The 54,592-nt window shown below is 65.6% G+C and carries 60 protein-coding genes (1 of these 60 cut by a window edge); 32 read left to right on the top strand and 28 right to left on the bottom strand.

Annotated elements, in window-relative coordinates; all coding sequences use genetic code 11:
* The first annotated feature begins 475 nt into the window (after positions 1 to 475).
* Entirely contained in the window at positions 476 to 1,000 is a 525-nt protein-coding gene (locus U5914_RS06800; protein WP_336135004.1) for a DUF7344 domain-containing protein, read from the top strand.
* Positions 997 to 1,407, top strand: coding sequence for a CARDB domain-containing protein (locus U5914_RS06795; protein WP_336135003.1), 411 nt, complete (start codon positions 997 to 999; stop codon positions 1,405 to 1,407). Before U5914_RS06800 ends, U5914_RS06795 begins: the two co-directional genes overlap by 4 nt.
* 9 nt (positions 1,408 to 1,416) lie before the next feature.
* Here the strand turns inward: U5914_RS06795 and U5914_RS06790 are convergent, their stop codons facing one another.
* The 3 genes from U5914_RS06790 to U5914_RS06780 all read right to left on the bottom strand — a co-directional run bounded on the left by U5914_RS06790 (position 1,417) and on the right by U5914_RS06780 (position 3,620).
* Positions 1,417 to 1,557, bottom strand: a complete 141-nt coding sequence (locus tag U5914_RS06790; protein WP_336135002.1) for a hypothetical protein — start codon at positions 1,555 to 1,557, stop codon at positions 1,417 to 1,419.
* Positions 1,558 to 1,634: 77 nt separating this feature from the next.
* Entirely contained in the window at positions 1,635 to 2,474 is an 840-nt protein-coding gene (locus U5914_RS06785; RefSeq protein WP_336135001.1) for a YihY/virulence factor BrkB family protein, read from the bottom strand.
* A gap of 45 nt (positions 2,475 to 2,519) precedes the next feature.
* A complete protein-coding gene (locus U5914_RS06780; protein WP_336135000.1) occupies positions 2,520 to 3,620 on the bottom strand; it encodes a tRNA (guanine(26)-N(2))-dimethyltransferase in 1,101 nt (366 codons plus the stop codon).
* An 87-nt stretch (positions 3,621 to 3,707) separates the two neighbouring features.
* On the opposite strand from U5914_RS06780, the gene U5914_RS06775 reads away from it, so the two are divergent.
* The 6 genes from U5914_RS06775 to U5914_RS06750 all read left to right on the top strand — a co-directional run bounded on the left by U5914_RS06775 (position 3,708) and on the right by U5914_RS06750 (position 9,906).
* Positions 3,708 to 4,055, top strand: coding sequence for a hypothetical protein (locus tag U5914_RS06775; protein ID WP_336134999.1), 348 nt, complete (start codon positions 3,708 to 3,710; stop codon positions 4,053 to 4,055).
* 172 nt (positions 4,056 to 4,227) lie between these two features.
* Positions 4,228 to 6,405 carry a (Fe-S)-binding protein gene (locus U5914_RS06770; protein ID WP_336134998.1) on the top strand — a complete coding sequence of 726 codons (2,178 nt, stop codon included), beginning with the start codon at positions 4,228 to 4,230 and terminating at the stop codon, positions 6,403 to 6,405.
* A gap of 48 nt (positions 6,406 to 6,453) precedes the next feature.
* Complete coding sequence (locus tag U5914_RS06765; RefSeq protein WP_336134997.1) at positions 6,454 to 6,843, top strand: MaoC/PaaZ C-terminal domain-containing protein; 390 nt, start codon at positions 6,454 to 6,456, stop codon at positions 6,841 to 6,843.
* A 48-nt stretch (positions 6,844 to 6,891) separates the two neighbouring features.
* Positions 6,892 to 7,545, top strand: a complete 654-nt coding sequence (locus tag U5914_RS06760) for a CRISPR-associated protein Cas4 (protein WP_336134996.1) — start codon at positions 6,892 to 6,894, stop codon at positions 7,543 to 7,545.
* A gap of 329 nt (positions 7,546 to 7,874) precedes the next feature.
* Complete coding sequence (locus U5914_RS06755) at positions 7,875 to 9,191, top strand: MATE family efflux transporter (protein ID WP_418766752.1); 1,317 nt, start codon at positions 7,875 to 7,877, stop codon at positions 9,189 to 9,191.
* A gap of 73 nt (positions 9,192 to 9,264) precedes the next feature.
* Entirely contained in the window at positions 9,265 to 9,906 is a 642-nt protein-coding gene (locus tag U5914_RS06750) for a DUF502 domain-containing protein (protein WP_336134994.1), read from the top strand.
* Here the strand turns inward: U5914_RS06750 and U5914_RS06745 are convergent.
* Complete coding sequence (locus tag U5914_RS06745) at positions 9,903 to 10,739, bottom strand: proline dehydrogenase family protein (RefSeq protein ID WP_336134993.1); 837 nt, start codon at positions 10,737 to 10,739, stop codon at positions 9,903 to 9,905. The genes U5914_RS06750 and U5914_RS06745 overlap by 4 nt on opposite strands.
* Before the next feature lie 88 nt (positions 10,740 to 10,827).
* Between U5914_RS06745 and U5914_RS06740 the strand changes: the two genes are divergently transcribed.
* Positions 10,828 to 11,373, top strand: a complete 546-nt coding sequence (locus U5914_RS06740; protein ID WP_336134992.1) for a CDP-2,3-bis-(O-geranylgeranyl)-sn-glycerol synthase — start codon at positions 10,828 to 10,830, stop codon at positions 11,371 to 11,373.
* A 405-nt stretch (positions 11,374 to 11,778) separates the two neighbouring features.
* On the opposite strand, the gene U5914_RS06735 is transcribed toward U5914_RS06740, so the two are convergent.
* Together U5914_RS06735 and thsA are read right to left on the bottom strand one after the other, a co-directional pair.
* Positions 11,779 to 12,525, bottom strand: a complete 747-nt coding sequence (locus tag U5914_RS06735) for a SprT-like domain-containing protein (RefSeq protein WP_336134991.1) — start codon at positions 12,523 to 12,525, stop codon at positions 11,779 to 11,781.
* Between the two features lie 382 nt (positions 12,526 to 12,907).
* Complete coding sequence (gene thsA, locus U5914_RS06730) at positions 12,908 to 14,587, bottom strand: thermosome subunit alpha (protein WP_336135226.1); 1,680 nt, start codon at positions 14,585 to 14,587, stop codon at positions 12,908 to 12,910.
* 214 nt (positions 14,588 to 14,801) lie between these two features.
* Here thsA and U5914_RS06725 point away from each other — a divergent pair, with 214 nt between their 5' ends.
* On the top strand, positions 14,802 to 16,433 hold the full coding sequence (locus tag U5914_RS06725) for a GMC family oxidoreductase (RefSeq protein WP_336134990.1): 1,632 nt from the start codon (positions 14,802 to 14,804) through the stop codon (positions 16,431 to 16,433).
* Positions 16,434 to 16,439: 6 nt separating this feature from the next.
* Here U5914_RS06725 and U5914_RS06720 read toward each other — a convergent pair whose 3' ends face one another.
* On the bottom strand, positions 16,440 to 16,988 hold the full coding sequence (locus tag U5914_RS06720) for a KH domain-containing protein (RefSeq protein WP_336134989.1): 549 nt from the start codon (positions 16,986 to 16,988) through the stop codon (positions 16,440 to 16,442).
* 111 nt (positions 16,989 to 17,099) lie between these two features.
* On the opposite strand from U5914_RS06720, the gene U5914_RS06715 reads away from it, so the two are divergent.
* Positions 17,100 to 17,504: a DUF5518 domain-containing protein gene (locus tag U5914_RS06715; RefSeq protein ID WP_336134988.1), complete on the top strand. Its 405-nt coding sequence runs from the start codon at positions 17,100 to 17,102 to the stop codon at positions 17,502 to 17,504.
* Here U5914_RS06715 and U5914_RS06710 read toward each other — a convergent pair.
* Both U5914_RS06710 and U5914_RS06705 read right to left on the bottom strand, forming a co-directional pair.
* The gene (locus tag U5914_RS06710; protein ID WP_336134987.1) at positions 17,499 to 17,993 is read right to left on the bottom strand and encodes a GNAT family N-acetyltransferase; all 495 of its coding nucleotides are present in this window, start codon (positions 17,991 to 17,993) and stop codon (positions 17,499 to 17,501) included. The two genes, U5914_RS06715 and U5914_RS06710, sit on opposite strands and share 6 nt — an antisense overlap.
* On the bottom strand, positions 17,990 to 18,502 hold the full coding sequence (locus U5914_RS06705) for a metallophosphoesterase (protein ID WP_336134986.1): 513 nt from the start codon (positions 18,500 to 18,502) through the stop codon (positions 17,990 to 17,992). The genes U5914_RS06710 and U5914_RS06705 overlap by 4 nt, the downstream gene beginning before the upstream one ends.
* Positions 18,503 to 18,595: 93 nt before the next feature.
* Here U5914_RS06705 and U5914_RS06700 point away from each other — a divergent pair, with 93 nt between their 5' ends.
* A complete protein-coding gene (locus tag U5914_RS06700; RefSeq protein WP_336134985.1) occupies positions 18,596 to 18,982 on the top strand; it encodes a DUF2237 family protein in 387 nt (128 codons plus the stop codon).
* Here the strand turns inward: U5914_RS06700 and rio1 are convergent.
* A complete protein-coding gene (rio1, locus tag U5914_RS06695; protein ID WP_336134984.1) occupies positions 18,973 to 19,854 on the bottom strand; it encodes a serine/threonine-protein kinase Rio1 in 882 nt (293 codons plus the stop codon). The genes U5914_RS06700 and rio1 overlap by 10 nt on opposite strands.
* A 50-nt stretch (positions 19,855 to 19,904) precedes the next feature.
* A complete protein-coding gene (eif1A, locus tag U5914_RS06690) occupies positions 19,905 to 20,198 on the bottom strand; it encodes a translation initiation factor eIF-1A (protein ID WP_332312850.1) in 294 nt (97 codons plus the stop codon).
* Between the two features lie 260 nt (positions 20,199 to 20,458).
* Here eif1A and U5914_RS06685 point away from each other — a divergent pair, with 260 nt between their 5' ends.
* Together U5914_RS06685 and U5914_RS06680 are read left to right on the top strand one after the other, a co-directional pair.
* A complete protein-coding gene (locus tag U5914_RS06685) occupies positions 20,459 to 21,526 on the top strand; it encodes a zinc-dependent alcohol dehydrogenase family protein (RefSeq protein WP_336135225.1) in 1,068 nt (355 codons plus the stop codon).
* A 263-nt stretch (positions 21,527 to 21,789) separates the two neighbouring features.
* The gene (locus U5914_RS06680; protein WP_336134983.1) at positions 21,790 to 21,999 is read left to right on the top strand and encodes a hypothetical protein; all 210 of its coding nucleotides are present in this window, start codon (positions 21,790 to 21,792) and stop codon (positions 21,997 to 21,999) included.
* On the opposite strand, the gene U5914_RS06675 is transcribed toward U5914_RS06680, so the two are convergent.
* Together U5914_RS06675 and U5914_RS06670 are read right to left on the bottom strand one after the other, a co-directional pair.
* Entirely contained in the window at positions 21,996 to 22,220 is a 225-nt protein-coding gene (locus U5914_RS06675) for a hypothetical protein (RefSeq protein ID WP_336134982.1), read from the bottom strand. The two genes, U5914_RS06680 and U5914_RS06675, sit on opposite strands and share 4 nt — an antisense overlap.
* A 93-nt stretch (positions 22,221 to 22,313) precedes the next feature.
* A complete protein-coding gene (locus U5914_RS06670) occupies positions 22,314 to 24,293 on the bottom strand; it encodes a DUF460 domain-containing protein (RefSeq protein ID WP_336134981.1) in 1,980 nt (659 codons plus the stop codon).
* A 102-nt stretch (positions 24,294 to 24,395) separates the two neighbouring features.
* Here U5914_RS06670 and U5914_RS06665 point away from each other — a divergent pair, with 102 nt between their 5' ends.
* The 3 genes from U5914_RS06665 to ribB all read left to right on the top strand — a co-directional run bounded on the left by U5914_RS06665 (position 24,396) and on the right by ribB (position 26,466).
* A complete protein-coding gene (locus U5914_RS06665) occupies positions 24,396 to 24,851 on the top strand; it encodes a MaoC family dehydratase (protein WP_336134980.1) in 456 nt (151 codons plus the stop codon).
* 204 nt (positions 24,852 to 25,055) lie between these two features.
* A complete protein-coding gene (locus U5914_RS06660; RefSeq protein WP_336134979.1) occupies positions 25,056 to 25,757 on the top strand; it encodes a DUF120 domain-containing protein in 702 nt (233 codons plus the stop codon).
* On the top strand, positions 25,741 to 26,466 hold the full coding sequence (gene ribB / locus U5914_RS06655; protein ID WP_336134978.1) for a 3,4-dihydroxy-2-butanone-4-phosphate synthase: 726 nt from the start codon (positions 25,741 to 25,743) through the stop codon (positions 26,464 to 26,466). The genes U5914_RS06660 and ribB overlap by 17 nt, the downstream gene beginning before the upstream one ends.
* Positions 26,467 to 26,495: 29 nt before the next feature.
* On the opposite strand, the gene U5914_RS06650 is transcribed toward ribB, so the two are convergent.
* From U5914_RS06650 to U5914_RS06640, 3 genes are read right to left on the bottom strand one after another with little or no spacing between them, the layout of a single operon-like run.
* Positions 26,496 to 27,218 carry an energy-coupling factor transporter transmembrane component T family protein gene (locus U5914_RS06650; RefSeq protein ID WP_418766751.1) on the bottom strand — a complete coding sequence of 241 codons (723 nt, stop codon included), beginning with the start codon at positions 27,216 to 27,218 and terminating at the stop codon, positions 26,496 to 26,498.
* A gap of 13 nt (positions 27,219 to 27,231) precedes the next feature.
* Positions 27,232 to 27,930 carry an energy-coupling factor ABC transporter ATP-binding protein gene (locus U5914_RS06645; protein ID WP_336134976.1) on the bottom strand — a complete coding sequence of 233 codons (699 nt, stop codon included), beginning with the start codon at positions 27,928 to 27,930 and terminating at the stop codon, positions 27,232 to 27,234.
* Positions 27,927 to 28,511 (bottom strand): biotin transporter BioY, encoded by a 585-nt coding sequence (locus U5914_RS06640; protein WP_336134975.1) that lies wholly within the window; start codon positions 28,509 to 28,511, stop codon positions 27,927 to 27,929. Before U5914_RS06640 ends, U5914_RS06645 begins: the two co-directional genes overlap by 4 nt.
* Positions 28,512 to 28,607: 96 nt before the next feature.
* On the opposite strand from U5914_RS06640, the gene U5914_RS06635 reads away from it, so the two are divergent.
* The 6 genes from U5914_RS06635 to U5914_RS06610 all read left to right on the top strand — a co-directional run bounded on the left by U5914_RS06635 (position 28,608) and on the right by U5914_RS06610 (position 34,356).
* On the top strand, positions 28,608 to 29,204 hold the full coding sequence (locus U5914_RS06635; protein ID WP_336134974.1) for a conditioned medium-induced protein 4: 597 nt from the start codon (positions 28,608 to 28,610) through the stop codon (positions 29,202 to 29,204).
* Positions 29,205 to 29,570: 366 nt separating this feature from the next.
* On the top strand, positions 29,571 to 30,113 hold the full coding sequence (gene pyrE / locus U5914_RS06630) for an orotate phosphoribosyltransferase (RefSeq protein ID WP_336134973.1): 543 nt from the start codon (positions 29,571 to 29,573) through the stop codon (positions 30,111 to 30,113).
* Positions 30,114 to 30,214: 101 nt separating this feature from the next.
* Entirely contained in the window at positions 30,215 to 30,928 is a 714-nt protein-coding gene (locus tag U5914_RS06625; RefSeq protein WP_336134972.1) for a phosphoribosyltransferase family protein, read from the top strand.
* A gap of 111 nt (positions 30,929 to 31,039) precedes the next feature.
* Complete coding sequence (locus U5914_RS06620; RefSeq protein ID WP_336134971.1) at positions 31,040 to 32,518, top strand: NCS2 family permease; 1,479 nt, start codon at positions 31,040 to 31,042, stop codon at positions 32,516 to 32,518.
* Between the two features lie 65 nt (positions 32,519 to 32,583).
* Positions 32,584 to 34,005: an aryl-sulfate sulfotransferase gene (locus U5914_RS06615; RefSeq protein ID WP_336134970.1), complete on the top strand. Its 1,422-nt coding sequence runs from the start codon at positions 32,584 to 32,586 to the stop codon at positions 34,003 to 34,005.
* Positions 34,006 to 34,107: 102 nt separating this feature from the next.
* Positions 34,108 to 34,356: a glutaredoxin family protein gene (locus U5914_RS06610; RefSeq protein WP_336134969.1), complete on the top strand. Its 249-nt coding sequence runs from the start codon at positions 34,108 to 34,110 to the stop codon at positions 34,354 to 34,356.
* Between the two features lie 6 nt (positions 34,357 to 34,362).
* Here U5914_RS06610 and hemL read toward each other — a convergent pair whose 3' ends face one another.
* Positions 34,363 to 35,703, bottom strand: coding sequence for a glutamate-1-semialdehyde 2,1-aminomutase (gene hemL, locus U5914_RS06605; RefSeq protein WP_336134968.1), 1,341 nt, complete (start codon positions 35,701 to 35,703; stop codon positions 34,363 to 34,365).
* Positions 35,704 to 36,096: 393 nt separating this feature from the next.
* Here hemL and tenA point away from each other — a divergent pair, with 393 nt between their 5' ends.
* Positions 36,097 to 36,756 (top strand): thiaminase II, encoded by a 660-nt coding sequence (gene tenA / locus U5914_RS06600; RefSeq protein WP_336134967.1) that lies wholly within the window; start codon positions 36,097 to 36,099, stop codon positions 36,754 to 36,756.
* Between the two features lie 51 nt (positions 36,757 to 36,807).
* On the opposite strand, the gene U5914_RS06595 is transcribed toward tenA, so the two are convergent.
* The 4 genes from U5914_RS06595 to hemB form a co-directional block, all read right to left on the bottom strand.
* A complete protein-coding gene (locus U5914_RS06595; protein WP_336134966.1) occupies positions 36,808 to 37,242 on the bottom strand; it encodes a winged helix-turn-helix transcriptional regulator in 435 nt (144 codons plus the stop codon).
* Between the two features lies 1 nt (position 37,243).
* A complete protein-coding gene (locus U5914_RS06590; protein ID WP_336134965.1) occupies positions 37,244 to 38,920 on the bottom strand; it encodes an ammonium transporter in 1,677 nt (558 codons plus the stop codon).
* 308 nt (positions 38,921 to 39,228) lie between these two features.
* Positions 39,229 to 39,519 (bottom strand): hypothetical protein, encoded by a 291-nt coding sequence (locus U5914_RS06585; protein WP_336134964.1) that lies wholly within the window; start codon positions 39,517 to 39,519, stop codon positions 39,229 to 39,231.
* 40 nt (positions 39,520 to 39,559) lie between these two features.
* The gene (gene hemB / locus U5914_RS06580; protein ID WP_336134963.1) at positions 39,560 to 40,540 is read right to left on the bottom strand and encodes a porphobilinogen synthase; all 981 of its coding nucleotides are present in this window, start codon (positions 40,538 to 40,540) and stop codon (positions 39,560 to 39,562) included.
* 80 nt (positions 40,541 to 40,620) lie between these two features.
* On the opposite strand from hemB, the gene U5914_RS06575 reads away from it, so the two are divergent.
* Positions 40,621 to 41,100 (top strand): TspO/MBR family protein, encoded by a 480-nt coding sequence (locus U5914_RS06575; RefSeq protein WP_336134962.1) that lies wholly within the window; start codon positions 40,621 to 40,623, stop codon positions 41,098 to 41,100.
* Between the two features lie 81 nt (positions 41,101 to 41,181).
* On the top strand, positions 41,182 to 41,817 hold the full coding sequence (locus U5914_RS06570; RefSeq protein ID WP_336134961.1) for a DedA family protein: 636 nt from the start codon (positions 41,182 to 41,184) through the stop codon (positions 41,815 to 41,817).
* 60 nt (positions 41,818 to 41,877) lie between these two features.
* On the opposite strand, the gene citZ is transcribed toward U5914_RS06570, so the two are convergent.
* The 6 genes from citZ to U5914_RS06540 all read right to left on the bottom strand — a co-directional run bounded on the left by citZ (position 41,878) and on the right by U5914_RS06540 (position 48,371).
* Positions 41,878 to 43,011: a citrate synthase gene (gene citZ, locus U5914_RS06565; RefSeq protein WP_336134960.1), complete on the bottom strand. Its 1,134-nt coding sequence runs from the start codon at positions 43,009 to 43,011 to the stop codon at positions 41,878 to 41,880.
* A gap of 65 nt (positions 43,012 to 43,076) precedes the next feature.
* Positions 43,077 to 43,958, bottom strand: a complete 882-nt coding sequence (locus U5914_RS06560; RefSeq protein ID WP_336134959.1) for a DUF7536 family protein — start codon at positions 43,956 to 43,958, stop codon at positions 43,077 to 43,079.
* Positions 43,959 to 44,133: 175 nt separating this feature from the next.
* The gene (locus U5914_RS06555) at positions 44,134 to 45,009 is read right to left on the bottom strand and encodes a polyprenyl synthetase family protein (RefSeq protein ID WP_336134958.1); all 876 of its coding nucleotides are present in this window, start codon (positions 45,007 to 45,009) and stop codon (positions 44,134 to 44,136) included.
* Positions 45,010 to 45,379: 370 nt separating this feature from the next.
* Positions 45,380 to 46,348, bottom strand: coding sequence for an electron transfer flavoprotein subunit alpha/FixB family protein (locus U5914_RS06550; protein WP_336134957.1), 969 nt, complete (start codon positions 46,346 to 46,348; stop codon positions 45,380 to 45,382).
* Complete coding sequence (locus U5914_RS06545; protein WP_336134956.1) at positions 46,345 to 47,139, bottom strand: electron transfer flavoprotein subunit beta/FixA family protein; 795 nt, start codon at positions 47,137 to 47,139, stop codon at positions 46,345 to 46,347. The genes U5914_RS06550 and U5914_RS06545 overlap by 4 nt, the downstream gene beginning before the upstream one ends.
* A 125-nt stretch (positions 47,140 to 47,264) precedes the next feature.
* Positions 47,265 to 48,371: a helix-turn-helix transcriptional regulator gene (locus tag U5914_RS06540; protein WP_336134955.1), complete on the bottom strand. Its 1,107-nt coding sequence runs from the start codon at positions 48,369 to 48,371 to the stop codon at positions 47,265 to 47,267.
* Positions 48,372 to 48,535: 164 nt separating this feature from the next.
* Here U5914_RS06540 and U5914_RS06535 point away from each other — a divergent pair, with 164 nt between their 5' ends.
* Positions 48,536 to 49,786, top strand: coding sequence for a DUF7096 domain-containing protein (locus tag U5914_RS06535; protein WP_336134954.1), 1,251 nt, complete (start codon positions 48,536 to 48,538; stop codon positions 49,784 to 49,786).
* A 132-nt stretch (positions 49,787 to 49,918) separates the two neighbouring features.
* Entirely contained in the window at positions 49,919 to 50,386 is a 468-nt protein-coding gene (locus U5914_RS06530; RefSeq protein WP_336134953.1) for a type IV pilin N-terminal domain-containing protein, read from the top strand.
* A 3-nt stretch (positions 50,387 to 50,389) separates the two neighbouring features.
* Here U5914_RS06530 and U5914_RS06525 read toward each other — a convergent pair whose 3' ends face one another.
* A complete protein-coding gene (locus U5914_RS06525; protein WP_336134952.1) occupies positions 50,390 to 51,064 on the bottom strand; it encodes a methyltransferase domain-containing protein in 675 nt (224 codons plus the stop codon).
* Positions 51,065 to 51,213: 149 nt separating this feature from the next.
* Here U5914_RS06525 and ahaH point away from each other — a divergent pair, with 149 nt between their 5' ends.
* From ahaH to U5914_RS06505, 4 genes are all read left to right on the top strand, one after another.
* A complete protein-coding gene (ahaH, locus tag U5914_RS06520) occupies positions 51,214 to 51,552 on the top strand; it encodes an ATP synthase archaeal subunit H (RefSeq protein WP_336134951.1) in 339 nt (112 codons plus the stop codon).
* On the top strand, positions 51,533 to 53,728 hold the full coding sequence (locus U5914_RS06515) for a V-type ATP synthase subunit I (RefSeq protein WP_336134950.1): 2,196 nt from the start codon (positions 51,533 to 51,535) through the stop codon (positions 53,726 to 53,728). Before ahaH ends, U5914_RS06515 begins: the two co-directional genes overlap by 20 nt.
* Positions 53,729 to 53,909: 181 nt before the next feature.
* Positions 53,910 to 54,176: a F0F1 ATP synthase subunit C gene (locus U5914_RS06510; RefSeq protein ID WP_178289591.1), complete on the top strand. Its 267-nt coding sequence runs from the start codon at positions 53,910 to 53,912 to the stop codon at positions 54,174 to 54,176.
* 23 nt (positions 54,177 to 54,199) lie between these two features.
* Positions 54,200 to 54,592, top strand: partial view of a V-type ATP synthase subunit E gene (locus U5914_RS06505; RefSeq protein WP_336134949.1) — the 5' portion only. It continues 189 nt past the right edge of the window; the window shows 393 of its 582 coding nt (coding positions 1-393); it begins with the start codon at positions 54,200 to 54,202; its stop codon lies off the right edge, out of view.

Here is a 54,592-nt window from a genome sequence, read left to right as displayed (position 1 = left end):
GCTCGCCCGTCCGCGGCGCACGTTCAACTCATCATCGTGGACCCTCTTTGGAATAGACCGCCAGCGAAAGCCGGAAAGAAATCCTGTGACGGTGACAGAGTCCCTATACACAATAATACACCTCCGTTACTGGCCGACCGATGTGGTCGGGTCGGTTCGGCCGTTATATCAGAATCTAATAAAACGAACTACTGCTCACGAATCCTGAAATAAGCCCAACTTACTGGCATCCTTTGGTGAATTTCCCTCAGCCAAGTAATTATTTGCGTGTTTATATATTTCTATCTTGTCAGTTCACATAAACTGATTGCGAAGCAGGGGGCACTTTATACTAAAGTGAGTGGGTGTTGAGGCCTGAGACGGCATGGCAAGTAGCGGGGACGCGGTCGAAAAGGGGGACGGTGGCATAGCTGAACCGGGTGGAGTCGCGACGGGCCCGCAATCGGTTCGTACTGCGGATTTCTCGCGGGACGTAATGCTGGAAGTGCTCAGCAATCGGCGCCGCCGGTTCACGATTCACTATCTGAAACAACGCAACGGGGACGAGGTCACGGTCTCGGAACTCGCCGACCGGGTCGCCAGTTGGGAGAACGCAAAGGACATCGACCAGCTCACTCATCGGGAACGAAAGCGCGTGCGGAACGCGCTCCGACAGTTCCACCTCTCGAAACTGGCCGAGCACGGCTTCGTCGAGTACGACTCGAACCGGGGGACGGTCAGACTCACCGATGCGGCATCCAGCGCCAACTTCTACGTCGATTCGCTCACCGGTGGTGACATCCCGTGGGGCGTCTACTATCTCGGGTTATCGACGCTCAGTTCCGTCTGTTTGCTCGCCCTCTGGGGCGGTATCTATCCCGTCTCGCTTCTGTCGCCGTACGCGTTTAGCGTCTTTCTCGTGGCCGCGCTGGCCGTCTCGTCGGTCGGACACTTCTACGACAACCACTATCGGATGCGACTCGGCGCCCGGGACTGCCCGCCGGAGGTGGACGATTCGTGAGTCTTCGACGCCCGCTTCTTCTGCTCGCCGCGCTGGCGCTGGTCGTCTCCTCGGTCATGAGTACGGGCGGCGTCAGTTCCGTATCGGTGGACCGAGGGTTAGATGTCGCGGTCGTCGACGACGAGTCGGCGTATCTCGGCTTCGAACAGACGCCGACGAACACGTCGAACGCCACGACGAATCTCGAAGTAACGATTACCAATCAGTATCCGGCCGCCCGCGGGTTTACGACGGTCGAAGTCACCATCGACGAGACGACCGTCGACCTCGCCGCCGACGGTACGGTCGCCCCCGGCGAGGAAACGACACACACGTTCACGTCCGTCCCCTGTGGCGACCGGATTACCGTCGAGGCCTTCGGGGAGGGCGTCAGCGTCCGACTCAATCGTTCCGTCGCCTGTGAGTGACGACGCGATTCACGATACCGTGTCACGAATCTCGCTGATGTCGGCATCCAGTTTAAACGTCGTCCCACCGGAGTGGGTTCGAGACGTTTCGTGGACGGTGTCTTGGACGAAACTGCCGGCCTGTTCGTCGAGCGTCTCGGCGGCGGTCACGAGCGCGAGCAAAACCAGCGGCAGAAGCGAAATGAACGCATAATAGATGTCCTTTCACGCGCCCGGATATGCGTGAACTACATATAATCGGTGGGAACCCACTCGTCGTCGGGGTCGACGTGGCCGCCGAGGACGGCGTTTAGTGCCGCTCCGACGAGCGTGGCGAGGCCGACGATGTAGAGCCACGAGAGCAACAGGACGATGGCGCCCGCGACCCCGTAGGCCACGGTGCTCGCCGACCCCGCATAGACCCGGAAGCCGGAACTCGCGACGGCCCAGACGCCCGCCGCGAGGACGGTGCCCGGCAGAATCTCGCGGACGGTCACGTCGACGTGCGGGAAGATGTAGAAGACGGGCAGAAAGACGGCGATGAGCACAAAAAAGAGGAGGAGAGGAGCGACCAGCGCGGCGGTCCGGCCGGAGAGGCCGAACCAGATGCCGATACCGCCCAATAGCACTATCGCGGCCAGGTTCGTCAGGAAGACCAAACTCGCGTTCCGGAGCGTCGATACCAGCGTAGCGTCGTCGTGTTCACCGTAGATGGCGGCGAACGCCTGGTCGGAACTCCAGTAGAGGCGCATCGAACCCCAGAGAAGTACCGCCAGGCTGCCGAGGGTGCTGGGCAGACCGGCGTTCGTGATGAACCCCTCGTCGTCGAACTGGCGGCTGATCTGCTCGCCGAGCACGTCGGCCAGCATGTCGGCGGCGACGTCGCCGAAGTATTCGCCCCCGAGCGTCGTCAGGACGATGATGACGAGCAATGCGAAGGGAAACAGCGACAGGAATCCGAAATACGCGAGGCTGGCAGCCAGAAGGGAGATCTGTGCGCGGCGAGCGACCGCTACCGTCTCAGAAAGCGTTTCCACGTAGGCGCTGGTCCGGAGCGTTTCACGGAGCGACACGGTGGTCGTTCTCATTGGCAGCCTATAGTTAGCTGAGCGCTATCCGAGGGTACGTCGCCGTTACTCGACCGCGTCGCGAATCTCGGTGACGTCGGCGTCCGTTTTGAACGTCGTCCCGCCGAAGTGGGTTCGGGAGGTTTCGTGGCCGGCCGCCCGGAGGTCTCCCAGGAAGTCGTCCATCGCGGGGTTGGGTTCGCCCCACCGCTTGTAGAGTTTGTGCTGGTCGTAGTGGGTCGGTTGGTGTAGTTCGTCGGCGACCGTCGCCAGCAGGTCCTTCGATTTCTCGGCGGTGCCGAAGGTCGGCGGAATCGCTTCGGACACCCGTTCGACGAACTCGGCGTCGTGGGCGGGGCCGAGCCATATTCGGTCGGCGGTCCACGTCGACTGTCCGCAGTTCGGGCACTCGTCGGTCGGGTCGGCCATCAGCGCCGCCTCGCTGTCGCGCCACAGACACTGCTGGCAGTGGTCGACGTAGCCCAACTGGTTGATGAGTCGGTTGGCGGTTTTCGCGCCGGATTCGAGTTCGAGATACGTGCGCACGTAGTGACTCGTCGCGTGGCTCAACACGGGCCGTGCAGCGACGTCGTAACGGGCGGCCGTCCGGACGAGCGCCGACAGCAACACGCGCAGGCCCATCTCGCTGTGGAACTCGGTGTTGCGGGGGACGGCACCGTAACTCCGAACGCCGCTTTCGAAGTGGGCGCCACAGAGCGGCGCGGTGTCGGTGGCGGTGACACAGACGTACTCGCGGCCGCTCTGAAAGGCCGCGTCGGCGAAGGGAATCGGCGTCCCGAAGGGGTCCAGGTCGATGACGTCGTAATCGGTCTCGTGCATGTGGGCGTTGACGTTCCGGTGGACGACGTCGCCGTCGAGGCCGTTCAACTCGAAGTTCCGCCGTGCCAACTCGACTGCGTCGGGGTCGACGTCGCACCCGGTCGCCGCGTAGCCGGCTTCGGCGGCCCGGACCGCCCGCACGCCGCTTGCGGTCATGGCGTCGAGATACGTCTCACAGTCGTCGGCGACCGCACGGAGGACGCCCGCCGTGATGTCGCGGTTCAACTCCTGGACTGGGTTATAAAAGACGCCGGACCCGGAGCCCTCGCTGGCGCCGTGTCGTTCCTCGGGAACCTCTATCCGTACGTCCCCCTCGCGGACTTCCATGCCTGTGGTTGGTCGGTCCGGCAAGAAAAGCAACGGGTTCCTCGGCCGACCGAACCTGTTTTCCTTTCGGGGGCGTACGCTCCGGTAGTGACCGCGGTCGACGAGTGGGAGGCGATACTGGAGTCCGACGGCGAGTTGAGTAGCGACGCCGTCGACCGCATCATCGCCACCCACGGCGACCGCGGCGTGAAGGCCATCGAGGCCGTCGGCGAGGAGCGAATCAAGGAGTACCGGGATTTCACCGTCGTCGTCGGCCACTCCGAGGAACACGTCGTCGAGGACGGCACCTGCGAGTGTGAGGACTCCCGGTACAACCTCGACCCCGAGGAGCCGACCGACCTCTGTTGGCACGTCATCGCGGTGAAGATCGCCCGCCGCATCGACGCCGTGGACCACCACGACATGTGGTACTCCGAGGTTCGGGAGTTCCTCTAGCCGGTCGCCCCGCCTTTCGAGGTGAGCTCTCGACGGCTGGCGAACGACGCCAATATAAACCAACCGGCTATCCACAGTCCCGACCTCTCAAACTCCAATTTTTGCCGGAGGGCGGCGCTCTCGCGGGACTGTGTAACAAAGCTTAAGCGGATAGCACCACGGGTTTCTCCGTATGCTATCGGTGCTTCCGCTACAGGCGGGGGAAAGCGTTGCCCGCGAGACCTACTGGCAGATCGGTCCCGTCCAGAAGGTCGTCTTCTACTTCCTCGCCACGCTGACCGTCCTCATCGCCGCCATCGGCATCTATCAGCGCTTCGCGCGCTACGCCGAGGGTTCGGACGACTGGTTCGACCGCCTCGATGACCTGCCCGAGCGGGTCGTCAGCGCGGCGAAGATCGTCGCATCGAACGAGAAACAGTTCAACCGCGACCTGGTGGGCGGCCTGATGCACGCCTTCATCCTGTGGGGCTTTCTGACCCTGCTCATCGCGACGACCATCCTCTTTATCGACATCGACATCTACCGCATCGCGACGGGCGAGTCCTTCTGGGTCGGTGACTTCTATCTCTCATACCAGCTCGTGACCGACGCCCTCGGCCTGCTGTTCGTCGTCGGCCTCGGCGTCGCCCTGTGGCGTCGCTACGTCGCCCGCAACGACCGCCTGTGGGGCAAACACACCAACTGGGAGGACGCCTTCCTCGTGTGGTCGCTGTTCTTCCTCGGCGTCGGCGGCTTCCTGCTCGAAGGCATCCGCATCGTCGGGCAGGGCCCCGAATCCGTGAGTTTCGTCGGTATGGCCGTCGCGGCGTCGCTGGCCGGTTTCGGCCTCGATGCCTCGAGTGCCGCGGCCGTCTACCCGCTGGCGTGGTGGTCCCACGCGCTGCTGGCGTTCGTCTTCATCGCCGCGATTCCCTACGCCAAGCCGTTCCACATGTTCTCGTCGTTCGCCAACGTCGTCGCCCGCGACGAGAAGGCCGGCGCTCGCCTACCCGGCGTTCCCTCGGACCTCGATGCGACCAACGCCGAATCCATCGACGACTTCACCTGGAAGGAGATGCTCGACCAGGACGCCTGTACCAAGTGTGGTCGCTGTTCCTCGGTCTGTCCCGCCAAGGCCTCCGGCCGGCCGCTGGACCCGCGTGACGTGATTCTCGACCTCAAGGAGTACCGCGAGGAACTCGACGCTGGCGGCGAGACCAAGGAGATCGTCGCCGACGGCAGCGGCGTCATCGACACCGAGACGATGGAGTCCTGCATGGCCTGTATGGCCTGCATGGACGCCTGCCCCGTCGAAATCGAGCACCTCAAGAGCTTCACCCGACTCAACCGGCAGATGGCAGACCAGGGTGACATCCGCCCCGAGATTCAGGACACCTTCCAGAACGTCATGCAAAAGGGCAACACCTTCGGCGACTCGCCGTCGGACCGCGGCAACTGGACCGAGGAACTGGAGTTCGAGGTGGCCGACGCCCGCGAGGAAAGCGTCGAATACCTCTGGTACGTCGGCGACTACCCGAGTTACGACGAACGGAACAAGAAAGTCGCCCGTTCGCTGGCGAAGATATTCGAACACGCCGACGTCGAGGTCGGCATCCTCTACGAGGACGAGGTCTACGACGGCAACGACATCCGGCGCATCGGCGAGGAGTTCCTCTTCGTCGAGCAGGCCGGCACGCTCGTCGACACCTTCGAGGAGTGCGATTACGACAACATCGTCTGTACGGACCCCCACTCCTACAACACGTTCAAAAACGAGTACCCCGAGGTCGACTTCGACGAGTTCGCGGACGACCCGATGATGGAGTTCGCCATCGAGGGCTACTGGAACCGCGACGGCGACGTCGAGGTCCAGCACTGGACCCAGACCGTCGAGGAACTGGTCGAGGCCAACGCCCTCGGCCTCTCCGGGACCGAACTCGACTACACCGTCACCTATCACGACCCCTGTCATCTCGGCCGGTACAACGACGAGTACGAGGCCCCGCGCGAACTCGTGCGTGCGACCGGATGTGACCTCCACGAGATGCCCCGCAACCGCGAAAACAGCTTCTGCTGTGGCGGCGGTGGCGGCGGCCTCTGGATGGACCTCGAAGAGGAGACCAAGCCCAGCGAGGAACGCCTCCGCGAGGCGCTGGAGGACACTGAAGCCGGTCAGGCCGTCGAGAAGTTCGTCGTCGCCTGCCCGATGTGCATGACGATGTACGAGGACGGTCGCAAGACCGGCGGCTTCGAGGACGACATCGAGATCGTCGACGTCGCCGAACTCATCGTCGAGGCGCTGGAAGCAAACGGCGCGACCATCGCCGCCTCCGCCGAAAGCGGCACCGGCGCCGCACCCGCCGACGACTAAGACTTCCGACGTCGCCAACGCTTTGTTTTCCCGTCGTAACGCTCGTCCATGAGCGACGACGCCCCTGCTGTCGGCGACACCCACACCTACGAACGGACCTTCACTACCGAGGACGTCGAGCGGTTCGGCGAGATTTCGGGCGATACCCAGCCCATCCACACCGACCCCGACGAGGAGGGCCGACTCGTCGTTCAGGGGCTGCTCACCGCGACGCTGCCGACGAAAATCGGCGGCGACCTCGAAGTGCTGGCGACACGGATGGAATACGAGTTCCACAAGCCGGTCTACACCGGTGAGACGATTACCTGCGTCTGGACGAACGAAACCGTCACCGAGCGGGCGGACCGCTACGAACTGTCGGTCGGTCTCTCCTGTACGAACGACTTCGGTACCGAGGTCATGTCCGGCGAAACGGACGGCGTCATCTGGAAGGAGTAGCCACGCGAGCGCCGCGTATTTATATACTAGCACGCACCCAGACGCCGCGTGCAGACCTTCACCGACCTCGCGACTGCGGCCTACTGTCCGCGAAAACTATACTACCGGCGCAAACACGACGACGGCGCGGCACCTGACGATGTCGAACGCGTCCGGGAACTCGCCTATCGGTACGAGGACCTGCTGGCTCCCGAAACGGACCTCGCCGCCGAACCCATCGACGTGACGCCGACCCAGTACCGCGCCAACCTCGGGGCCGCGAAAGCGCGACTCGACTGCTGGGAGGGCCTCGCGAATCCGCCGAAACGCGACGTCCTGCTGGAGGGCAAGGACTGCCGCGGCATCGCGCACAAACTGCTCGCCGAACCGGCTGTCCCCGTTCTCGTCTCTGCCGGCGAACCCCCAGAACAGGGCGTCTGGCAGCCCCAGTCCGTCCGCGTGACGGCGGCCGCGAAGGCGCTTTCGTGGGAACGAGAAGCGCCGGTCGAACGGGGATTCGTCGAGTATCCGGCTCACGGTATCGTCCGCGAGGTTCGACTGACCACACGGAAGAAGGCGCTGTACCGCCGTGCGCTTCGGACCGCGAGGTCCATCGACGGACCACCGCCACGCCTGCACGACGATTCCCGATGTGGTGCCTGCGAGTACCGCGAGGAATGCGGAACGAAAACGCGGTCGCTTCGGTCCCGGCTGTCGCTTTGAACCACTCGCGGCGAGGATTTAAATACGGGAACGCGGCCATCGGCGCTATGCGCTGAGTATCCGCCGATAGTCCGCCGAGGCTGGAGCGTGGGACACGGGCTGTCGGAGCGGTCGTCCTGCCTGCTCGCTATCGCTCGATACGTACGTCGTCGTAGTCGAGGAGCGGCGCGCGCTCCCCGAACGTGTCGCCGGGCCACGATACGTCTCCCCCGAGGGCGTCCGCCTCGTCGACACGAGAAGGATAAAACCGGCGGCGAGCGAACCCCCTCCCTGTGTGCGAGCGCTTGCTGTCGGTGTGGCGTCGGGTCCTCTCCCTGTCGTGGCCGGTGATGGTCGAACAGACCACCCGGACGCTGATGCGGACCGTCGACATCCTCGTGACGGCGGTGTTCTCACCGGTTGCAGTCGCCGCTATCGGACTGGCCGACCTCTATGCTCGGTTCCCGCTGTGGGTCGGCCTCGGGATGGGAAGCGGCGCCATCGCGCTGTCCTCGCAGGATACCGGCAGCGGGGCGACTGCCAACCGCGACGAAGCGATTTCACAGGCGCTCGTCGTCGGTGGAATCATCGGCGTCCCGTTCGCTATCGCCGGTCTCCTCTTCGGCGAGCAGGCAATCGCGCTGCTCGGCGCCCCGGCAGAGGTCGCCTCCCTCGGTGGCACCTACCTCGCCATCGTGTTGGCGACCGCTCCGGCTCGCCACATCGGCCTCATCGCTGCCCGGTCACTACAGGGGACCGGCGATACGCGGACACCGATGTACGTCAACATCGTTGCGAACGTCCTCAATATCGCTGGCTCGGTGATTCTTGGTCTTGGCATGCTCGGGGCGCCACGACTCTCGGTCGTCGGCGTCGGCATCGCGACCGCGGCGGCCAACGTCTTCACTGCCGTCATGTTACTCGGGGCGCTCGCGACGGGATTCGCCGACGCTGGCCTGACCCGCCCCCGGGACTTCGTCATCACGAAACAGCTGTTGCAGGTGAGCGCACCCTCGGTCGGCGAGGGACTCGTCTCGACGCTGGTAGAGTTTCCGCTGAACGCCATCCTGCTCGGGTTCGGAACGGAGGTCAACGCTGCGTTCCACATCGGCCGCCGCCTCTACCAGCAGTTGACGGGGCCGATATCCCGCGGCTTCCACGTCGGCGCGAGCGTCCTCGTCGGACAGGCACTCGGCGACGGCGACGCCGCACTCGCGCGGTTCCAGGGCTGGGCGACGGCCGCGTTGGGCGCTCTCGCAGTCGGGGTCTTCGGTATCGTGCTTGCCCTCGTCGCGGAGCCGTTCGTGTCGGTGTTCACCGACGACGTGGCGACGATTACCTACGCGACCGGGTTCGCGCGCGTCTACGGCCTCACGGCGGTCTTCCTCGTCACCTTCGCCATCCTGCAGGGGGCCTTCGCCGGGGCGAGCGAAACACGCATCCCGTTCGTCGCCCGGACGTCGGGACTGGCGATATTCATGCTCGGCTTCACGTACCTCGTCGGCGTCGTGCTCGACTACGGCGTCGTCGGCGCCTATTTCGGTATCGGCTTGGCCTACGTCTGGATGGCCCTCGTCGTCGTGGTGAGCTTTCATCGGGGCGGGTGGGCCGAACGGGCGGCGTCGATGCTGGCCGAACGCGGGAGCGTCGCTCCGGACGACGGATGAACTGTCGACGAACGTTATCATACGCGTCACTCGGTCGAAGCGCTGAATACGCGGCAGGTAAATCTACGGACGAATGCTTTCGTCCTCCTGGAAGCGAGATATCGCGAGCGGGCTCATCGTCCTCGTCCCGCTTCTGGTGACCGCGTACGTCGTCGCGTTCATTTACCAGTCGATCGCCAACCTCCCGCTTCTGGAGACCACGCTGGAGGGCCAACCCGTCGCCGTTCGGGTCGCGATTACGCTGGTGCTTTTCGGACTCCTCGTCCTCTCGGTCGGCTATCTGATGCGGACCGCGGTCGGGGACTTCCTCGAGGAGGCCCTCGACGGCGTCATGAACCGGCTGCCCGGTCTCCGCGTCGTCTACAACGCCTCGAAGATGGCGGTCGAAACCGCGGTCTCGGGGCCGGAGGACCTGCAGACGCCCGTGAAACTGGAGACGTGGGACGGGATGCGCATGACCGCGTTCAAAACCGGGAAGACGACCGAAGACGGCCTCGACGTCCTCTTTTTGCCGACCGCGCCCAACATCACGACCGGCTACGTGGTCGAGGTCGAATCCGACCGCTACACCGAAACCGACGAAAGCGTCGAGGACGCGCTTACCCGAATCCTCAGTGCCGGCTTCGGCGAGAGCCACGAACAGAGCATCCACATCGACGTGACCGAAGAGACCACGGCCTCCCGCGATGGTGACGGCGACGGCAACGAGGATTAACGACCGAGAACGGCCCGAAGCGCGAACAGCGCGTTCTCCTTGCGCTCCATGACGCGCCGGTAGAAATACGAGAGCCACCTGTCGCCGTAGGGCGCGTACTGATAGACGGTGATGCCGTCGGCAGCCAGTTCCCGCTGGGCGTCCTCACGGACGCCCATCAGCATCTGCACCTCGTAGGGTGTGTCGTGTACCTCGTGGAGGCCAGCGGCGTAGTCGAGCATCGCGGGGTCGTGGCTCCCGACGGCGATGCCGGCGTCGAACGCCCGAAACGCGAGTTCGAGGTTCTCACGGTAGGCCTCGTCGATCCGGGCCTTGTCGGTGTATGCGATATCCGGCGGTTCCTCGTAGGCGCCCTTGACCAATCGCACCTTCCCGGGCAGGCCGGCCAACCGCTCGATATCGCTCGGGGTTCGCTTGAGATTCGCCTGCAGACACAGGCCCATCTTCGGATAGGTCCCGACCTGCGCCTCGAAGGCGTCGAGGGTCGCGTCGGTCGTCGTGTGGTCCTCCATGTCCATCCAGACGAAGCCGTCGTTGGCCGCCGCGGCCTCGACGATGCGCTCGAGGTTCTCCCGGAAGACGCCCTCGCCGACGTCGAGGCCGAGTTGTGAGGGCTTGACCGAGATGCAGGCGTCGAGGTCGGTCTTCCCGATTTCATCGAGGAGCGTACAGTAGGTTCGCGCGTCCTCGTCGGCCGCTTCCCGTCCGTCGTAGTGTTCGCCGAGGAGATTGAGTATCGCCCCGATACCGTCGTCGTTGAGCCTCCGAGCGTGGTCCATCACGCTCGCGGCGGATTCGCCGGCGACGAACCGCCGGGCGATTGGCGGTATCATACTGGCAAATACTGCCGCCCTCCCCAAGAGCGTACTCCTTCGGGTCGCGTTCCGCCGTTCTTATACTCCCGCCGGGTCCAGACGGCGTATGGTAGTCGAGACGGTCGTCATCGCGGTCTGGGCCATGCTGCCCGCCTACATCCCGAACAACGTGGCCGTGTTGGCCGGCGGCGGCCGCCCCATCGACGGCGGTCGGACGCTCGACGACGGCAAACGTATCCTCGGCGACGGGAAGACGTGGCGGGGGACCGCCTTCGGCACCGCGGCCGGCGTCATCGTCGCCCTCCTGCTCAACCAACTGCATGACGGCTTCGTCGGCCTCTCCGGCATCGGCGTCCCTGAGTTCCCCATCCACGCCGCCGTCGCGCTCGCCTTCGGCGCGATGCTCGGCGACATCCTCGCCTCGTTTCTCAAACGCCGCACCGGCCGCGAGCGCGGGGCCGTCTTCCCCGGCGTTGACCAACTGGATTTCGTCGTCGTCTCGCTCCTCCTGACGTTCATCGTCGCTACCGGCTGGTTCCGCGTCACCTTCACCCTCCCTGTCATCGTCGCCGTGCTCGTGCTGACGCCCGTCCTCCACGTCGGCACGAACGTGCTCGCCTACGCGTTCGGGCTGAAAGACGAGCCATGGTGACCCACTTTTTGCACGCTCCGGCGGTTTGGTTCGAGAGACACCAAAGGCGTCTCTCGTCATTGCGGGAAATCAAAGATTTCCCGCTTGCAGTCAGAATCCTTTGGATTCTGACGACATCACGAAAGGCGCTTCGCGCCTTTCGAACGACGGCGCGCAAGACGCCGAACCCGCCTCCGCGGTCATCAGATTCCGACGGAATCTGATGGGCAATCAGACCGCTTCGCGGTCTGATGACGGCAAAAACGTGGGGAAAATATGCGCGAGAGCCTTCAGCCGCGCCTTCGGGCGCGTTAGTCGGCTCTCGCTACCGGACGCTCGCTTCGCTCGCGTCCGGGGAACCGCTCGCGCCCTGCGGACGCTCGCGGATGCTCCAGATGTTTTCTCGATCCGTCGTATGTACTCGGCTTACCGACTGGCTGGATTTAGCAGCCTTATGGGTGTTGACGCAACGCTTTCTATATCTCCGTTTGCGAAGGCACGAATCGCATCGTCGTCGTGCGGTCCGTGGTCGAGATATCGGTCGCCGGAGCGGAGATACAGGAGCGTTTCGCAGTCCGTACAGTAGCGATAGCCCGTCACACCGACCCGGCCGTGGGCAGCCTGCCGAACCGTCTTGCAGAGCCGGAACTTCCCCCACCACTCGCCGCAGTCGGGACATTCGACGACGTAGTTGTAGTCGCCCCGGCCTCGCTCGTAGGGTGTCGAACACCGACCCGAGAGGTCCAGCGGGTCGACCCACGCCTGAAACGAGAGGCCGTGGCCCGGCTCGATGCGGACCGTTTCGGTGGTCGCGTCTCCGTCGATGATGCTTGCGCCGTCGTCGGAAATCACAGCCTGTTCGCCGCGATGCTGGTGTTGCCACGCGTGGACGAGCTCGTGGCGGACGATTTCTTCGCAGGCCGCAAACCCGCCCCGCTCGTAGACGTGTTCGCCGATGGTGATGACACACCCACCGTCGGGTTCGTAGGCACAGCGACCGTTCCGCCGTCGGGTACGGGTCGTGGTCGCCCACGCGATATCGGAGCAGTCGAGAGCCGACAGCGGCCAGCCGTCGCTCCGGACCACGGCTTCCCCATACGTTCGCGCTCGCTCGGAGAGGGGGTGGTCGTCACGCAGACTGCCTCGCCGTCGACCGCTCGAACGTCCCGTCACTCGGGTGTACGTCCGGCGGTTTCGTATATAAAGAATCGGCTCCGGGCGAGGCTACCGCTACGCGGCTAATAAATAAGAGAAGCGTTCGGAAGGCGGTGCGAGAGCGAAGCGGCAGGCAGGTGAGATGGGCATCCGCGAGCGCCCGTAGGGCGCGAGCGGTTCCCGGCGACGAGGCGCGAAGCGCCGAGTCGCCGTAGCGCGCGCGGACCGGAGCGGCCGAAGGCCGCGAAGGGAGCACGCGCGCATATTTTCCCCACGTTTTTGCCGTCATCAGACCGCGAAGCGGTCTGATTGCCCATCAGATTCCGACGGAATCTGATGACCGCGGAGGCGGGTTCGCGGCCGAAGCGCCGCGAACCGCCGGAGCGTGCAAAAAGTGGGTTTACATCATGCCGCCCATGCCGCCGCCCATACCGCCCATGCCGCCGCCCATACCGCCCATGCCGCCGCCGGGGCCGCCGGGCATCTCCTCGTCATCGTCGTCGTCGGTGCCGCCGCCCTTGAGGTCGCCGGCAGCGATGACGTCGTCGATGCGGAGGATCATGACGGCTGCTTCGGTCGCGGACTCGATGGCCTGGGTCTTGACACGGAGGGGCTCGACGACGCCCTCGTTCTCCATGTCGATGACGTCGCCGGTGTAGGCGTCGAGGCCGAAGGCGGAGTCGCCGTCGGCGTGCTGGCTGCGGAGGTCCACGAGCGAGTCGATGGGGTCGAGACCCGCGTTCTCCGCGAGCGTGCGCGGGATGACGTCGACGGCGTCGGCGAAGGCCTCGACGGCGAGCTGTTCGCGGCCACCGACGGAGTCGGCGTAGTCACGCAGGCCCAGCGCGAGGGCCGTCTCGGGTGCGCCGCCGCCGGGGAGGACCTTGCCGTCCTCGAGGGTGGTGCGAACGACGCCCAGCGAGTCCTCGATGGCGCGTTCGACCTCGTCGACGACGTGCTCGGTGCCGCCGCGGAGGATGAGGGTGACCGAGCGGGCCTCGTCGACGTCCTCGACGAAGATTTTCTCGTCGCCCGCGATGTCCTTCTGGGCGACGGAGCCGGCGAAGCCGAGGTCCTCTTCGGTGATGTCGTCGAGGTTGGAGACGATGCGCGCGCCGGTCGCACGCGAGAGGGCCTTCATGTCGGACTTCTTCGCACGGCGGACGGCGATGATGCCCTCCTGTGCGAGGTAGTGCTGGGCCATGTCGTCGATGCCCTTCTGGCAGAAGACGACGTCGGCGCCGACCTCCTTGAGCTGGTCGACCATCTCGCGGAGCTGCTGTTCTTCCTGCTCAAGGAACTGCTCGAGCTGGTCGGGGTCGGTGACGTTGACCTCGGCATCGATCTCGGTCTCCTTGACCTCGATGGGGCTGTCGAGCAGCGCGATGTCGGCGTCCTCGGCGAAGTAGGGCATGTTGTCGTGGACGCGCTCTTTGCCCACGATGACGCCCTCGACGAGTTCGGACTCGTCGACGGAGCCGCCGACGACCTTCTCGACCTTGATGTTGTCCGTGTCGACCTCGTCGTCGTCAGCGACGGCGCTGACGGCGTCGACGACGAGTTCGGCCAGCAGGTCCTTGGAGGCCTCGGCGCCCTTGCCGGTCATCGCCGTCGCGGCGATGGATTCGAGGATGTCGGTGTCGTCGGCGTCGACGTCGATGGCGATGTCCTCGAGAATCTCTTTGGCTTCGGCAGCGGCCTGACGGTACCCCTGTGCGAGGATGGTGGCGTGGATGTCCTGCTCGAGCAGGTCCTCGGCCTGCGAGAGGAGTTCACCGGCGACGACGACGGAGGTGGTCGTACCGTCGCCGACCTCTTCCTCCTGCGTCTCGGCGACCTCGACGATCATGTTGGCCGCCGGGTGCTCGATGTCCATCTCCTTGAGGATGGTGACGCCGTCGTTCGTGACGACGACGTTGCCCGTCGAGTCGACGAGCATCTTGTCCATCCCTTTCGGGCCGAGCGTCGTCCGTACGGACTCGGCGACCGCCTTGCCGGCGGTGATGTTCATCGACTGTGCGTCCTGTCCGGAGGTACGTTGGCTGTCCTCCCCGAGAATGATGAGGGGCTGGTTACCCATCTGCTGAGCCATAGTCACTCGAAAGATTGTCTGTGGTTCTATATAAAGGTTGCTGAAACGGAAGCAGAAAACCACGGTACGGGGGCCGGACAGTCGTGTGAACATGTGACTAACAAGATTTATATATGTGATTGTGGCGGTTCGGGTGATGGCGGTCGTGCGGCGGTCTTCCGGCTTCCCACCGCTTATATAAATATCACGAGTGTGTGACCCTATGGCAACCAAGACAGCGGCCTACGATTACGTCGTCGTCGGCGCCGGGTCCGCGGGCTGTGTGCTTGCGGGTCGACTCAGCGAGCAACCGGATACCTCGGTCCTGTTTCTCGAAGCGGGCAAGCCCGACGAGAAACGTGAAATCTCGATTCCGGCCGCATTCTCGGAACTGTTCAAGACGGAGTACGACTGGGAGTACTACACCGAACCACAGTCGGCGATGAACGGCCGGGAACTCTACTGGCCCCGCGGGAAGACGCTGGGCGGTTCCAGTTCCATCAACGCGATGATTTACATCCGCGGACACGCCCGCGATTACGACGAGTGGGCCGCCCTCGGCAACGACGGCTGGGGCTACGAGGACGTCCTTCCCTATTTCAAGCGGAACGAGGACTTCCGTCCGGGCAAGAAAAGTTCCCTCCTCGGGCGGACCAAGGGTAGCAGGGCCGACGAGGAATACCACGGCACCGACGGCCCGCTGGCGGTGTCGAATCCCCAGTCGCCACACCCCCTTTCGGAGACGTTCGTCGAGGCGGCCGTCGAGGCCGGCTACGACCGCAACCCGGATTTCAACGGCGACACACAGGCCGGCGTCGGGACGTACCACCTCACACAGCGGGACGGCAAACGACACAGCGCCGCCGACGCGTATCTCGAGCCCGCGTTGGACCGACGGAACCTCACCGTCGAGACGGGCGCGCAGGCCACCGAAATCCGCTTCGACGGCGACCGGGCCACGGGCGTCGAGTTCCAGCAGGACGGCTCGGACCTCTATGCGGAGGCCACCGAGGAGGTCATCGTCTCCGCGGGCGCGGTCAACTCCCCGCAGTTGCTGCTGTTGTCGGGCATCGGCGACCCCGAGCACCTCGCCGAACACGATATCGAACCGACGGCGGAACTACCCGGCGTCGGCCGCAATCTTCAGGACCACCTCTTTTCGTTCGTGGTCTACGAGACGACCGAGTCCGAGACGCTCGACGATGCCGGCCGTGTTCGGGACCTCGCGAAGTTCTTCCTGCTCAAGCGGGGCCTGCTCACCTCCAACGTCGGCGAGGCCGGCGGCTTCGTCCGAACCGACCCCGACCTCGACGCGCCCGACCTGCAGTTCCACTTCGCGCCGGGCTACTTCATGAACCACGGCTTCGACAACCCCGCCGACGGCCACGGCCTCTCGCTCGGGGCCACACAGCTACGCCCCAAGAGCCGGGGTCGCATCTCCCTGCAGTCGGCCGACCCCTTCGACGACCCGGCCATCGACCCGAACTACCTCGACGCCGAGACGGACCTCGAGGTGCTGGTCGAGGGGGTCAAACGCGGCCGCGAAATCATGCAGGCCGACGCCTTCGACGAGGTCCGCGGCGAGGAGGTCTGGCCCGGCGAGGACGTCCGGACCGACGAGGAAATCGCCGAACACGTCCGGGAGACTGCCCACACGGTCTATCACCCCGTCGGGACGTGCAAGATGGGCGACGACGACATGGCCGTCGTCGACGACCGACTGCGCGTCCACGGCGTCGACGGCCTGCGGGTCGTCGATGCGTCGGTAATGCCGACGCTCACGGGCGGGAACACGAACGCGCCGACGATGATGATCGCAGAAAAGGTGGTCGATATGATCCGCGAGGACTGGTAGTCGGTTTCAGCCGGTCCGCTGGGTGTAGCTGATGTCGTTGGCTTTCATCTCGTTGTGGCGCCGTTCGAGGAACGAGTAGACCGCGCCGTGGGGCGCGCCGTCGAGGATCATCTCGGTGGCGCTGCGGACGGCGTCGATCTGTTCGGGCTTACCGATGGCACCCAGCGTCGACCCGTAGATGACGACGTCGGCACCGCTGAGTTCCTCCATCAGTTCGCGAGTTCGGCCGTCTTCACCGATGAGGCGGCCCTTCTTGCGGCGGAGGTCCTTTTTATTGCGAGTGGCGGCGTCGAGGTCGACCATCTCGAACATCTGCATGTCGTCTTCGAGCAGGCGCATCGCGTCCTCGGGGGCGAAGCCGCGACCGATGGCCTTGACGATGTCGGGGCCCTTCAGACCGAGGATGGGGTCGCCGACGGATTCGACCTTCACCGATCCCGTCTCGGAGTCGATATCCAGACGTACCTCGGCGCGCGATTCGATTTCGCGCATGGTCTCACCTCCCTCACCGATGAGCGCGCCGATACGGTCGCCAGGAATCGTGACGTGTTTCATACCCTTTCTTGGATATCCCCCCTTTTAAGCGTTCGCCGAACCGGACGTTGCCGTGTCACATCCTTTCGCCCCGTCGGTGCGTATATGGGGCGGCCGCGCGATTGGGACGATATGTCACGTCCGGATACGACGCCCCCTGAAACCCCCGCCGACGGCGCCGAGGCCGCCGACGAGCGCGCGCCGAACACGGCTCTCAACGGCGTCATCGGCGGCGTCATCGCCGTCGTCCTCTCGTTTATCCCCCTGTCGCCCATCCTCGGCGGCGCGGTGGCCGGCTACCTCGAAGGCGGCGAACAGCGCGATGGCCTCGTCGTCGGCGTGATAGCCGGCGTCGTCGCGCTGATTCCCCTCGTTCTCATCGGCATGGTCGCCGCCGTCCTCCTCATCGCGCCCGGCGGCGCCCGATTGCTCCCGCTTCTGGTCGTCTTCCTCGTTTTGACCGCCATCTATACGGTCGGGCTCGCGGCGCTCGGGGGCATCGTCGGCATCTACGTCAAAGACGAGTTCGACCTATAGCTCGTACTCGAACTCGTGTTCGGCGTGGAGTTCTCCCGCGACCTCGCCCTTTGCTTCGGTCCCGCGCTCGAAGCCCAGCGATTCGAAGAACTGCGTACCGACGGTGTTGTCCGAAAAGATGGCACACGCGATGCGGTCGACGCCCTGTTCGTCGGCCCACGCTTCGATTTCCTCGAACAGTGCCGGGCCGATGCCCTCGCCCCAGTGGTCGGGATGGACGTAGATGGTGTGTAACTCGACCTCGTCGGCCCACGTCTGCTCGGCGCTGGCGAAGCCGACCACCTCGTCGTCGCGTTCGGCGACGTAGAAGGCGATGTCCGCGTGGTCGACCGCGGCTTCCAGCAACTCGGCGTCGTAGTACTCGGTGAGGGCGCTCTCGATGGTCGACGGCGCGAGGAAGCCGCCGTAGGCGGCGTACCACGCGTCCCACGCCACGTCGCGAATCGCCTCGATATCGTCGCCGGTCGCCGGCCGTACCTCGATGCTCATACCGACTCCTCGACGCCGACGAACTCGACGGTGTCGCTATCGGTCTCGATGACGGCGACCGTTCGGTGCTCCTCGGGAATCGTCGGGAAGTGGCCGCCGGGGTTGATGACCGTCGTCCCGTCGACGGTCCGCTGTTCGCGAACGTGCCAGTGGCCGTGGACGACGTAGTCGTACTCCTCGGAGCCCGCAAGCGCCTCGATGACCGGCTTGTCCTCGCCGTGGAGGACGGCGAACTTTCGGCCGTCGAGTTTGAGTTCGGCGAAGCGGCCGTGCAACTCCCCGCCCTGCAGGTTCTCGAAGGCCGAAACCAACCCCTCGCGCTCGCCGTCGTTGTTCCCGCGGACGGCGTGGACGTCGATGCCCTCCCGTTCGAGATGCCGGACCGCCGGCGGCGCGACGAAGTCGCCGCAATGGATGACCGTCCCGACGCCACGGTCCGCGAAGATGTCCATCGCGTCCTGAATCGCTGGTACGTTGTCGTGGGTATCGGAGATGATGCCGACCTGCATGTTCGGGGATTCGACGCGCTCGGAAAAGAAATCTCGGGCACGGCCGGGGCCCACAGCGCCGGTGCTTTTGAGGCCGGCGTCCCTCTCGCCGCTATGCCCGAACGGAACGTCCTCGGCGAGCCGCTCCAGCCCTGCAGTACCGACCCGATGACCGGCTTCGAGCGCGACGGCAACTGCTCGTGTCACGACGCGGACCACGGTCGACACGAACTCTGTGCAATGATGACCGAGGACTTCCTGCAGTTCAGCAAACAGCAGGGCAACGACCTCGTGACGCCGCGACCGGAACTGGAGTTTCCGGGCCTCGAACCGGGCGACCGCTGGTGTCTCTGCGTCCCGCGGTGGGTCGAGACGCTTGAGGCGGTGCGGCGGCGACACATCCCCGAGACGACGGTCCCGCCGGTCATCCTCGAAGCGACGAACGAGGCCGTGCTGGATACCATCGAGTTAGAGACGCTGCAGGCTCACGCCTACGACTGAGTTTCGTCGAGGTCGGCGTTCGGGGTCGGGTCGGCCTCGGTCACGTAGTTGAGCAACTCCTCGTCGCTGACTTCGAGTCCCTGCCGGCGGAAGAAAGCGGCGACGTTGTGGCAGTCGCGTTCGAGGTACTCCCTGGAGTTGGGGTGGTGGACGGTGATGGCCTGTCCGAGGTCGAGAAAGGCGAGTTCGCTCTCGGTGACGACGATGTTGTACTCCGAGAGGTCACCGTGGATGAGACCGGCCGCATAGAGCCGTCGGGCGTACTCGCGGACGACCTCGTAGGCTGTCTGTGGATTCTCGACGTGGACCTCGTTGAGCCGCTGGGCGCGCTGGGTCTCACCGCCCAGATACTCCATCACCAGCACGTTGCGTTCGACGGCGAGGGGTTCGGGCACGCGAACGCCCGCCTTGCGCGCGCGTTCGAGGTTCGCGAACTCCTTTTTCGTCCACGCGACGACGACCTTCTTCTTGTCGGAGCCGATGCCCTCGAATCGGGGGTCGCCCTCCAGATACTCCCGCATCTGCTTGAAGTCGGAGGCGTTGATGCGGTAGACCTTGACCGCCACCTCGCCGTCCGGCGCGAGCGCGGTGTAGACGTTGGCTTCCTTACCCGTCGAGATGGGGCCACCGAAGGCGTCGATGTAGCCGTCCTGGACGAGTTTATAAAGCGCGCCGAGGGTGGCGTCGTCGAAGACCGACGCCTCGACTTTGAACTGCTCGGTGTTCTTGATGCGCTTGCGGAACTCGAGGAACTCGCGGTCCTGCTTGCGGGCGATGCGGTCGGCTTCCGTGTCGGCGACGTCGATCTCCTCCCACTCGTCGCCGGGGGCGCCCTCCTCGTCCGGTTCAAGCAGGCCGTACTCCTCGGTCATTATATAATAGGTAGATGCGCGGGACGGAAATCCCCACCGGTCGGGAGAACTTAGACGCTGTCTTGGATGTGGCCTTCCTCGCGCAACTGGTCGGCTTCCTGCTTTTCGTAGCGCCAGGTGATGTCGGCTTTCTCGTCTTGCCAGTCCCACGGCTCGACGAGGACGACGTCGTCCTCGCGGATCCAGACGCGTTTCTGCATCCGGCCCGGAATCCGGGCGGTCCGTTCTTTCCCGTCCATACAGCGGACTTTCACCCGGTTCGCACCGAGCATGTTCGTGACGACAGCGAATACCTCGTCGTCGTCAGGCATCCGGAGGTTCTTACGCCCCTCGTTGTCGCTCATACCTGACGGTTGGGTAGGAAGCCCTTTAACTTTAACAGGCTACGTTCCCGCCCTCGGACCGCGCGCGACCCGGCGCGGACGCGCTCGTGGCTACGTTCCCCGAAGAATATGGCCCGTTCTCCCGCCGACCCGATTTCGATACATAACCTCGCGGCCTGCCAACTGCGGGGCATTCATATGCGGTGACAAGGGTTAAATCGGTGGCAGGGTAGTGTACGTCCGTCATGAGCAAAGCCGACACGGAGCAAGACGCGGACACGATGCGAGCGGTCGTCTTCGAGGAAGCCGGCGAGATGATGGAGGTAGAGGAGGTCGAACGCCCCGAACCCGACGAAGACGGCATCGTCGTCGAGACTGAAGCCTGCGGCGTCTGCCGGTCGGACTGGCACGCGTGGCAGGGCGACTGGGACTGGGTCGGCGTCATGCCCACCCCCGGCCTCATCTTCGGCCACGAACCCGTCGGCATCGTCAAGGAGGTCGGCGAGGACGTCGAGAACTTCAGCGTCGGCGACCGGGTCTGTGTGCCCTTCAACCTCAGCGACGGCACCTGCCGCTACTGCAAACAGGGCCGCGCCAACATCTGTGAGCGGGTCGTCCCGCTCGGGTTCGTCTCCTTCCAGCCCGGCGCCTTCGCCGAGGAGTTCCCCGTCCGCAACGCCGACCACAACGTCATCAAACTCCCCGACGGCGTTGACCCCGTCGACGTCGCCGGCCTCGGCTGTCGCTTCGCGACGGCCTTCCACGGCCTCGTCCACCGCGTCGACGTCACCGCCGGCGACTGGGTCGCCGTCCACGGTTGTGGCGGCGTCGGCCTCTCGGCGGTCCACATCGCCGACGCCCTCGGCGCCAACGTCATCGCCATCGACCTCGACGACGACAAACTCAGCAAGGCCGAGGAGTTGGGCGCCGACGAGACGGTCAACGTCACCGAGGTTCAGGACGTTCCGCAGGCCGTCAAGGGCTACACCCCGAGCAGTCGCGGCGTCGAGGTCAGCGTCGACGCCCTCGGCGTCGCCGAGACGTGTCGCAACTCCGTCAACTCACTCGGGAAGGGCGGCCAGAACCTCCAGATCGGCCTCACCACCAGCGAGGAGGAGGGCGAGGTCTCCCTGCCGGTCGACACCATCGTCATGGACGAACGGGAGTTCATCGGCTCGTTCGGCATGCCGCCCCACGAATACGAGGAAATCTTCTCGATGATGGAACAGGGCAAGATCGACCCCGGCAAAATCGTCTCGAAGACCGTCTCGCTGGACGAGGTCCCCGAGACCATCGCCTCGATGGGCGACTTCGAGACGGTCGGGATTCCGGTCTGCGACGAGTTCTAACAGCCACGAACTTTTTGCACGGGTCGGCTTCGCCGACCCGGCAAAAACTTCGATGAAAAAGACACTTCGACCCTCCCTCTGGTCGGGTCTCGGTCCCGCGCCTCGCTGACGCTCGGCGCGGCGGAACCGCTCGCGCCCTGCGGGCGCTCGCGGATGCTATCTCTGGCACTTCTCCTCCCAGCGCGTAGCGCCGGCTGCTTGTCCCGTTCGCGTAGCAACTGCCGACCGCGCCTTTTTAATTCCCGCTCGGAAAACCCTCGGGTATGGACATCGAGTTTGTACGGAAGGCGGTCGGGGACATGGGCGTCGTCGGCCTGCTATTGGTCGCCGTCGGTACCGTCGTGTTCGGTCGAAAGAGCCTCCGGGAGGGTTTCGGCGCGCTCGCTATCGGGTCGGGGGCCGTCCTTGTCATCTTCGGCCTGTTCGGACAGTTCCTGAAAGAGATGGGAATGGAGTTTTCGGACCTGACCTAATCGCGCTGCCAGATGTAGACCGCCAACGTGAGCAGGCCGCCGAAGAGGGTCAGATACGTCAGGGCGCCGACCGCCACCGCCCACAGAGCAGCGTTTTCCTCGCCGCGACGCTCGGCGTCGTTGTACACCCAGTAGGCGAGACCGAACGGAATTATCAGGAAGATGACACCGAGTATCAGCAACTCCGGACCGCCTGGAATGGCGAACTGTAACGGGAACATCGGCCCGAAATTCGACGCCGAGGTATATAAAGGTCGGCTGGTTGGCGCTTCGGTGCTGCTCGGCCGTCTATCGCTCGGTCGGGTTCGCGACGGTCAGCCGTGTTCGGGGTCGCGAGCGCGGTGTTCGCTGATGAGCTGGTCGAGTTGCTCGGATTTTTCCTCCTTGCGGCGCTCCTCGGCGCGGGCCTCCCAGTCGTCGATGACGGCCTCGACGTCGCCTTCCTCGGCGACGGCGAGTTCGTCGATTTCCTGGATGTCGACGCCCTCGGCGGGGCCGACCGGAACCTCGTGGTCGAAGAGCACCTCGTCGGCCTGCTCGGAGAGGCCCCCCTCGCGGAGGACTACCCGGGGCTCCCGCTCGGCGAGCAGTTGGGCGGTCGTACGGCCGGCGCCGCTGGCGTCCCGGAGGTAGACCACGTCGCCGGGTGCGATGCCGTATTCCGCGTCGGCCGTCTCGATGGCGTCCTTGGTGAACTGCTCGATGGGCTTGACCGGAACGAGGCCCTCCTTCGCTTCGGAGACCTCGGCGAAGTTCGAGTGGTCGATTTTCCACAGTTCCTTGAGGCGTTCGAGTTTGCCGTCGAGTTCCTCGTTGGCCTGCTCGGCTTCGGCGAGTTCGCGCTTGAGGCGTTCGTTCTCGCGTTCGAGTCGGGTCACCTCTCGGCGCTCGCGGGCCTCCTTGCGCTCCTCGCGTTTGGCCGCCGAGAGTTCGGCTTCGAGGTCGTCGACGCGGTCGTCCTTGCTCGCGATGGTGTCCTTGAGGTCATCGACGTGACCCTCCAGCCGGTCGATGCGGGCCTGCAGGCGCTTGATCTCCTTCTCATCGTCGGTCAATTCGCGGGGGTCGTGTTCGGTCGTCTCCTCGTCGGTCTCGCCGTCCTCGGAGAGGTCCTCGAGGACGGTCTCGACGCTTTCCTCGCCGGCGACGACGCGGGCGATGACCTCCCCGCGGTCGAACTGCGGCGGCGTCTTGGCGGTGATGCGCTCGAACTGGTCCTCGTGGCCGTCGAAAGAGAAGAGGGCGGCCGCAAGCGCGTCCCGCTGGTGGTCGTTGTCGTAGCTCTCCTTGCGCGTGCGATGGAGTTTCTCGTCGACCGGCAGGTCCCGTTCGGGAATCCAGCCGGCGGCGTCGAAACTCCGGCGTATCTTCTCGACGGTTTCGGGCATCGGTTCGACGTCGGCGGCGACGACGACCGGCCGGCCGTGTTCGATGATCCACTCGATGACCTCGGCGGTGTCGCTGGTGCGACTCGACCACACGTCGAGGGTCTTGCCGTCCAAATCGAGCAGGGCGACCGCGGTCGTCGTCCCGGGGTCGATACCGACGACGACGTGGTCCTGTCGCTGAGCGAGCGGGCGGTATTCGATGCCGTCCCGGCGCTCTCGTTCGATTTCGATGCGTGTATCGCCGGACCGTCGGGCGGAGACGGGAATCTCGGAGGGCTTGGCTTCGACCTCGAAAACTGCCCGGGAGTAGCCGCCGTACTTCTCGGTAACCTCTTTCTCGTAGTCGAGGGCGGCTTCGTCGAGTTTCGACTCGACGTCGCGGGTGGTCGTCTTGACCGAGCCGTGAATCCGACGGGTAAAGCGGTCCTCGCTCCAGCCGCCCCCGCCGCCCGTCGAGCGCCCCCGCGCGACCTTGATTTCGGTCGTGTTCGTGAACGCCGACACCTCGTAGCCGACGTTGTGGGCGGCGAGGCGGGCGGCGGCCTCGGCCTCCTGCATCGGCTTCTTGCCGTAGGGGACGCCGTGGCGGGAGGCGACCCGTGAGAGGGGTTCGGGTCGCTCGTCGCCGGTCACCTGCACGAGTTTGGTCTCGGTCGGCAACTCACGGAGGAAGCCGACGAGCGCGCCCTTGTCCTCGGCGAGTTCGTAGGTGTTGTCCGTCGCGACGATGGCCGGCTCCTCGTCGTCGATGCGTCGCAGGAGCTTCCGGTGGGAGACCACGTCGCGGTCGAGCGACTCCCCGTCGTAGGTGACGAGAGCATAGGAGGGCGAATCCCCCCGAACGTCGCCGCTCTGGATGTCGACCCCGAAGATGCGGGAATCGAGGGCACTCGTTCGCGTACTCACACCCCCGGGTAGGGAGTGGGTCGGTATAAACTCCGTGCCGGGGGCCGCGTGCGGGTTTCCGGGGCAGGCGGCTTTTTATCACCGGGCGTCGAGGCTCCGTCAATGGCACGCTATTTCGAGGACGCCGAGGTCGGCGAGGTCTACGCACTCGACGACCGCTACGAGGTGGCCGAGGAGGAAATCAAGGAGTTCGCCGAGAAGTACGACCCACAGCCGTTCCACCTCGACAACGAGGCGGCCAAGGAGTCGATATTCGGCTCGCTGGCGGCGTCGGGGTGGCACACCGCTTCCATCTGTATGCGCCTCGTGGTCGACGGTTTCCTCGACGAGGAGACGTCGATGGGCGCCCGCGGCGTCGACGAACTCCGGTGGAAACAGCCGGTCTATCCCGGCGACACGCTCCGCGTCGAGGTCGAGGTTCTCGAAAAGCGCCCCTCCGAGAGCAACCCGGGGATGGGCCACGTCCGGACGAAGGTGACCGGCTACAATCAGGACGACGAAGCGGTCATCGAGTGGAAGGCCCTCGGGATGGTCCGGCGTCGGAACGCCGAGGAGTAGCCGGCGGGGCCCGGTTGGACCCCGATTCCGGGAGCCATCGCGTCAGTGGTCGCCCCCACTCTGATGGTGTCGCCCGAACCGACGCCTTCTTGGGGTCGACGTACGAAATCCGGTTACTGCTCGCCGTTCGCGCCCTTCTATTCCAATTCTGTGATGATTTCCACATTCGTTACGCTTATGCGAGGAACCCACGTAGCCACAGGTATGTCACAGTCAACCGGGCGCGTCGGATACGACGAGTTGGCGACGCTGAAGCTCGTCGCCCTCGACGGCGCGCTCGAGGGCCGGGTCACGGTGACGTGTGCGACGCTTGCCGACCGGCTCGATGCCTCGAACCAGACCGCCTCTCGGCGCCTCCAGCAGCTCGAAGACGCCGACCTCCTCGAACGCGAGATGGCCGGTGACGGCCAGCGCGTCGCCGTCACCGAAGCGGGCGAGCGCGCCCTCCAGCGGGAGTACGCCGACTACCGCCGCCTCTTCGAGGGCGACGCCGACGTCGAACTCGCCGGCGTCGTCACCAGCGGCATGGGTGAGGGACGCCACTACATCTCGCTTTCGGGCTACATGGAGCAGTTCCGCGACCGCCTCGGCTACGAACCCTTCCCCGGCACGCTCAACGTCGACCTGGACGACGACAGCGTCCGCGCCCGCGCCCGGATGGACGCGCTGGACCCCGTCGGCATCGACGGCTGGGAGGACGACGAACGCACCTACGGGCCCGCCTTCTGCTGGCCCGCCACAGTGGAGACGGTCGACGGCCGACGGTACGAAGAAGCCCACGTCATCGCGCCCGAACGCACCCATCACGGTGAGGACCAACTCGAAATCATCGCCCCCGACAAACTCCGCGAGGAACTGGGCCTCGAAGACGACGACCACGTCACTATCCATGTCTCAGAGCAGTAACACCCCACAGCCGAAACGCGGCGTCGACGACGCTATCGCCGCCTTCGCGGCCGGCCGGCCCGTCCTCATCCACGACGCCGCCGACCGCGAGGGCGAGGTCGACCTCGTCTACCCCGCCGCATCCGTCGACACCGACGCCGTCGCCCGCATGCGCAACGACGCGGGCGGCCTCGTCTGCGTCGCGCTGGCCGACGACGTCTGCGAGCGCTGGGAGTTGCCTTTCGTGCAGGAGGTCATCGACCACCCCGCCGGCGCCTCCCACGAACTCGGCTACGACGAACGGTCGTCGTTCTCGCTGACGGTCAACCACCGCGACACCTTCACCGGCATCACCGACGAGGACCGCGCGCTCACCATCTCGAAACTCGGCGAAGCAGCCGCGAGCGTCCGCCGAGCGACCGAAGTTGCCGGTGACGCCGCCGAGGATGCCATCGCCCCCGACGCCGACGCCTTCGCCCAGCAGTTCCGCGCGCCGGGCCACGTCCACCTCCTCCGTGCGGCCCCGGACCTGCTTGACGACCGGAAGGGCCACACCGAACTCGGCCTCGTCCTCGCGGCGGCGGCCGACGTCGAACCCGCCGTCGTCGTCTGTGAGATGATGGACGACGAATCCGGCGGCGCGCTCTCGCCCGCGGCGGCCCGCACCTACGCGGACCGCCACGGCCTCCCCTACGTCGAGGGCAGCGAACTCATCGCCCGACTCGGATAACCCGTCGCGGTTTCACGGTCTTTCTCGTCTCACACCGGCAGGAACGGCAGCAACGCGACCGCCAGCAATGCGACCGTCAAAATCAGTGCCGGCACGTCCAGCCGCGAGAACCGGAGTTCCGGTAAGGTCGGGTTCCACGAGAAACACCGGGCCTGCAGGGCGAGCGCGAAGGTATCGGCCCGCTCAAAGGCCCGGTTGAACGCGGCGACGACGATGTTCCGGGCCCGCTCCGAGAAGGACCGCTCCGTGCCGAGGCGGGCGCGGTGGGCGTCCCGAATCCGCCCGAGGTCGGCCCGGAGGACGGGCAGAAACCGGAAGACGAAGGAGACGCCCATCCCGAGGAACTGCCCGGGTTTGCCGGGGACGGCCCACTGGATTGCCGCGCGGGACTCGCGGACGGGCGTCGTCCGGACGTAGGCGGCCGCCACCAGCAACACGAGCAACACGCGATACCCGGCGAGTGCGGGCGCGACCGCGTTCTCGACGACGAACCACGGGGAGCCCCACGTCACGCCGTCGAGGACGGGCGCCGCCAGCAGGAACGGGAAGACGAACCGATACTCCCAGAGGACGCGATGCGGCGCGGTTCGGGCGACGGCCAGGATTCCGAGCGTGAGAACCGTTAGCACTGCCAATCCTCGTGGGGTCGTGTAGACGAAGGCGGCGACGGCGAAGGCTACCTGCACCGCGAGTTTCGACCGCGGGTCGAGACGATGGGCCGGCGAGGTGCCCGGTTCGTAGCTTAGCACGATTGCACCTCCGCGGTCAACACGGTCGGATATCCGCATCTTCCAGACACTTTCGGGCGTTTTCGGGCGATTCGTCGAAGGCGATACGGCCGTCGGCGAGGGCGACAACGCGGTCGGCCCGCGAAAGCAGGTCCCGGAGGTCGTGGGTGACGACGACGATGCTGGTCCCGCTCGCGGAGAGTTCGTCCAGCCGTTCGAGGACCGCCTTCTGGGCCGGCCAGTCCAGTCCCGTAAAGGGTTCGTCGAGGACGAGGTGGTCGGGGTCCATCGCCAAGGTGCCGGCGATGGCGACCCGGGCCTGCTCGCCGCCAGAGAGCTGGTCGATGCGAGCAGTGCGCTGGTCGGCCATATCCACCGCTTCGAGCGCGGCGTCGACCCGCGATTCGATTTCCTCGCGCGGGTGGCCGAGGTTCTCGGGGCCGAACGCGACGTCCTCGGCGACGGTGGCAGCGACGAAGCAGTCGCGGGGGTTCTGGAACACCATCCCGACGGTCGTCCGCGCGAGGACGGGGTCGTCCTCGACGGATTCGCCGTCGATGCGGACCTCACCCTCGTCGGGTGAGAGCAGGCCGTTGAAATGCCGGACCAGCGTCGTCTTGCCGGAGCCGTTCGCCCCCGCGAGGACGACGAACTCGCCGTCGTCGATGCGCAGGGAAACATCGTCGAGAGCGACCGCGTCGCCGTAGCGGTACGTCAGGCCTTCGGCGGCTATCATTCGGCGCGGATGGCGTTACTGCGGACGAGGCCGATGGCCGCGGCCATCTTGGCCGCCTCGGCCGGAACGAAGACGACGGCGCCGCTGACGATGGCCGTCGTGACCGTCATATCGAGGTTCCACCACATGAAGGGAACGCCGATACCGTAGATGACCAGCGTGCCCGCGGCCATGCCACCGACCAGTCGGGGGACGGAACTCTCCGCGAGCGAGCGGAACTCGAAGCCACCGTGGGCGACGTAGCCGACGGCCGCGGCCGCCAGCGGGTACGAAAAGATGTAGCCGCCGGTCGGCCCGACCAGCACGCCGAGGCCGGCCGACCCCTGTGCAAAGACGGGTGCGCCGAGGGCGCCCGCGACCAGATACAGCACCAGTGCGGCGGCGCCCCACACCGGACCCAACAGGAGGCCCGCGAGGAAGACGCCGAGGACCTGCAGCGTCACGGGTGCCGGCGACAGCGGGTACGGAATCGCCACGTACGCGAACGCACCGATGAGCGCCGCGAAGACTGCCGCCTGTGCCACGTTCCGTGCCACCTCGTCACCGACGAGGTCGACGTCGGCTGTCGAAGTCCGTGTCATACCCGACGATTCTGGTCAACCGACTTGGTAGTGTCGGTTAACGGCAAATTCGGCGAAGGGTTTTATATAGGAACCGCATACAAATTTTCGCTCACAATGGACGAAAAAACCGAGGAGCTTCGGGAACTGTTCGTCGAGGTCACGGACGAGGAGACCGTGACCGAACGGCAGGCCGAGCCCCGCGGCTCCATCGCCGATGACGACCCCGACCACGAGCGTCTCGGCGACATCGTCTCGCGGATGCGCGAGGCGTTCGACTTCGACACCTCGCTGTCTGACGCGGAACTCGTGACCGTCGTCGAGGGGTTCTACGGTGGGGACTCGGATACGAAAATCGCCGAGGAACTCGACGTCTCCCGAAAGACCGTCCGTCGCGCCCGACTGGACCTCCATCTGGTTCGCGAACAGGACGCCGACGCCCCCTTCGACCTCGCCGACCTCCGTGGGCTCCTCCATGACGACGCCTCCACGAGCGATATCGCCGAGGAACTCGACGTTTCGCCCTCCACGGTCCGCCGCTATCGACGCGTCGTCCGCGCCCGCGAGGAGGCCCGCCGCGTCAGCGACCGCTTCCGCAGCGAGTTCGAGGACGTCTTCACCGAAGCCGACCTGACGGCTCGGCTGACGACCGACATCACCGAGGACGGCCTCGAAGACGCCACCGATGGGATGGAGACGAACGTTTCCTTCTAGCCACTTTTTGCACGCTCGGCGCGGCTTCGCCGCGCCTCGCGGTCATCAGATTCCTGCGGAATCTGATGGGCAATCAGACCGCTATGCGGTCTGATGACGGCAAAAACGTGGTGAAAATATGCGCGCCTCCCTCCAGCCGCTCAGCCTCCCTGCGGTCGGCTGAGCGTTAGTCAGTCGGCGCTACGCTGGCTCGGCCTTCGGCATCGCCAGCGGGAACCGCCTCGGGGGCGACCTTCGGACGCCCCCGAGGCGGATGCTTCCCATCGAGTGTTAGGATGTCATCGCGGAGCCGGGTCGGCTTATAAATAGTCGCGTCCGCCCGCCGAATTCCACGCCGCTTTTTACCCGGTGCCGCCAGTTGCCGGTATGGCCAACCAGCAACTCATCGACGCGCTCCGCGACGCGGATGCCGTCAAGTTCGGGGAGTTCGAACTCTCCCACGGCGGGACCTCGGAGTACTACGTCGACAAGTACGTCTTCGAGACCGACCCCGACTGTCTGGAGCAGATCGCCGAGGCCTTCGCCGAGCGACTCGCCGACCTCGGTGCTGGTGACACCAAACTCGCCGGCGTCGCGCTGGGCGCCGTCCCGCTCGTGGCCGCGACGGCCGTCGAGACGGCCACCCCCTACGTCATCGTCCGCAAGAAGGCAAAGGAGTACGGCACGGGCAACCAGATAGAGGGCGACTTCGCCGAGGGCGAGGAGGTCGTCGTCCTCGAAGACATCGCCACGACGGGCCAAAGCGCCATCGACGCCGTCGAGGCCCTGCGGGACGCCGGCGCCGTCGTCGACCGCGTGCTGGTCGTCGTCGACCGCGAGGAGGGCGCCCGCGAGAACCTCGCGGAACACGACATCGAACTCGACGCGCTCGTGACCGCCTCCGAGTTGCTGGCCGACGCCGACCGATAGTAGTCGGCCGGCCCCACTCGCCGCGTCTATCCATTTCTCTGCCTACATTTGCGAAATTCCACACCGAAGTATTCATACACGTGCGGGGACGGCGTCTATTTATGAACCGCTCGGAGAAGGCAGCCCTCCAGTTGCGCGCCGTCGACGTGTTGCGGACGCTCAAGGAGACGCGCACCTACGAGGAGCTCGCTGCGGAGACGGGCCTGCCGGCCGGCGACCTCAACCGCTACGTCAACGGCCACGTCCTGCCCAGCGAAGCGCGCGCCCGGGAGGTCGTCGAGGGAGTCGGCGAGACGCTGCTCGCCGAGGAACTCGACGCCCGCATCGCCGTCGACGAGGAGGGCTACGTCGATAACTCACGGGTCGTCTTCGACCAGTCGTTCCTGTCGCTCGTCCCGCCGGTCGCCGCGGAGGAACTCGGCATCGACCCGCCCGATGTCGTGTTGACCGCCGCGACCGACGGCATCACGCTGGCCGCGGCGATGGCCCGGTATTTCGGTGCCCGGTGTGCCTACGCCAAGAAGTCCCGCGAGACGGCCGTCGAGGAGTTCATCGAGGCCCGCCAGCGGCTCTCCTCGGGCATCGAAATCGACTACTACCTCCCCGCCAACGCCATCGAGGCCGGCGAGTCGGTGCTGGTCGTCGACGACCTCATCCGGTCGGGCGAGACACAGGAACTCCTCTTGGATATCGCCAAATCCGCCGACACCGAGGTCGCCGGCGTCTTCGCGCTCATCGCCGTCGGCGACGAGGGAATCGACCGCGCGAAGCGCCACACCGACGCCCCCGTCGGCGCGCTCGTCGAACTGGATTGACCCGCTCGGCGGCCGCCAGTCGGCCGTATAATACACGTTCGTGTATACGGGTGCGGAATTTTAGACGACAACCCTTAAGTCTCCGTCCCGTGGTATGCCCGAACGTGAATTATGGCGCTTACTGATACGCTCGCTGACTTCTTCGAGTTCGACGAGCACGACACCGACTTCCGAACCGAGAGCCTCGCGGGCGTGACCACGTTCCTCGCGATGGCCTACATCATCGTCGTCAATCCGAACATTCTCGCGCCGGCCATCGTCGGCGGGTTCCCGGACGGTGACGAGGTACCGACGACGACCATCAACGGCGCCACCTACGACTTCTTCCAGGTCGTCGAGATGCTGACCGTCGTCACGATACTGGCGTCGGTCGTCGCCATCCTCGTGATGGCGCTGTACGCCAAGCGGCCCTTCGGACTGGCCCCCGGGATGGGGCTGAACGCCTTCTTCACCTTCACCGTCGTTCTCACGCTGGGCGTCCCGTGGCAGGTCGCCCTCGCGGCCGTCTTCGTCGAGGGCCTCATCTTCATCGCCCTGACGGCGGTCGGCGCCCGGACCTACGTCATCGAACTCTTCCCCGAACCGGTCAAGTTCGCGGTCGGGGCCGGTATCGGTATCTACCTCCTGTTTCTCGGCCTGCAGGAGATGCAGGTCGTCGTCAACGACGACGCGACGCTCGTCACGCTGGGCAACGCCCTCCAGAGCCCCGTCGCGGCGCTGTCGCTGCTCGGTCTCGTCCTCACCCTCCTGCTATACGCCCGTGACGTGAAGGGCTCTATCGTCATCGGTATCCTGACGACGGCCATCGCGGGCTACGTCCTCACGCTGGCCGGCGTCGTCGAACGCGGGGTCCTCGAACCCGGCACCGTCAGTCAGGTCGAATCCGAAGGCGTCGGTGCGCTCCTGTTCGGCGTCCAGTACGACTTCACGCCGCTGGTCTACGGCTTCGTCGAGGGTCTCGGCCTCATCACGCAGGACCCACTGACCTTCGCCCTGGTCGTCTTCACGTTCTTCTTCGTGGACTTCTTCGACACCGCCGGCACGCTCATCGGCGTCTCCCAGATCGGCGGCTTCCTCGACGAGGACGGCAACCTCCCCGAGATGGACAAGCCGCTGATGGCCGACGCCATCGGGACGACCGTCGGCGCCGTCATGGGTACCTCGACGGTCACCACCTTCATCGAATCGGCGACGGGTCTCGAAGAGGGTGGCCGAACCGGCTTCACCGCGCTGGTCGTCGGCCTCCTCTTTGCGGCCTCGCTGCTCGTCGTCCCGCTCGTTTCGGCGATTCCGCAGTACGCGACCTACATCGCGCTGGTCGTCGTCGGTATCATCATGCTGCAGGGTGTCGCCGACATCGACTGGCAGGACCCCGCGTGGGCCATCGCTGCCGGCCTCACCATCACCGTCATGCCGCTGACCGCCTCCATCGCGAACGGGCTGGCGGCCGGCATCATGAGCTATCCGGTCGTCAAGGCCGCCGTCGGCGAGCGCGATGACGTCTCGCTCGGCCAGTGGACGCTCGCGGCCGTCTTCGTCCTCTACTTCATCGTCTACTTTGCCGTGCAGGCCGGCCAACTGACGTTCTAGGTCGGGTCTCCCTCCTTCCCTGCCGAACCGTAACACATTCCTTTCGCTCCCCGCCCAGAAACGGTATGGACCGCCCGTCCCTCGACGCCTACCCCCGTCGCACCCTGATTCGCGCGGGACTGGCCTTTCTCGTTGCCGCCCTCCTGCTTCCGGCGGCCGTCTCGTATGTCGGCTCCGACTCGCTCGAACTCGGCCCCGGCGAGGTCGAGCAACCCGCCAACAACACCACCTACGTCAGCGTGCAGGGCTTCCACTTCGCCGGCTACGGCGCGGCCAAAAAGCCCGCCCGTCTCGTGGCCGCCGACGGGAACGCCAGCCTCGAGTGGCACTTCGGCGGCGACGAGGTCGGCGCCAACTGGTTCTACGAGGTCGACATCCGCGAGAACGGCAACCTCTTCGTCACGTCGACGTACTCCGACGGAACGATCGTCTTCGAGTTCGACCCCGAAACCCGTGAGGTGGTCTGGACCCACCGGCTGCCGGGCCTCATCGACACCCACAACGTCGACCGCCTCTCGGAGGACCGCATCCTCGTCGCCAACATGCGCGAATACGACGGCGAGACAAGCGGCGACCGCCTCTACATCGAGAACACCGACACCAACGAAACCGAATGGGAGTGGGTCTTCCACGAGCACTACCCCAACAGCACCGACGGCGGCTTCAACGCCGACTGGACCCACGTCAACGACCTCGATACCATCGGTGCCGAGGACCGCTACGTCCTCACCTCGCCCCGCAACTTCGACCAGGTCATCGTCGTCGACCGCGAGACCGACGATATCGCCATGCGACTCGGCGAGGACGACGACTACGACACCCTCAACGAACAGCACAACCCCGACTACATCGAGCGGGAGGACGGCACGCCGGTCATCATCGTCGCCGACAGCGAGAACGACCGCGTCGTCGAGTACGAACGGGACTGCGGCGACGCCGACCCGCGCCTCGGCGCCGGGACGCCGCCCGAGGACTGCGAGTGGGATCTCGTGTGGTCGGTCGACGGTTTCAACTGGCCGCGGGATGCCGACCGCCTTCCCAACGGCAACACGCTGGTGACCGACACGCTCAATCACCGCGTCGTCGAAATCAATCCGCAAGGCGAGGTCGTCTGGGAGTTCTACGCCGCGTGGGCGCCCTACAACGCCGAGCGCGGCACCGACGACAGCCACGGCCCGACGATGAGCGACCACGGGACGACCGGCAACTACACCGTCTCCGGCGGCGGCGACGCCGGCCCGGCCTCCCGGTATCAGGTCGCCAACGGCATCAACGACCTCGGGTCCTACACCCCCTTCGAGGCCCAGTTCGAGTCCCTCGCCTCGACGTACGCTCACGTCGAACCGTGGTTCCGTCCCGTCGGTATCGGCTCGTGGGCGTTCCTCTCGGCGATAGTCGGCCTGCTTCTCGCCGCCGGATGGGGCGTCAGCGAGGTCGTCGTCCGGCGAAAGCGCCTCGTCCGCGGCGTCAAACGCCGGGTTTCGTAACGCGCGAGCGCCCAGTGGCGCCGATTTTGAGCTTCCGCGGTCTGGTCGTCGCCCGACACACCACCGTCGGTCTCTTAACCGATGGCTGCCTACTCGCCGGTGATGGCGAACATCACCCTCTACGAACTGCCGGGTTGTCCGTACTGTGCGAAGGTCGTCAACAAACTGGACGAACTCGGCCTCGAGTACGACACTATCGAGGTTCCGAGCGCCCACAGCGCACGCACCGAAGTCGAGGAGGTAAGCGGGCAGACGGGCGTGCCCGTCATCGTCGACGAGGAACACGACGTCGACGGGATGGCCGAATCCGACGATATCGTCCAGTTCCTCGAAGAAACGTACGGCGCTTAAATGGCCTTATAAGGCGGATTTGTAGGCTTCGAGCGTCTCCTTGACGTCCTCCTCGGTGTGGCCGTAGGAGACGAAGTTGGATTCGAACTGGTTCTGCGAGACGAGGACGCCCTCCTCTATCATCTGCGGCCGGAACAGTCGCGCGTAGCGGTCGGTTTCGGCGCCCTTGACGTCGGTGCCGCGCTTCGGACAGGAGCCGTAGCGGCTACAGGAGTGGTCCTGCCGACAGCCGTTCGCACAGCAGTCGTCCTGTGGGCCGTCCTTGCCGCGGGTGAAGACGACCTTGAAGATGGAATCGGTGCCGACGACGGTGTATTCGGGCGCCTGGTCGGCGAGGATGTCCGACAGGCCCTCCCGGAGTTGCTGGCCGAGTTCGTTGACGTGGTCGTGGACGTCGTGTTCAGCGCAGTATTTCAGCGTCTCCAGTCCTGCGGCCATCGTTACCGGATGGCCGGAGAAGGTGCCGGCCTGGAAGACGTCGCCGGCGGGGGTAAACTGCTCGATGTACTCGGTCTTGCCGCCGATGGCGCCGACGGGGTAGCCGCCACCGATGATCTTGCCGAACGTGGTGATGTCGGGGTCGATGTCGAACTTCCCCTGCGCGCATTGGAGGCCGCCGATTCGGAAGCCGGTGATGACCTCGTCGAAGATGAGCAGCGACCCGTGTCTGTTCGTCAACGACCGCAATTTCTCGTGGTAGCCGTCCTCGGGATAGACGATGCCCATGTTCGCCTGAACCGGTTCGACCAGCACGGCGGCGATGTCGTCGCCGTGTTCCTCGAAGACTTCGCGGGCGGCATCGGTATCGTTGAACGGGATGGGGATGGTGTGTTCCGCGAAAGACTGGGGGATGCCCGCGGTGGAGGGCTTGGGGTGGTCGGCGTCGCCCTCGACGAGCGTCGTCTCCTGAGCGCCGTGGTAGCCGCCCTGCATGACGACGATCTTGTTCCGTTCGGTGACCCCTCGTGCGAGGCGACAGGCCGAAACGGTCGCCTCGGTACCGCTGTTGACGAAGCGGATCATCTCGACGCTGGGGACGTGCCGGCAGACGAACTCGGCGTGTTCGACCTCGATTTCGCTTGGCATGCCGTACATCGGCCCCTCGGCGGCCCGCGACTGGACGGCCGACTGGACCGGCTCCGGGGTGTCGTGGCCCAACAGGAGCGGGCCGAGACCCTGTACCCAGTCGATGTAGCGGTTGCCGTCGGCGTCGATGACGTGGCCGCCGTCGCCCCGCTCGACGAAGAGCGGATACGGCTGTGGGGCGGCCCGCACCGAGGAGTTGACGCCGCCGGGCATGACCGACAGCGCCCGACCGTACAGCGAACGCGAGGCTTCGTGGTTCATACCTCGACGTTTGATTGCCCACCCGAAAGGCGTTACCGTCCTTTCGTGGCCTGCCGTCCCTCGGTGTCCTACTGTCGGTGCGCTATATAAAAGAGGAAAGTCGGGAAGTTGTGCGGATAGTAATTGTACATATGTCTCTAAAAATCCCGCAACGTTCTAGATGTTGCTGTATCGAACAAGGTGTTTACGATGAACGTCGTATGGTCTCTGTCGCGGGCAACCGCGGCTGGTTGTATCGACCGCTCAGAACGACCGCTCGGCTGGCACTTTGCGGTTCCTCCGTCGGGGCCTGGCGGCCCCGCATTCGCTTTTCCGAGTCCGACGGCGATGGTGGGCTAAACCTCGGTTGTATTAGTCAGTTATATCACGAGCGAATACTCACAACGAGACGATATGGCGTTCAGCGACCGACTGCTCGATGCGGGCGAGCACATCTGGACTGCACAGAAGAACCACCCGTTCGTGACCGAACTCGCCGCCGGCACGCTCGATGCGGCGGCCTTCGAAACGTGGGTGCGGCAGGACTACCGGTATCTGCTGGATTACGCCCGCCTGTTCGCCATCGCGGGCACGAAGGCCCGCGACGAGGACACGATGACGCACCTGCTGGGCATCGCTCATCAGGTACTCGACGAGGAGATGGACCTCCACCGTTCGTTCGCCGCCGACTACGGAATCGACGAGACGGCCCTGCAACGGACCGAGAAGGCCCCGACCTGCGTCGCCTACACGAACTCCCTGCTTCGGACCGCCCACGAGGGCTCGCTCGCCGAAATCGCGGCGGCGCTGTACCCCTGCATGCAGGGGTATCTTGACATCGCCGAACACATGGCCGAGGTAGCCGACGGTGACCACCAGTATACCCCGTTCATCGAGAACTACACCAGCGAGGCGTTCCGCGACTCGGTGGCGTGGTCCCGCGCCTTCGTCGACCGCTGTGGCGAGCGGTACCCCGGCGAACACGACGCGATGGAGGACGCCTTCCTCACGAGCGCGAAACTCGAATACCGCTTCTGGGAGATGGCCTACATCCAAGAAGGATGGGGCCTGTGAGCGAAGCGGCTGATTCGGCGGCTTCGTCGTCGAGTCGCGTAAAAAGTGGGGTTACAGCGGGCACTCGGCCTCGCTGATGACATCGGCGCGGACCACGTCGACGACCCGAATCGCGGCGTCGGCGTGCAGTTCCTGCAAGCAGGCCCCGATGGCGTTCTCGTCGCCGAACTTGCCGACGGCGACGACGGTGTGGTGACCGCTCGTCTCGTAGACGGTGACGAACGCCGGCTTCTCGCGAAGCCGGGCCGTCACGTCGTCGATGGCGCCGTGGTCGACTGCCAGCCGGAATATCGCCGTCTCGAAGCCGAGCCGGTCGTAATCCAGTCGGGCGGCATAGCCCGTGATGACGCCGCCGTCTTCGAGGGCCCGCAGGCGGTCCTGCACCGTCGTCGCGGCCGTGTCGGTTTCGGCGGCGAGCGACCGGACGTCGGCGCGGCCGTCCGCACAGAGCGCGGCGACGAGCCGCCTGTCGAGCGCGTCGGTCACGTTAGACCGCGCTCGGTCCGTCCTCGCCGGTGCGGATCTGGTAGGCGTTCTCGACGGGGAGGATGAACACCTTTCCGTCGCCCGGTTCGCCGGTCTTGGCCGAATCGCGGATGGCCTCGGCGACGTCTTCGGCGGGGATGTCCGCGACGACGCATTCGACCTTCACCTTCTGGTGGAGGTCGACGGTGAACTCCTCGCCGCGCCACTGGCCCTTCTTCGCGGGCTGGGAGCCGCGACCCGAGATGTTGGTCACCGACAGGGAGGGCGCGCCGGCTTCGGCGAGGCCCTTCTTGACGTCCGAGAGTTTGTCCGGACGGATGAACGCCGTGACCATCTTGATCTGACCGTCGTTGGCGACGCCGCCGTCGGGGCGGACGATGCCGTTCTGCTCGCGGAAGCCGCCGTCGGTGGCGACCGTATCGCGGCCACCGAACTCGGGGTAGGTGTCGACGCCGTGTTCGGCGATGTCGAGGCCCTCTTGTTCGTGCTGGGGAGTGACGCGAGCCTGCCCGAGTGCCTTGAACACGCCGAAGACGATGGCGGTCGCGGCGACAGTCCACACCGTGATGGCGACGACGCCAACGAGCTGTGCGATGAACGCCTGTGCGATGCTGTCGACGACGCCCGGTGCGGCGACGAACGGGAACAGCAGCGTCCCGAGGACCCCGGCCGAGCCGTGGACGGGGAAGACCGCACACACGTCGTCAATTTTCAGCGTCCGTTCGACGAACTCGAAGACGAGGGGCAACTGGGCACCGGCCAGCAGGCCGACGACCAGCGCGCCCCACCACGCCGCGACGTTCGGAATCGCGGTGATGCCGACGAGGCCGGCCAGCAGGCCGTTCGCGACGTACAGCGTGTCGACTTTCCCGGTCTTCAGCACTGAGACCGATCCCGCACCGACCGCGCCCATTGCCATCGCGAGGGTCGTCGTCAGCGCGACGCGACCGAGCACGGCGCCGTTGAACACCATCTCACCGGCGGCGTTCTCGACGAAGATGGACGCCGTCCCGACGTTGAATCCGTACCAGCCGAAACAGAGGAGCAGCGTCCCGAGCACCGCGAACGTCATCGAGTGACCGGGGATAACGTTGACGCTGCCGTCCTCGTTGTAGCGGTCCATGCGCGGACCGAGCACCCAGGCAGCGGTGAGGCCGGCGATGCCGCCCATGCCGTGGACGATCATCCCGCCGGCGAAGTCCTGGAAGCCCGAACCGATGTACTGACTGATGTACGCCCCGCTCCACGTAATGCCCGTGACCACGGGGTAGATGATCGCTGCCAGCAGAATCGTGTAGCCGACGTACGCACGGAGTTTCGCGCGGCCGGCGACGGCCCCGGAGACGATGGTCGCCGCGGTCATCGCGAACACGGCACCGTAGAGCCATCCGCTGCCCCACGAGGCGGGGTCGTTTCCGGCGACCCAATTGAAGCCGCCCCCGCCGACGAGACTACTCACGCCTGCCCCGACGAGGAAGAACACGACCACACCGACACTCCAGGTGAGCATGTTCTTCGTCAGCTGGTTGGCGACGTTCTTCGAGCGCACCTGCCCGGCCTCCAGCATCGCGAAGCCCGCGTGCATGAAGAAGATGAGGAACGTCACTACCAGGATCCACGTGTAGTTGAGCGCCCCGGCAACGCCTGCGGGGTCGACCTGCAGCGCGAGATCTAGCATACTTCCACCTCGGTACTGTTACTGCACATATCTGAATGCATGTCCACGCTTTCTTCAATTTGCTTCATGATTGTCTTTTGCTTCACGCGAGAACCTTATCGAATCACCCTACATAAATCTATGAGTTGGGAATGTTCAATTTCGAACTCTCTTAGTGAACGGTCGTCGGATATTGGGTAGGATAATATCTGTATAAGGTCGGCTCTCGTTCACGAAATCGCTACTGAAGCTGAGTATTTCTGGACAAATACAAACTGCAAAGCTTGCCAACTACCTGAATTGGAACTCGTTTACGTCGCGCGCGCCGGCTATCCACGGGCATCGAGCAGTTCGTGAAGCAGCCTGATGGGGTAACCGACCACCACGACGATGCCCAGGAGGACGCCGAAAAGAAGCGCGGCGTTCCCGAAGAGTTCCCGATACCACGGACACAGGAGTTTGGCAGTACCGATGTAGGCCGTACAGTCGGGCGATTCGGGAGTCAACAGTACCGTAGCGACGAGCACGGCCGCGGTCACGATGACGATGCCGACGGCACCGACCCACCCGTCGCTCAACGAGCGTGTGTCCCTTCCATCGTCGCTCTCCGCATCACCCATACCGGTCGCAGAATCGGCGGTAATAAAAACGACCGGCCGTTCAGAGAGCCTCGGCGACGTCCTCGGCGAAGTACGTCAAAATCAGGTCGGCACCGGCGCGTTTGATCGACAGCAGCGACTCGTGGGCGACCTCGTCCAGCGAGAGCCACCCGCGGTCCGCGGCCGCATGCAGCATCGCGTATTCGCCGGAGACGTTGTAGGCCGCCACCGGATGGTCGAACTCCCGCCGAATCTCGCTCACGATATCCAGATACGGCAGCGCGGGCTTGACCATCAGCACGTCGGCGCCCTGCTCGACGTCCAGTCGCACCTCGCGCATCGCCTCGCGTGCGTTCGCGGGGTCCATCTGGTAGTGCCGGCGGTCGCCGAAGGCCGGCGCGCCGTCGGCGGCATCGCGGAAAGGACCGTAGAAGGCCGACTCGTACTTCGCGGCGTAGGACATGACCGGCAGGTTCTCGTAGCCCGCCTCGTCCAGCGCCTCGCGAATCGCGCCGACCATGCCGTCGGTCATGCTCGAAGGCGCGACCATGTCGGCGCCGGCCTCGGCGTGGGAGACGGCCGTCTTCGCGAGGAGTTCGAGCGTCTCGTCGTTTTTGACCGTCAGCCGCGGGTCCGCCTCGGCACCCTCCTCCAGCACGCCACAGTGGCCGTGAGCGGTGTACTCACAGAGACAGACGTCGGTGATGACGTAGGCGTCGGTGGCGTCGACGATTCGCCGGACCGCGCGCTGGACGACGCCCTCGTCGGCCCACGCGCGCGAGCCCGTCTCGTCTTTCGACTCCGGGATGCCGAAGACCATCACCGCCTCGACACCCGTCTCCATGACCTCGCGTACGCGGTCGACGCTCTCGTCGACGGGGACGCGCTCGTGGCCCGGCATCGATTCGATCTCGACGCGCTCGTCGGTCGTCGCGTCGACGAATATCGGTGCGATGAGGTCCGACGCCTGCAGTTCCGTCTCGCTGACTAGCGGGCGCACGCCGTCGGTGCGCAACCGCCGCGGGCGGTCCGTGAAGTCCATATGCGGTCCTCCGAGCGCATCGCTCAAAGGCGCGTCGCTCCCGGCGACACATCTACGGCCCCACCCGCCGTTTATATGCTATGGCACTCCTACAGGGTCGCTCGCGTCGCGACCTGCTCCTCGCGGTCGGCATGGTCCTCGGCGTGAACCTCGTCGGCGCCGCCCCCGCCTTCCTCTTCGGCGCCGAAACCGACTGGATCGAACGCCCGTGGTTCTACCCACCGGAGATCGCCTTCCCCGTCGTCTGGACGCTGCTGTTCACGCTTCTCGGAATCTCGCTGTTTCTGGTCTGGCGGCAGGGTCTCGACCGCCGACCCGTCCGCGTCGCTTTCGCCGCCTTCGGCGTCCAGTTGTTCCTGAATCTCCTCTGGACGCCCGTCTTCTTCGGCCTCCAGCGACCCGGCCTCGGCCTCGCCGTCATCCTCGCGCTCTGGGTCGCCATCGTCGGCATGATCGCCGCCTTCGACCGCGTGGACCGACGGGCGGCCGCACTGCAGATACCGTATCTCCTGTGGGTCTCCTTCGCGTCGGTCCTCAACTACGCCATCTATACCGGCTGACCAGCCCCCTGCGGCTGTGGGCCGACGCGCGGCGGGTGCGGTCACAACGCCTATAAGCAGTCTCCGCCGAACGTGAATTGAATGTCGCACGGTCGTCCCTCCGCCCTCGAACGTGCCCGGAGCTTTCTCGAACGCCACCTCGTCCACATCGTCGTCGCCCTGACGCTTTCGTGTGCCGCCGTCGGCATCTACCTGTTTCTCGTCACGGATTCGGCCTACGCCGCCGAACTCCTCGAACGGTACGGCCTCGCCGCGCTGTTCTTCATCCTCATCCTCGAGGGTGCGATGTTGCTCTACTTCGCGCCCAGCGAGGCGCTGGTTCCGGCCGGCATCGCGCTGTTGACCGCCGGCACCGGGGACCTGCCGGGTATCGCCGCGGTCATCGGCGTCGCCGTCGTCGGCGCTACCATCGGCCAGTTCGCGCTGTTTACCATCGCCAAGCGCGCCGGCCGGGAGTACCTCCTCGAACAGTCGTGGTTCCGCGTCTCGGAGGCTCAACTCGCGCGGTTCGACGACTGGTTCGACCGCTGGGGGCCGCTGGCGATTCCCGTCTCGAACGCGCTCCTCTTTACGCGGGGCATGCTCACCGTTCCGGCCGGCGTCGCCGACATGGACGACCGACAGTTCGTCCTGCTGTCGGCGCTCGGCAGCCTGCTCTTCCAGTCGTGGCTCGCCGCAGCGTGGCTGTTGGTCGGCGTTCGGCTGGCCGGCCTCTGAAACCGCACTACTCCCGCTAAAGGGCGTGAGGGCGACGAAAAGGAATTCGAGCGACTCGCCTTACCGTTCGTCGATGGGCGTGACCGTCTGGTCCTTGGGACCGACGTAGCGCGCCCGCGGGCGGATGAGGCGGTTGTCGTCGTACTGTTCGAGGACGTGGGCGATCCAGCCGCCGACGCGGCTCATCGCGAAGATGGGCGTGTAGATGTCGACCGGGATGCCCATCTGGTAGTACGTCGACGCCGAGTAGAAGTCGACGTTCGGGGCCAGCCCCTTCTGTTCGACGAGGTAGTCCTCGATGGTCGTCGAGTACTCGTACCACTTCATGTCGCCGGCCTCGCCGAGGGCCTTCGACTTCTCGCTGAGGATGCGAGCGCGGGGGTCCTTGACGTTGTAGACGCGGTGTCCGAACCCGGGGACGCGGCGCCCGTTCTCGAGCGCGTCGGTGACCCACTGGAGGGGGTCCTTGTCGGAGGCGTCGACCTCCTTGAGCATCTCCATGACGTCCTGATTGGCGCCGCCGTGGAGGCTGCCCGAGAGCGCACCGATGGCGGAGGTGACGGACGCGTGCAGGTCAGCCAGCGTCGACGAGGTGACCATCGCCGAGAACGTCGAGGCGTTCAGGCCGTGGTCGGCGTGCAGGACGAGCGCCATATCGAACGTCTCGGCGAGCACGTCGTCCGGTTCCTCGTCGTTGAGCATGTAGAGGAAGTTCGCGGCGTGGTCGAGGTCCTCGCGGGGCTCGACCGGGTCGTTGCCGTTGCGCTGGCGCGCGAAGGCGGCGAGCGCGGTCGGAATCTTCGCCGTGATGCGGCGGCCCTTCCGGAGGTTCGCCTCCTCGTCGGTCGGGTCGGCGTCGGTGTCGGGGTCGTACGCCGAGAGGTTCGAGACGATGGTCCGCAGCGCGGCCATCGGCTCCTCGTCTGCGGCGGCGAGGTCGGCAACGAGGTCGTGGACCTCGTCGGCGATGTGGCGCTCCTCGGCCATTGACGCCTTGAATGATTCCAACTCGTCGGCGCCCGGCAGTTCGCCGTGCCACAGGAGATAGACGACCTCCTCGAAACTCGCGTTTCGCGCGAGGTCATCGATGGTATAGCCACGATAGACCAACTTCCCCTCGTCGCCGTCGATGTAACTCAACGACGACTCGGCGACCAGGACACCCTCTAGCCCTTTCTTGAGCTCCTCGGACATGTGCTATCGGTTTCTATGCCCGGGAGAAAAGGGTTATCGTTCACGTAAGACCCATATGGATTCGCTCAATCGCCCGACAGCGATGCTCTTGCGGCAATACCAGCCGCGTTCCCGACCGCCGCGACCGTTCCGAGGACGACCGGCAGATACAGCGCCGTCGACCGGACGACATCCGGCGACGCCGCAGCGGCCGCCACGACCGGCAACACGCTCAGGGCCGCGACCACACCCGCGAAGAAGCCGTGCGGCGGCGACGCTCCACGTAAGCCGAGACCAACCCCGACGATGGCTCCGCCGCCGAGCGCGACCATCGCGTAGGCTGGCGGGGCGGCACTCGCCTGCAGGCCGACCGTCGCCGCGACCAGCGAATCGGGCGTCCCGAGACAGATTCCACCGGACGGACAGCCGACGGCGGGCGCGGCGACGGCGAGGGTGTACGCTGTCGCCCCGAGGACCGCTTCGGGTGGCCGCCAGACGTGTTCCAGAGTGAGGGCGCCGACGACGCGCACGCCGATGCCGCCGACGGTGAGCGCGACGAACCCGCTTGTCAACAGCGCGATGGCGAGTCGGAGGCTTTCCGAAGGCACGTCGAAGGCGAGCGTCGCCACGACCGGGACGAGTACCCATCCGAGCAGGCCGAAGACGATAGCCAGCGTCGACGGCGAGCGTCGGCCCGGCTCGCGACCCCTGACTTCGAGTGTGCGACGGTAGGCCGCGATACCGACCAGTACCGTCGCGACCAGTCCGAACACCGAAAACGCGAGGACGAAACTCAGACCCGCCCAGAAGACCAGCGACTCGTCGGTCCCCGGCAGATACGCGAACAGGAGGAACACTACGGCGGCGAAGCCGATGCCGACCGCGAGCGCGGTGCGCGCGTGACGGCGGACCTCTAACTCGGCGACGAGCGCGGCGACACCCGGGCGGTCGGGGCGGTCAGCGGACACACCCTACCTAGCGGCGGCGGCCACATAGCCGTACAGGTTTGCGGCCGACACGCCCGGTTCGCTCGCGGCTCACTTCGTTCACCGTCTGCTTGCGGCTTCGCCGCTCGCACGGTCCGCGGGACCTCCGGTCCCGCGCTACTCGCATTTCCGAGACGCTCCCTCCGGTCGCGTCTCGCTACCGCTCGCGGACGACCACGAACCGCGCGAGGTCCTCCAGATAGCCGGCGGCCTCGGAGTCGGTCGAGTCGGTCGCCTCCAGCGCCGCCAGCGCCGCGTCGGATTCGTCCTGAGCCCGCCCGTTGGCCTCCTCGGGGGTCAACTCCGTAATCTGGACCAGCGAGGGCCGTTCCATCTCGGCGTCCTGTCCCGTGGGTTTGCCGAGTTCTTCGGGGTCCGCGGTTGCGTCCAGCACGTCGTCCCGAATCTGGAAGGCGATGCCGACGCGTTCGGCGTACTGGCCGAAGGCCTCGACCGTATGCGGGTCCGCGTCGGCCGCGACGGCGCCGAGTTCGGCCGCGGCCCGGAACAGCGCGCCCGTCTTCCGGCGGGCCAGTTCCATGTACTCCGATTCGCTGGCGGGCTGTTCGACCAGTTCGGTCGCCTCGCCCTCGCCGAGTTCGACCATCGACTCGGTGACCGCCTGCATCGCACGTTCGTCGGCCGAAAACAGTTCGAACGCCTCGCCGAGCAACCCGTCGCTGGCGATGATGGCCGCACCGTGGCCGAACGCCGACCACGCGCTGGCGACGCCGCGACGGAGTTCCGACTCGTCGATGATATCGTCGACGACCAGCGAGGCGTTGTGCACCAACTCGATGCCGACGGCGAAATCGACCGCGTTGCGTGACGCCTCCGAAGCCAGGCCGTCCTCACCCGCTAACTCGCCACCCGCGGCCTCGAACGTCAGCAGCGTCACGATAGGTCGGACGCGCTTGCCCCCCGACAGCGAGACGTGTTCCAACCGATCCGTCATCGTCTCGGGTTCGGTGGCGTCGAGGACCGCCTCCATCCGGTCGTCGACCAACGACCGGCGGCGCTCCAGATACTCCATAAAAGCGATAGGTCTGTTCCCCGCAAGTACCTAACGGATGCGGTCCGAACTTTTTGCACGGCGCGCTTCGCGCGCCTCGCGGATGCTAGCATCAAGTTCTGTTCGGTAGTTGCAGGCGAGTGGTTGATTTTCCGGCAGAAACTTGATTTATAAAAGAACGAGAGATAGCATCCGCCGAGGGGGGCGTCCGAAGGTCGCCCCCGAGGCGGTTCCCGGCGCCGACCGGAGGGAGGCGCCGTAGCGCGCGACGACTAACGCGCCCGAAGGGCGCGGCTGGAGGAGCGCGCGCATATTTTCCCCACGTTTTTGCCGCGGAGGCGGGTTCGGCGCCTCGCGCGCCGAACCGCCGGAGCGTGCAAAAAGTGGGGTTTCAGACGTCAGGCGCTTCGCCGCCGAACTCCTCGATGAGTTGCGGAACGACGTCGAAGAGGTCGTCGACGATACCGTAGTCGGCGATGTCGTAGATGGGCGCGTTGGGGTCGGTGTTGATGGCGATGATGGTGTCGGCGCCCTTCATGCCGGCGACGTGCTGGACGGCCCCGGAGATGCCGATGGCGATGTAGACGTCGGGCTCGACGACCTTGCCGGACTGGCCGACCTGCCGGTTCTTCGGCAGCCAGCCGTTGTCGACGATGGGACGCGACGACGACAGCGTCGCACCGAGCGTGTCCGCGAGGGCCTCCACGAGCGGGAGGTTCTCCTCTTCCTCGATACCGCGGCCGATGGAGACGAGCACGTCGGCCTCGGTGATGTCGACGTCGCCGCCGCCGACTTCCTCGAAGCCGTTGACGGTCGAGCCGAGTTGGCTCTCGTCGATGTCGGCCTCGAAGGATTCGATGGCGGCGTCGCCGGCGTCTTCGGCGACCGGCCACTCTGCCGAGCGGATGCTGATGGCGTACTGGTCGGCGTCGATGTCGTAGGTCGTCTCGACCTTGCCGCCGTACTGCTCGCGGGTGACTTCGACGGGCTGGCCGCCCTCGAGGGCGACGGCGTCAGTGACCAGCGGAAGGTCGAGGCTCTCGGCGACGGCGGGGGTGTAGTCGAGGCCGTTGACCGAGTTCGGCGTCAGCAGGGCGGTCGGCTCCAGTTCGGCGTGGAGCTGTTCGATGGCCTGTGTGTAGACGCCGTGGTTGAACTCCTCGCCCTCGTCGACGGTGTAGACCGTGTCGACGCCGTCGCGGTTGAGGGTCTCGGCGAAGCCGTCGACGTCGCCGCCGATGACGACGAGGTTCAGTTCCTCGCCGAGTTCGTCGGCCAGTTCGCGGCCGGCGGTGATGATCTCGAAGGAGATGTCGCGGAGTTCGCCGCGGCGATGTTCGGTGACTGCGAGCACGCTCATCCTTCGACCACCCCTTTGTCGCGGAGGAAGTCAGCCAACTCGCCGGCGGTGTCCTCGGCGCTGCCCTCCCAGAGGGTGGCGTCGCCTTCGGATTCCGGTTCGTACATGTCGGTGCGCTCGATCTCGGAGTCGACGACGCTGGCGTCGAGGCCGATGTCGTCGAGGGTCTGGACGTCGAGGGGCTTGCGCTGGGCCTGCCGGATGCCACGGAGGCTGGCATAGCGGGGCTCGTTGATCCCGGTCTGGATGGTGAGGACGGCGGGAATCTCGATATCCGTCAGCTCTTCGACGCCGCCTTCGAGTTCGCGGTGGACGGAGGCGATGCCTTCGTCGACGTCGAGGTCGAGGGCGTTGACGACGGCACCCCATTCGAAGCCGAGGCGTTCGGCGACGGCGACGCCGGTGGCGCCGTTGGCGTCGTCGCCGGCCTGAACGCCGGAGAGGATGAAGTCGGGGTCTTCCTCCTCGGCGACGGAGGCGATGATTTCGGCTTTGGTGTCGACGTCGAGGAACTGGGCGTCCTCGATGGAGTCGTCCCACACGCGGATGGCGCGGTCGGCGCCTTTGGCCAGCGCCATGCGGACCGTCTCTTCGGCGCGTTCGGGGCCGATGGTGACGGTGACGACTTCGACGTCGTCGTGTGCTTCGCTGAGCTGTACGGCTTCCTCAACGGCGTAGTCGTCCCACTCGTTGAGGTCGTATTCGAGGGAGCTGTCGGCGATGTCGAGACCCGAGATTTCGAACTGGTCTTCGACTTCAGCCACCTCTTTGACAGTGACAAGTATCTTCATGCGGCTATCACCGGATATGACGACTGTTCGTGGTTAAACGTTTCCGAATCGTACAGCGTTTGTCGGGGTCTTATACGGCCGTAAACGCTGTTCAACGGAAAACGAGATGTCTTCGCATCGGTCGGCTATCCTTCGTTTTCGGTGATCTCGCCGAGCCCCTCGTCGGGGAGGCTGATGAGGTTCTCCCGGCCGATGCGGAGTTTGTCGACGCGGCCTTCCTCCTCCATCGACGAGAGGAGCTGTGATACTTTGGCGTTCGACCAGCCGGTCTCCTTGACGATGTTGGCCTGTTTCATCCGCCCGCCGTTCTGTTCGAGCAGGTATTCGACCCGCTCCTCGTCCGAGAGGAGTTCGAGGTCCGGCTCCTCGTCACCGGCAGCACCGTTCGTGGGTATAGATGCCGGCTCGGACCCGGTACCGGGGTCCGGCGTCGGCTCGGCCTCGTCGGGTTCGGCCTCGGTCACAGTCGCGATCGGGTTTCCGTCCCCGTGGCGGCGCCAGAGGAGATAGAGCCCGATTATCAGCGCCGCGGCGCTGAACAGCAACGCGCCGACGAGCAGTATCGTCGAGAGGTCCATCATCGTATCGACTGGCCCGGTCGAATGGGGCTGATACTCGATTTCGAAGTAGCCCGGTTCGAAGGTCTGTGGCCCCTCCCACCGGAGGTCGCCGCCCTCAGCGCCGATCGGCGAGGTCGTCGGGCTACCGTAGCCCGGCGGCGACCGGATGACGAGCGTCTGGTCCCGTTCCAGTCCCGGGAGCCACGTCCCGTCGGTCGTGTTGAACGCGTCGCCGACGTACATCGTTCCGTTCTCGCCGATGCGGGCGAAGGAGGTCCACGTGAACGACACTCGCAACTCGCCGTACCCGGTCGCGTTGCCTGCGACGGTGTCGTTGACGACGGCGGCGGTGCGGTCGGTCGATCGAATGGCCATCTCCCGGCCGGTCGCGGTCGAAGCCTCCCCGGCGGCCTGCTCGAAGACCTCGACCCCGACCGGGAAGTCCTCCTCGTTGCTCTCGAACCGCTCGCCGAACGCGCGGAACTCCTCCAGGTCCTGCTGGTCCTCGATGGGAGTCCCGATAACGATGGTCCATCGGGCGTCCCCGTCGTCTTGGAGTTGTACCTCGAAGGTGGTCTCCTCGCCGGCGGGTTGGGCGCTCGCCGGGACGGCACCGACGGTCGCGGCCACGAGGAGGAGGGCACACAGCAGCACGGGGCGGCGGTACCGCATTGGGCGATTTATGCACACCCGCGCGGGAAAACGCTTTCCATCGGGTGATAAAATGTTTCCACGTCTTATAAACGGTCTCGGCGGCTCTCGACCCGTCGTGTGGACCGAGTGGACCGCGATACCGGACGGCCGGATTTTTGGTCTCGCACGTCGTCCACTGGAATATGAACGGTCTCCGCGCGGTCGCAGTTGCCCTCCTCTGTTGTCTTTCGATGGTCGCTGGTGTGCCGGTCGCCACCGACGGGGTGCAGGCCTCGGCGGCGACCGACCACGGCGGCTCCGTCGTCAGCCCCGGCAATACGAGCGAGTACCTCGCGATTTCCGGCGCGCCCGACCGCACCACCACGACCGACGGCCAACTCGACGTGGCCGCCGCCGTCGGGAGCGAGACGGCGGCCGTTCGTGCGGAATCGACCGAGATCACACTCCGGAGCGTGATGCGTGGCTCCGACAACGAAACCGAACGGCGGGAAGCCGTTCGTCGGGCCGCCGAGCGCGTCGGGACGCGAATCCGGCGGCTCGAAGCCAGAGAGCGACAGGCGGTCGACGACTATGGGTCGGGCAACCTGACCGAAACGCAACTCCTCCGCGCCATGGCCGTCATCGACGCCGAGGCCCGGCAACTCGACGGCCTCGTCGAGACGCTCGACCGACAGAACAGCCGACTCGACGACCCGGTCCTGACGAGGGCGGAACTCGGCGAGTTCAGGGCGAGGCTGCTCCCGCTGTACGGCCCCGTCCGTCAGCGAATCGGTGAGATAGCACGAACGGGCGCAGGACAGCCGATATACGTCGAAACAGCGGACACCGACGTCGTACTATCGACCGTCGACGACCCCGAACTCGACGACTCACAGTACGTTCGGGAGGCACACATCCGCGATGCCCGCGGTCCGTCGCGACCGTCCTCGCTCAGCGCCGAAGAGGTCGAACAGCGGTTCGGCGAGCTGTACCCGTGGACCGACGAGAATCAGGAAGGCGGCATCCAGATCGGTCGATACGGTGGCCGTCCGCACGTCTTCCCGATTGCGGGCGTCTGGCCCCTCGACGTCGGCCACGCCCACGCGGCGACGACGCCCGGCCTCGTCATCTTCTTCGACGGCTCGACCGGGGACGTCTTCCGGGAGTTCCAGTTCAACGACCCCTCGGTCGTCCCGACGACGACCGTCGAAAACGAGACCGCCGACGGTGACCTCCGAGTCGTCGTCGAGACGACCAGAGCCGGCGGTCCCCTCGGCGTCGCCGTCGTCGACAACGGGACCGACGAGCACGTCGACGCCACCGTGGACGTGAACGGCGACCCCATCGGGTCGACGGACGGCGAACGCCTCTGGACCGTCGGCCCCCACGGCGACGTGACGGTCAACGCGACACACGACGGGCGGACGCTCACCGTCGAGACGCAACTCGACTGAGACGGGTCGTTGTAACGAATCACCGGCAAGCACTAAGCCGCACCGGGCGCTCGCCGATGAAAGCCGGCAGCAATCGGTATGGCCGGCGGTCGCGCCCGAGCCCTTTTATACGATGCCGGGACCAGACCTCCCGTGTCCGAACGGGCGCTGTCCCCAGTGGTCGGCTGTCTGCTGTTGACGGCGATAACCGTTGCCGGCGCCGTCATCGTCGGCGCCGCGGTCGCCGTCGACCCGCCCAGCACCGCGCCCGCCGCGAGTTTCGATGCCGAGGCCGAGGCGGACGGCACGGTTCGGCTCACCCACCAGAGCGGGGCCGCGATAGCCCCCGAGTCCCTCCGCGTGCGCGTTCGAGTCGACGGCGAGCCGCTGGATACACAGCCGCCCGTGCCCTTCTTTTCGGCCCGCGGGTTCGAAAGCGGCCCGACAGGTCCGTTCAACAGCGCCACGACCGGCGACTGGCGGGCGGGCGAAACGGCGAGTTTCCGTATCGCGGGGACGAACGACCCGACGCTGTACGCGGGCGCGAGCGTCGAGATACGGCTCTACGCCCGTGGTCACGAAATCGCAGAACTGACCGTCACCGCTCGGGGGTCGGAGTGAGGGTCAGGCGGTCGACGCCGTCTCGGCATCGGTCGCGTCCTCGTCGCTCGTGTCCGTGCCCTCGGGGACGCGAGCGACGGTCGTGATGGCCCGCGGCGTGCCGGGCGCGCGCTGTTGGACGTGGTGGTCGAACTCCTCGAAGCCGGCCTCGGCGAACATCCGGTCGGCCTCCTCCTCGTCGTAGAACAGCATGATGGCGTCGGCGAGTTTCTGGAACAGCGTCGAACTGGGATAGTCGGGGCCGACCACGAGCACGGTACCGCCGGGCTCGGTCACACGGCGGGCCTCACGGAGCGCCTCGACGGGGTTCGGCCAGTATTCGATGGAGCCCGACGACCAGTAGGCGTCGAAACTGTCGTCGTCGAAGGGGAGGCGTTCGGCGTCGCCGCGGTGGAACTTTACCGTTCCGCGTTTGCCGAACTTGGCGAAGGCCTTCTCCAGTTGGTGGGCCGACTGGTCGAGGGCCCACACGTCGTCGGTGTGCTGGAGGAGGCCCTCGGTGGCGAAGCCGGTCCCACAGCCGACGTCGAGGACGCGGTCACCCTCGTCGACGTCGAGCCATTCGAGCGCCTCGTCGCGCATCTCCTCGTTCCAGATGAACGGGTTGATGGTGTCGTACGCCTTCGAGAGGTACTTGTAGAAGACCCGCGCTCGCGCCTTGTCTTCGAGGACTCCCATTACCCACCCGTTGGGACGGTTCGGGCATAATTCTGCTTATCCCGACGTGTCTTCCATGTGGGTCTATAACACGGCAAACCGGCTGAACACGGTTAATCGCTTTCGCAACTACCAAATAGGCGCTTTCCGAACCGTCAGATGATATAATTATGGCCAGGCCAGAGGTTCTTGACCGAATCAAGGAGGCCGAGCGTGAGGCCGACGAGATCGTCGCCGACGCGAAAGAAGCGCGCGAAGAGCGCATCGCGGAGGCGCGTGAGGAGGCCGAACGCATCCGCGAGGAGGCTCGCGAGGACGCCTCGGAGCTCAAAGACGAACGGCTCGAGGAGGCTCGCGAGAGCATCGAGGCCGAGCGCGAGAAGATCCTCGCGACGGGTGAGGAAGAACGCGAGGCCCTCGAAACGCACGCCGAACAGCGTCGGGACGAGGTCGTCGACCACGCGGTGGACCTATTCAAGGAGGCGGTGAATGTCCAGTCTCAGACCTAAGAAAATGAGTCGGGTCTCGGTGACGGGATCCAAACGGGTCATGGAGGAGACCATCGAGGCGATTCATTCGGTCAACCTCCTGCACGTCACCGATTACGACGACGCGTGGGACGGCTTCGACCCCGGCAATCCCATCGAGGGCGCCGACGAGGCCGCCGAGAAACTCGTCACGGTTCGGGCACTGGAGTCCACCCTCGACGTTACCGAGGAGGACGCCGGCCGGACGCGCATCCTCGACGACGAGGAACTCGACGCGGAACTCGAGGAGACCCGAACGCGGGCCAACGAACTCGACGACCGTCGCTCCGAACTGGAGGCGGAACTCCGCGACATCGAGGAGAAGGTCGAGACGGCCCGACCGTTCGCCGAACTCGGTATCGACCTCGATCTGCTTTCGGGGTACGAGTCGCTGACCGCAGCGGTCGGCGAGGGCGACGTCGAGGCGATTCGACGCTCCCTCGCTGACACCACCGAGATTACCGGGTACGAGATATTCGAGGAGGACGGCTACCTCGCCGTCTTCGCCTACCCGGACGTCGACCTCGAAGACGCGCTCGTGGGCACGGCCTTTACCACCTACGAGATTCCGGACCTCGGCGACGGCGACGAGGCGACGAGCCCCGAAGCCTACATCGAGGACCTCCAGCACCGCCACGGACAGATCGAATCCGAACTCCAGACGGTCGAAAGCGAACTCGAGGACCTCAAACACGAGGTCGCCGGGTTCCTCTTGGCCGCCGAGGAGAAACTCAGCATCGAGGTCCAGAAGCGCGAGGCGCCGCTTACCTTCGCGACGACGGAGAACGCCTTCGTCGCCGAGGGCTGGATTCCCAGCGAACAGTACACCGAACTGGCGGAGACGCTGAGCGCCGAGGTCGGCGACCACGCCGAAATCGAGGAGCTCGAGCGGGCCGACTACGAGGACGGGCACGCCCACGACCACGACGAGGTCGAACACGGCTCGACCGACGAGGGCGAGGCCGTCGCGGACGGCGGTCAGGCCATGAGCGGCGGCGACCCGCCGGTCGTCCAGGACAACGCCAAGACGGTCAAACCGTTCGAGACGCTCGTCGGCGTCATCAACCGACCGCGATACGACGAGATCGACCCGACGTTCGTCCTGTTCCTGACGTTCCCGGCGTTCTTCGGGTTCATGATCGGTGACCTCGGCTACGGGCTCCTCTACATGGGGCTCGGCTACCTGCTGATGAGCCGGTTCGAGTCCGAGGGCATCCGGTCGCTCGGCGGCGTCGGTATCTGGGCCGGGCTGTTCACCGCTATCTTCGGCGTCCTGTACGGCGAGGTATTCGGACTCCACCAGCTCGGGGAAATCGTCTGGGGCGGTAGCCCGCCGATGCACAAGGGGCTCAACCCCGCCTACGCCGACTACGCGCTCGGCTGGCTCGCCATCAGCCTGCTGGTCGGGATGGTCCACCTCGCTATCGGGTGGATTATCGACTTCTACCAGAACCTCTCGCACGGCTTCAGGGACGCGGTCCTGGAGAGCGGTTCGTGGCTGATGATGCTGTTCGGGTTCTGGGCGTGGATCTTCGCCGACGCCCCGCCGTCCGGCGCCGCGCCTGACCTGCTCGTCAGCGCCGACGCCGGCGTCTTCGCCGGCCATCCGTTCTCGCTCGGCTTCACCGGCCTCCCCGAGGTGGTCGGGTTCGCCGGACTCGCCGTCTTCGCGGTCGGCCTCGTGCTGCTCGTCGTCGGCGAACCCATCGAGGGCGTCGAGTTCCTCAACGTCCTCGTCAACGTCCTCTCGTATACCCGGATCGCCGCAGTGCTGCTCGCGAAGGCCGGAATGGCCTTCGTGGTCAACCTGCTGGTGTTTGGGGTCTACGTCACCGAGGAGACCCACGGCGGCGAGACGACCGATTACTGGCACTTCGGCATCGGCGGGATGCCCTCGGAGGTCGGAACGACGTTCCACGGCAACGAGGTCGTCGAGATCATGTCCGCCGGACTGATTCACAGCAGCATCGCGGGCGTGGTCGTCGGCATCCTCATCCTCGTCATCGGGCACCTCCTCGTGTTGGTGCTTGGTATCACGAGCGCCGGCCTACAGGGTGTGCGTCTCGAGTACGTCGAGTTCTTCGGGAAGTTCTACGAGGGCGGTGGCAAGCCCTACGAGCCCTTCGGCTACGACCGGCAGTACACGACCGAGGAGTAGCGACCCCTCCTCGTTTTTATATTTTCGGAGTTCTGAGAGGTAAGTGAGCCGTTAGGCTGTGTAACGTTCACATACCGACAGGACGGCGGCTTTCGAGGGCGTTTGGGAAGTTTTATGAACTCAGTACGAACATATCCGTCTGTTCGGATAGCAGTCAATCCACCCGACGGAAACTCAAACCATGCTTGAACTTGCCACGGTCCTGAGCAGTGTTGCACCGGTTCTCCAAGAAGGCGCGACGGGCGGCCCCGCCCTCGAACCCGCGGCGGCTGCGGCGCTCGCGGTCGGTCTGGCGGCCTTCGGTGCGGGCTATGCGGAACGCGGCATCGGCGCGGCGGCGGTCGGCGCTATGGCGGAAAACGAGGACCTCTTCGGTCGTGGCCTCATCCTGACGGTCCTGCCGGAGACGCTCGTGATTCTGGCGCTGGTCGTCGTCTTCGTCGTCTAAACCGCATCCAACTTTTCCAAACAATGAGCCTTGATACGGTCGTAGAGGACATCCGAGACGAAGCCCGCGCGCGTGCGGAGGAGATTCGCGCAGAGGGGGAAGAGCGTGCCGAGGAGATCGTCTCCGAGGCCGAGCAGGAGGCCGACGACATCCGAGCGGAGGCCGAACGCGAGGTCGAGAAGACGGTCGATCAGGAACGCGAGCAGAAACTCTCCAGCGCGAAACTCGAGGCCAAGCAGGAGCGCCTCGAGGCTCGCCGCGAGGTTCTCGAGGAGGTCCGCAACGACGTCGAAGCACAGATAGCCGACATCTCCGGCGACGAACGCGAAGAGCTGACGCGGTCGCTGCTCGATGCGGCGGCCGAGGAGTTCGAGGACGCCGAGACGGCTCGGGTCCACGGTCGTGAGGACGACCAG

Origin of the sequence: Natronomonas amylolytica (genome assembly GCF_037031205.1) — an archaeon.
GTDB classification, from domain to species: Archaea; Halobacteriota; Halobacteria; order Halobacteriales; family Haloarculaceae; genus Natronomonas; species Natronomonas amylolytica.
This window is presented reverse-complemented; position numbering and strand designations above follow the sequence as displayed.

What these genes read in the sequence shown, in the direction of transcription:
- U5914_RS06800 (WP_336135004.1), top strand. Translation starts at nt 476, where the DNA reads ATGCTGGAAGTGCTCAGCAATCGGCGCCGCCGGTTCACGATTCACTAT.
- U5914_RS06785 (WP_336135001.1), bottom strand. Translation starts at nt 2,474, where the DNA reads ATGAGAACGACCACCGTGTCGCTCCGTGAAACGCTCCGGACCAGCGCC.
- U5914_RS06780 (WP_336135000.1), bottom strand. Translation starts at nt 3,620, where the DNA reads ATGGAAGTCCGCGAGGGGGACGTACGGATAGAGGTTCCCGAGGAACGA.
- U5914_RS06770 (WP_336134998.1), top strand. Translation starts at nt 4,228, where the DNA reads ATGCTATCGGTGCTTCCGCTACAGGCGGGGGAAAGCGTTGCCCGCGAG.
- U5914_RS06765 (WP_336134997.1), top strand. Translation starts at nt 6,454, where the DNA reads ATGAGCGACGACGCCCCTGCTGTCGGCGACACCCACACCTACGAACGG.
- U5914_RS06755 (WP_418766752.1), top strand. Translation starts at nt 7,875, where the DNA reads ATGGTCGAACAGACCACCCGGACGCTGATGCGGACCGTCGACATCCTC.
- U5914_RS06750 (WP_336134994.1), top strand. Translation starts at nt 9,265, where the DNA reads ATGCTTTCGTCCTCCTGGAAGCGAGATATCGCGAGCGGGCTCATCGTC.
- U5914_RS06745 (WP_336134993.1), bottom strand. Translation starts at nt 10,739, where the DNA reads ATGATACCGCCAATCGCCCGGCGGTTCGTCGCCGGCGAATCCGCCGCG.
- U5914_RS06740 (WP_336134992.1), top strand. Translation starts at nt 10,828, where the DNA reads ATGGTAGTCGAGACGGTCGTCATCGCGGTCTGGGCCATGCTGCCCGCC.
- thsA (WP_336135226.1), bottom strand. Translation starts at nt 14,587, where the DNA reads ATGGGTAACCAGCCCCTCATCATTCTCGGGGAGGACAGCCAACGTACC.
- U5914_RS06725 (WP_336134990.1), top strand. Translation starts at nt 14,802, where the DNA reads ATGGCAACCAAGACAGCGGCCTACGATTACGTCGTCGTCGGCGCCGGG.
- U5914_RS06720 (WP_336134989.1), bottom strand. Translation starts at nt 16,988, where the DNA reads ATGAAACACGTCACGATTCCTGGCGACCGTATCGGCGCGCTCATCGGT.
- U5914_RS06715 (WP_336134988.1), top strand. Translation starts at nt 17,100, where the DNA reads ATGTCACGTCCGGATACGACGCCCCCTGAAACCCCCGCCGACGGCGCC.
- U5914_RS06710 (WP_336134987.1), bottom strand. Translation starts at nt 17,993, where the DNA reads ATGAGCATCGAGGTACGGCCGGCGACCGGCGACGATATCGAGGCGATT.
- U5914_RS06705 (WP_336134986.1), bottom strand. Translation starts at nt 18,502, where the DNA reads ATGCAGGTCGGCATCATCTCCGATACCCACGACAACGTACCAGCGATT.
- U5914_RS06700 (WP_336134985.1), top strand. Translation starts at nt 18,596, where the DNA reads ATGCCCGAACGGAACGTCCTCGGCGAGCCGCTCCAGCCCTGCAGTACC.
- rio1 (WP_336134984.1), bottom strand. Translation starts at nt 19,854, where the DNA reads ATGACCGAGGAGTACGGCCTGCTTGAACCGGACGAGGAGGGCGCCCCC.
- eif1A (WP_332312850.1), bottom strand. Translation starts at nt 20,198, where the DNA reads ATGAGCGACAACGAGGGGCGTAAGAACCTCCGGATGCCTGACGACGAC.
- U5914_RS06685 (WP_336135225.1), top strand. Translation starts at nt 20,459, where the DNA reads ATGCGAGCGGTCGTCTTCGAGGAAGCCGGCGAGATGATGGAGGTAGAG.
- U5914_RS06680 (WP_336134983.1), top strand. Translation starts at nt 21,790, where the DNA reads ATGGACATCGAGTTTGTACGGAAGGCGGTCGGGGACATGGGCGTCGTC.
- U5914_RS06675 (WP_336134982.1), bottom strand. Translation starts at nt 22,220, where the DNA reads ATGTTCCCGTTACAGTTCGCCATTCCAGGCGGTCCGGAGTTGCTGATA.
- U5914_RS06665 (WP_336134980.1), top strand. Translation starts at nt 24,396, where the DNA reads ATGGCACGCTATTTCGAGGACGCCGAGGTCGGCGAGGTCTACGCACTC.
- U5914_RS06660 (WP_336134979.1), top strand. Translation starts at nt 25,056, where the DNA reads ATGTCACAGTCAACCGGGCGCGTCGGATACGACGAGTTGGCGACGCTG.
- ribB (WP_336134978.1), top strand. Translation starts at nt 25,741, where the DNA reads ATGTCTCAGAGCAGTAACACCCCACAGCCGAAACGCGGCGTCGACGAC.
- U5914_RS06645 (WP_336134976.1), bottom strand. Translation starts at nt 27,930, where the DNA reads ATGATAGCCGCCGAAGGCCTGACGTACCGCTACGGCGACGCGGTCGCT.
- U5914_RS06640 (WP_336134975.1), bottom strand. Translation starts at nt 28,511, where the DNA reads ATGACACGGACTTCGACAGCCGACGTCGACCTCGTCGGTGACGAGGTG.
- U5914_RS06635 (WP_336134974.1), top strand. Translation starts at nt 28,608, where the DNA reads ATGGACGAAAAAACCGAGGAGCTTCGGGAACTGTTCGTCGAGGTCACG.
- pyrE (WP_336134973.1), top strand. Translation starts at nt 29,571, where the DNA reads ATGGCCAACCAGCAACTCATCGACGCGCTCCGCGACGCGGATGCCGTC.
- U5914_RS06625 (WP_336134972.1), top strand. Translation starts at nt 30,215, where the DNA reads ATGAACCGCTCGGAGAAGGCAGCCCTCCAGTTGCGCGCCGTCGACGTG.
- U5914_RS06620 (WP_336134971.1), top strand. Translation starts at nt 31,040, where the DNA reads ATGGCGCTTACTGATACGCTCGCTGACTTCTTCGAGTTCGACGAGCAC.
- U5914_RS06615 (WP_336134970.1), top strand. Translation starts at nt 32,584, where the DNA reads ATGGACCGCCCGTCCCTCGACGCCTACCCCCGTCGCACCCTGATTCGC.
- U5914_RS06610 (WP_336134969.1), top strand. Translation starts at nt 34,108, where the DNA reads ATGGCGAACATCACCCTCTACGAACTGCCGGGTTGTCCGTACTGTGCG.
- hemL (WP_336134968.1), bottom strand. Translation starts at nt 35,703, where the DNA reads ATGAACCACGAAGCCTCGCGTTCGCTGTACGGTCGGGCGCTGTCGGTC.
- tenA (WP_336134967.1), top strand. Translation starts at nt 36,097, where the DNA reads ATGGCGTTCAGCGACCGACTGCTCGATGCGGGCGAGCACATCTGGACT.
- U5914_RS06590 (WP_336134965.1), bottom strand. Translation starts at nt 38,920, where the DNA reads ATGCTAGATCTCGCGCTGCAGGTCGACCCCGCAGGCGTTGCCGGGGCG.
- U5914_RS06585 (WP_336134964.1), bottom strand. Translation starts at nt 39,519, where the DNA reads ATGGGTGATGCGGAGAGCGACGATGGAAGGGACACACGCTCGTTGAGC.
- hemB (WP_336134963.1), bottom strand. Translation starts at nt 40,540, where the DNA reads ATGGACTTCACGGACCGCCCGCGGCGGTTGCGCACCGACGGCGTGCGC.
- U5914_RS06575 (WP_336134962.1), top strand. Translation starts at nt 40,621, where the DNA reads ATGGCACTCCTACAGGGTCGCTCGCGTCGCGACCTGCTCCTCGCGGTC.
- U5914_RS06570 (WP_336134961.1), top strand. Translation starts at nt 41,182, where the DNA reads ATGTCGCACGGTCGTCCCTCCGCCCTCGAACGTGCCCGGAGCTTTCTC.
- citZ (WP_336134960.1), bottom strand. Translation starts at nt 43,011, where the DNA reads ATGTCCGAGGAGCTCAAGAAAGGGCTAGAGGGTGTCCTGGTCGCCGAG.
- U5914_RS06555 (WP_336134958.1), bottom strand. Translation starts at nt 45,009, where the DNA reads ATGGAGTATCTGGAGCGCCGCCGGTCGTTGGTCGACGACCGGATGGAG.
- U5914_RS06550 (WP_336134957.1), bottom strand. Translation starts at nt 46,348, where the DNA reads ATGAGCGTGCTCGCAGTCACCGAACATCGCCGCGGCGAACTCCGCGAC.
- U5914_RS06545 (WP_336134956.1), bottom strand. Translation starts at nt 47,139, where the DNA reads ATGAAGATACTTGTCACTGTCAAAGAGGTGGCTGAAGTCGAAGACCAG.
- U5914_RS06540 (WP_336134955.1), bottom strand. Translation starts at nt 48,371, where the DNA reads ATGCGGTACCGCCGCCCCGTGCTGCTGTGTGCCCTCCTCCTCGTGGCC.
- U5914_RS06535 (WP_336134954.1), top strand. Translation starts at nt 48,536, where the DNA reads ATGAACGGTCTCCGCGCGGTCGCAGTTGCCCTCCTCTGTTGTCTTTCG.
- U5914_RS06525 (WP_336134952.1), bottom strand. Translation starts at nt 51,064, where the DNA reads ATGGGAGTCCTCGAAGACAAGGCGCGAGCGCGGGTCTTCTACAAGTAC.
- ahaH (WP_336134951.1), top strand. Translation starts at nt 51,214, where the DNA reads ATGGCCAGGCCAGAGGTTCTTGACCGAATCAAGGAGGCCGAGCGTGAG.
- U5914_RS06515 (WP_336134950.1), top strand. Translation starts at nt 51,533, where the DNA reads ATGTCCAGTCTCAGACCTAAGAAAATGAGTCGGGTCTCGGTGACGGGA.
- U5914_RS06510 (WP_178289591.1), top strand. Translation starts at nt 53,910, where the DNA reads ATGCTTGAACTTGCCACGGTCCTGAGCAGTGTTGCACCGGTTCTCCAA.